The 57,671-nt window shown below is 65.4% G+C and carries 52 protein-coding genes (2 of these 52 only partly in view); 12 read left to right on the forward strand and 40 right to left on the reverse strand.

The genetic code is table 11. The annotated features are described in order from the left end of the window. On the reverse strand, positions 1 to 732 hold the 5' portion of the coding sequence (locus GV007_RS03725) for an ABC transporter permease (RefSeq protein ID WP_160071062.1). 303 nt of this gene lie to the left of the window's left edge; the window shows 732 of its 1,035 coding nt (coding positions 1–732); the start codon lies at positions 730 to 732; the stop codon falls past the left edge of the window. Positions 733 to 798: 66 nt separating this feature from the next. Then, the gene (locus GV007_RS03730; protein WP_160071063.1) at positions 799 to 1,908 is read right to left on the reverse strand and encodes a substrate-binding domain-containing protein; all 1,110 of its coding nucleotides are present in this window, start codon (positions 1,906 to 1,908) and stop codon (positions 799 to 801) included. Between the two features lie 101 nt (positions 1,909 to 2,009). Here GV007_RS03730 and GV007_RS03735 point away from each other — a divergent pair, with 101 nt between their 5' ends. Both GV007_RS03735 and GV007_RS19380 read left to right on the forward strand, forming a co-directional pair. Next, complete coding sequence (locus tag GV007_RS03735; RefSeq protein WP_328809423.1) at positions 2,010 to 3,062, forward strand: LacI family DNA-binding transcriptional regulator; 1,053 nt, start codon at positions 2,010 to 2,012, stop codon at positions 3,060 to 3,062. 149 nt (positions 3,063 to 3,211) lie between these two features. Then, on the forward strand, positions 3,212 to 6,103 hold the full coding sequence (locus GV007_RS19380) for a glycoside hydrolase family 32 protein (protein WP_160071064.1): 2,892 nt from the start codon (positions 3,212 to 3,214) through the stop codon (positions 6,101 to 6,103). Between the two features lie 160 nt (positions 6,104 to 6,263). Here the strand turns inward: GV007_RS19380 and GV007_RS03745 are convergent, their stop codons facing one another. From GV007_RS03745 to GV007_RS03760, 4 genes are all read right to left on the reverse strand, one after another. Beyond that, on the reverse strand, positions 6,264 to 8,081 hold the full coding sequence (locus GV007_RS03745) for a glycoside hydrolase family 35 protein (protein WP_160071065.1): 1,818 nt from the start codon (positions 8,079 to 8,081) through the stop codon (positions 6,264 to 6,266). 63 nt (positions 8,082 to 8,144) lie between these two features. Further along, complete coding sequence (locus GV007_RS03750; RefSeq protein WP_160071066.1) at positions 8,145 to 9,092, reverse strand: sugar kinase; 948 nt, start codon at positions 9,090 to 9,092, stop codon at positions 8,145 to 8,147. Continuing rightward, positions 9,089 to 9,730: a bifunctional 4-hydroxy-2-oxoglutarate aldolase/2-dehydro-3-deoxy-phosphogluconate aldolase gene (locus GV007_RS03755; protein WP_236558285.1), complete on the reverse strand. Its 642-nt coding sequence runs from the start codon at positions 9,728 to 9,730 to the stop codon at positions 9,089 to 9,091. The genes GV007_RS03750 and GV007_RS03755 overlap by 4 nt, the downstream gene beginning before the upstream one ends. Continuing rightward, positions 9,727 to 10,476, reverse strand: a complete 750-nt coding sequence (locus tag GV007_RS03760; RefSeq protein WP_160071068.1) for an SDR family oxidoreductase — start codon at positions 10,474 to 10,476, stop codon at positions 9,727 to 9,729. The genes GV007_RS03755 and GV007_RS03760 overlap by 4 nt, the downstream gene beginning before the upstream one ends. 96 nt (positions 10,477 to 10,572) lie before the next feature. Here GV007_RS03760 and kduI point away from each other — a divergent pair, with 96 nt between their 5' ends. Then, positions 10,573 to 11,406 carry a 5-dehydro-4-deoxy-D-glucuronate isomerase gene (gene kduI, locus GV007_RS03765; RefSeq protein WP_160071069.1) on the forward strand — a complete coding sequence of 278 codons (834 nt, stop codon included), beginning with the start codon at positions 10,573 to 10,575 and terminating at the stop codon, positions 11,404 to 11,406. A 26-nt stretch (positions 11,407 to 11,432) separates the two neighbouring features. After that, positions 11,433 to 12,206: an IclR family transcriptional regulator gene (locus GV007_RS03770; protein ID WP_160071070.1), complete on the forward strand. Its 774-nt coding sequence runs from the start codon at positions 11,433 to 11,435 to the stop codon at positions 12,204 to 12,206. Between the two features lie 367 nt (positions 12,207 to 12,573). Here the strand turns inward: GV007_RS03770 and dctA are convergent, their stop codons facing one another. Next, entirely contained in the window at positions 12,574 to 14,133 is a 1,560-nt protein-coding gene (dctA, locus tag GV007_RS03775; RefSeq protein ID WP_160071071.1) for a C4-dicarboxylate transporter DctA, read from the reverse strand. Between the two features lie 151 nt (positions 14,134 to 14,284). Between dctA and GV007_RS03780 the strand changes: the two genes are divergently transcribed. The 3 genes from GV007_RS03780 to GV007_RS03790 are packed head-to-tail and all read left to right on the forward strand — an operon-like array spanning position 14,285 to position 15,820. Further along, the gene (locus tag GV007_RS03780; RefSeq protein ID WP_160071072.1) at positions 14,285 to 15,247 is read left to right on the forward strand and encodes a TAXI family TRAP transporter solute-binding subunit; all 963 of its coding nucleotides are present in this window, start codon (positions 14,285 to 14,287) and stop codon (positions 15,245 to 15,247) included. Positions 15,248 to 15,302: 55 nt separating this feature from the next. Next, complete coding sequence (locus tag GV007_RS03785; protein ID WP_160071073.1) at positions 15,303 to 15,566, forward strand: type II toxin-antitoxin system Phd/YefM family antitoxin; 264 nt, start codon at positions 15,303 to 15,305, stop codon at positions 15,564 to 15,566. Beyond that, positions 15,563 to 15,820, forward strand: a complete 258-nt coding sequence (locus GV007_RS03790) for a type II toxin-antitoxin system RelE family toxin (RefSeq protein WP_160071074.1) — start codon at positions 15,563 to 15,565, stop codon at positions 15,818 to 15,820. Before GV007_RS03785 ends, GV007_RS03790 begins: the two co-directional genes overlap by 4 nt. A gap of 16 nt (positions 15,821 to 15,836) precedes the next feature. Here the strand turns inward: GV007_RS03790 and GV007_RS03795 are convergent, their stop codons facing one another. From GV007_RS03795 to GV007_RS03810, 4 genes are read right to left on the reverse strand one after another with little or no spacing between them, the layout of a single operon-like run. Then, positions 15,837 to 17,219: a sensor histidine kinase gene (locus GV007_RS03795; RefSeq protein WP_160071075.1), complete on the reverse strand. Its 1,383-nt coding sequence runs from the start codon at positions 17,217 to 17,219 to the stop codon at positions 15,837 to 15,839. Continuing rightward, complete coding sequence (locus tag GV007_RS03800) at positions 17,219 to 17,938, reverse strand: response regulator transcription factor (RefSeq protein WP_160071076.1); 720 nt, start codon at positions 17,936 to 17,938, stop codon at positions 17,219 to 17,221. The genes GV007_RS03795 and GV007_RS03800 overlap by 1 nt, the downstream gene beginning before the upstream one ends. Positions 17,939 to 17,948: 10 nt before the next feature. Then, positions 17,949 to 18,476, reverse strand: a complete 528-nt coding sequence (locus GV007_RS03805; RefSeq protein ID WP_236558287.1) for a DUF3995 domain-containing protein — start codon at positions 18,474 to 18,476, stop codon at positions 17,949 to 17,951. An 8-nt stretch (positions 18,477 to 18,484) separates the two neighbouring features. Beyond that, positions 18,485 to 18,871 (reverse strand): VOC family protein, encoded by a 387-nt coding sequence (locus GV007_RS03810; RefSeq protein ID WP_104240300.1) that lies wholly within the window; start codon positions 18,869 to 18,871, stop codon positions 18,485 to 18,487. 580 nt (positions 18,872 to 19,451) lie between these two features. On the opposite strand from GV007_RS03810, the gene GV007_RS03815 reads away from it, so the two are divergent. Continuing rightward, positions 19,452 to 21,569: a hypothetical protein gene (locus GV007_RS03815; protein WP_160071077.1), complete on the forward strand. Its 2,118-nt coding sequence runs from the start codon at positions 19,452 to 19,454 to the stop codon at positions 21,567 to 21,569. 16 nt (positions 21,570 to 21,585) lie between these two features. On the opposite strand, the gene GV007_RS19430 is transcribed toward GV007_RS03815, so the two are convergent. The 4 genes from GV007_RS19430 to GV007_RS03830 all read right to left on the reverse strand — a co-directional run bounded on the left by GV007_RS19430 (position 21,586) and on the right by GV007_RS03830 (position 27,336). After that, entirely contained in the window at positions 21,586 to 22,077 is a 492-nt protein-coding gene (locus tag GV007_RS19430; RefSeq protein WP_442960371.1) for a DUF732 domain-containing protein, read from the reverse strand. Between the two features lie 174 nt (positions 22,078 to 22,251). Then, positions 22,252 to 24,282 carry a hypothetical protein gene (locus tag GV007_RS03820; protein WP_160071078.1) on the reverse strand — a complete coding sequence of 677 codons (2,031 nt, stop codon included), beginning with the start codon at positions 24,280 to 24,282 and terminating at the stop codon, positions 22,252 to 22,254. Positions 24,283 to 24,705: 423 nt separating this feature from the next. Next, positions 24,706 to 26,127: an acid phosphatase gene (locus GV007_RS03825; RefSeq protein ID WP_236558311.1), complete on the reverse strand. Its 1,422-nt coding sequence runs from the start codon at positions 26,125 to 26,127 to the stop codon at positions 24,706 to 24,708. A 291-nt stretch (positions 26,128 to 26,418) separates the two neighbouring features. After that, the gene (locus tag GV007_RS03830; RefSeq protein ID WP_160071080.1) at positions 26,419 to 27,336 is read right to left on the reverse strand and encodes a UTP--glucose-1-phosphate uridylyltransferase; all 918 of its coding nucleotides are present in this window, start codon (positions 27,334 to 27,336) and stop codon (positions 26,419 to 26,421) included. 272 nt (positions 27,337 to 27,608) lie between these two features. Between GV007_RS03830 and GV007_RS03835 the strand changes: the two genes are divergently transcribed. Continuing rightward, positions 27,609 to 28,124, forward strand: a complete 516-nt coding sequence (locus tag GV007_RS03835; RefSeq protein WP_160071081.1) for an ElyC/SanA/YdcF family protein — start codon at positions 27,609 to 27,611, stop codon at positions 28,122 to 28,124. A gap of 116 nt (positions 28,125 to 28,240) precedes the next feature. Here GV007_RS03835 and GV007_RS03840 read toward each other — a convergent pair whose 3' ends face one another. From GV007_RS03840 to GV007_RS03895, 12 genes are all read right to left on the reverse strand, one after another. Further along, positions 28,241 to 29,551, reverse strand: a complete 1,311-nt coding sequence (locus GV007_RS03840; RefSeq protein ID WP_160071082.1) for a UDP-glucose dehydrogenase family protein — start codon at positions 29,549 to 29,551, stop codon at positions 28,241 to 28,243. 79 nt (positions 29,552 to 29,630) lie between these two features. Further along, positions 29,631 to 31,619 (reverse strand): acyltransferase family protein, encoded by a 1,989-nt coding sequence (locus GV007_RS03845; RefSeq protein ID WP_160071083.1) that lies wholly within the window; start codon positions 31,617 to 31,619, stop codon positions 29,631 to 29,633. A gap of 12 nt (positions 31,620 to 31,631) precedes the next feature. Beyond that, positions 31,632 to 33,092 (reverse strand): O-antigen ligase family protein, encoded by a 1,461-nt coding sequence (locus tag GV007_RS03850; RefSeq protein WP_160071084.1) that lies wholly within the window; start codon positions 33,090 to 33,092, stop codon positions 31,632 to 31,634. Further along, a complete protein-coding gene (locus tag GV007_RS03855) occupies positions 33,046 to 34,512 on the reverse strand; it encodes a lipopolysaccharide biosynthesis protein (RefSeq protein ID WP_268893481.1) in 1,467 nt (488 codons plus the stop codon). The genes GV007_RS03850 and GV007_RS03855 overlap by 47 nt, the downstream gene beginning before the upstream one ends. Then, entirely contained in the window at positions 34,512 to 35,492 is a 981-nt protein-coding gene (locus tag GV007_RS03860) for a glycosyltransferase (protein WP_160071086.1), read from the reverse strand. Before GV007_RS03860 ends, GV007_RS03855 begins: the two co-directional genes overlap by 1 nt. Positions 35,493 to 35,536: 44 nt before the next feature. Then, positions 35,537 to 36,592 (reverse strand): polysaccharide pyruvyl transferase family protein, encoded by a 1,056-nt coding sequence (locus tag GV007_RS03865; RefSeq protein ID WP_160071087.1) that lies wholly within the window; start codon positions 36,590 to 36,592, stop codon positions 35,537 to 35,539. Further along, complete coding sequence (locus GV007_RS03870; protein WP_160071088.1) at positions 36,592 to 37,593, reverse strand: glycosyltransferase family 2 protein; 1,002 nt, start codon at positions 37,591 to 37,593, stop codon at positions 36,592 to 36,594. The genes GV007_RS03865 and GV007_RS03870 overlap by 1 nt, the downstream gene beginning before the upstream one ends. Beyond that, the gene (locus tag GV007_RS03875) at positions 37,590 to 38,633 is read right to left on the reverse strand and encodes a glycosyltransferase family 4 protein (protein WP_160071089.1); all 1,044 of its coding nucleotides are present in this window, start codon (positions 38,631 to 38,633) and stop codon (positions 37,590 to 37,592) included. The genes GV007_RS03870 and GV007_RS03875 overlap by 4 nt, the downstream gene beginning before the upstream one ends. A gap of 22 nt (positions 38,634 to 38,655) precedes the next feature. Continuing rightward, positions 38,656 to 39,624: a glycosyltransferase gene (locus tag GV007_RS03880; RefSeq protein WP_160071090.1), complete on the reverse strand. Its 969-nt coding sequence runs from the start codon at positions 39,622 to 39,624 to the stop codon at positions 38,656 to 38,658. A gap of 63 nt (positions 39,625 to 39,687) precedes the next feature. Beyond that, positions 39,688 to 40,491, reverse strand: coding sequence for a polysaccharide pyruvyl transferase family protein (locus tag GV007_RS03885; RefSeq protein ID WP_160071091.1), 804 nt, complete (start codon positions 40,489 to 40,491; stop codon positions 39,688 to 39,690). Between the two features lie 29 nt (positions 40,492 to 40,520). After that, the gene (locus tag GV007_RS03890) at positions 40,521 to 41,996 is read right to left on the reverse strand and encodes a polysaccharide biosynthesis tyrosine autokinase (RefSeq protein WP_160071092.1); all 1,476 of its coding nucleotides are present in this window, start codon (positions 41,994 to 41,996) and stop codon (positions 40,521 to 40,523) included. Between the two features lie 212 nt (positions 41,997 to 42,208). After that, positions 42,209 to 42,814 (reverse strand): SGNH/GDSL hydrolase family protein, encoded by a 606-nt coding sequence (locus tag GV007_RS03895; protein WP_160071093.1) that lies wholly within the window; start codon positions 42,812 to 42,814, stop codon positions 42,209 to 42,211. A 355-nt stretch (positions 42,815 to 43,169) separates the two neighbouring features. Here GV007_RS03895 and GV007_RS03900 point away from each other — a divergent pair, with 355 nt between their 5' ends. Next, positions 43,170 to 44,255, forward strand: a complete 1,086-nt coding sequence (locus tag GV007_RS03900) for an acyltransferase family protein (protein ID WP_160071094.1) — start codon at positions 43,170 to 43,172, stop codon at positions 44,253 to 44,255. 29 nt (positions 44,256 to 44,284) lie between these two features. Then, positions 44,285 to 45,460 (forward strand): acyltransferase, encoded by a 1,176-nt coding sequence (locus GV007_RS03905; RefSeq protein ID WP_160071095.1) that lies wholly within the window; start codon positions 44,285 to 44,287, stop codon positions 45,458 to 45,460. On the opposite strand, the gene galE is transcribed toward GV007_RS03905, so the two are convergent. Beyond that, positions 45,450 to 46,439 (reverse strand): UDP-glucose 4-epimerase GalE, encoded by a 990-nt coding sequence (gene galE, locus GV007_RS03910; RefSeq protein ID WP_160071096.1) that lies wholly within the window; start codon positions 46,437 to 46,439, stop codon positions 45,450 to 45,452. The two genes, GV007_RS03905 and galE, sit on opposite strands and share 11 nt — an antisense overlap. A 177-nt stretch (positions 46,440 to 46,616) precedes the next feature. Beyond that, positions 46,617 to 46,739, reverse strand: a complete 123-nt coding sequence (gene ykgO / locus GV007_RS03915; protein WP_104240281.1) for a type B 50S ribosomal protein L36 — start codon at positions 46,737 to 46,739, stop codon at positions 46,617 to 46,619. 43 nt (positions 46,740 to 46,782) lie between these two features. Between ykgO and GV007_RS03920 the strand changes: the two genes are divergently transcribed. Beyond that, entirely contained in the window at positions 46,783 to 47,859 is a 1,077-nt protein-coding gene (locus GV007_RS03920; RefSeq protein WP_160071097.1) for a GTP-binding protein, read from the forward strand. A 56-nt stretch (positions 47,860 to 47,915) separates the two neighbouring features. Here the strand turns inward: GV007_RS03920 and GV007_RS03925 are convergent, their stop codons facing one another. The 11 genes from GV007_RS03925 to folP all read right to left on the reverse strand — a co-directional run. Further along, entirely contained in the window at positions 47,916 to 49,646 is a 1,731-nt protein-coding gene (locus tag GV007_RS03925) for a sensor histidine kinase (protein ID WP_160071098.1), read from the reverse strand. Continuing rightward, the gene (locus tag GV007_RS03930) at positions 49,643 to 50,011 is read right to left on the reverse strand and encodes a response regulator transcription factor (RefSeq protein WP_160071099.1); all 369 of its coding nucleotides are present in this window, start codon (positions 50,009 to 50,011) and stop codon (positions 49,643 to 49,645) included. Before GV007_RS03930 ends, GV007_RS03925 begins: the two co-directional genes overlap by 4 nt. Then, a complete protein-coding gene (locus tag GV007_RS03935) occupies positions 50,011 to 50,370 on the reverse strand; it encodes a response regulator (protein WP_160071100.1) in 360 nt (119 codons plus the stop codon). Before GV007_RS03935 ends, GV007_RS03930 begins: the two co-directional genes overlap by 1 nt. Continuing rightward, positions 50,367 to 50,507 carry a hypothetical protein gene (locus GV007_RS03940; protein WP_160071101.1) on the reverse strand — a complete coding sequence of 47 codons (141 nt, stop codon included), beginning with the start codon at positions 50,505 to 50,507 and terminating at the stop codon, positions 50,367 to 50,369. The genes GV007_RS03935 and GV007_RS03940 overlap by 4 nt, the downstream gene beginning before the upstream one ends. Further along, a complete protein-coding gene (locus GV007_RS03945; RefSeq protein WP_236558313.1) occupies positions 50,504 to 52,003 on the reverse strand; it encodes a glycosyltransferase in 1,500 nt (499 codons plus the stop codon). The genes GV007_RS03940 and GV007_RS03945 overlap by 4 nt, the downstream gene beginning before the upstream one ends. Next, positions 52,000 to 52,779 carry a PHP domain-containing protein gene (locus tag GV007_RS03950; RefSeq protein WP_160071102.1) on the reverse strand — a complete coding sequence of 260 codons (780 nt, stop codon included), beginning with the start codon at positions 52,777 to 52,779 and terminating at the stop codon, positions 52,000 to 52,002. Before GV007_RS03950 ends, GV007_RS03945 begins: the two co-directional genes overlap by 4 nt. Then, a complete protein-coding gene (locus GV007_RS03955; RefSeq protein ID WP_160071103.1) occupies positions 52,772 to 53,734 on the reverse strand; it encodes an ATP-grasp domain-containing protein in 963 nt (320 codons plus the stop codon). Before GV007_RS03955 ends, GV007_RS03950 begins: the two co-directional genes overlap by 8 nt. Then, entirely contained in the window at positions 53,731 to 54,816 is a 1,086-nt protein-coding gene (locus GV007_RS03960) for a response regulator (RefSeq protein WP_201297555.1), read from the reverse strand. Before GV007_RS03960 ends, GV007_RS03955 begins: the two co-directional genes overlap by 4 nt. Before the next feature lie 144 nt (positions 54,817 to 54,960). After that, entirely contained in the window at positions 54,961 to 55,560 is a 600-nt protein-coding gene (locus GV007_RS03965) for a DUF3180 family protein (protein ID WP_160071105.1), read from the reverse strand. Next, positions 55,557 to 56,846, reverse strand: a complete 1,290-nt coding sequence (folK, locus tag GV007_RS19150) for a 2-amino-4-hydroxy-6-hydroxymethyldihydropteridine diphosphokinase (protein ID WP_160071106.1) — start codon at positions 56,844 to 56,846, stop codon at positions 55,557 to 55,559. The genes GV007_RS03965 and folK overlap by 4 nt, the downstream gene beginning before the upstream one ends. Then, positions 56,839 to 57,671: the end of a dihydropteroate synthase gene (gene folP, locus GV007_RS03975; protein ID WP_160071107.1), read on the reverse strand. Its footprint extends 1,108 nt past the window's final position; only the last 833 of its 1,941 coding nucleotides appear in the window; its start codon lies off the right edge, out of view; it ends in the stop codon at positions 56,839 to 56,841. Before folP ends, folK begins: the two co-directional genes overlap by 8 nt.

The raw sequence follows: 57,671 nt of genomic DNA on the forward strand, positions 1-57,671 counted from the left end.
GACGTAGACGCTCATGAGCACCTTCGTCGTGGAGATGCCGGCCAATCGCGCGGCCTCGGCATCGTCGCCGACCGCGTAGACGTGCCTCCCCCACGCGGTTCGCCCGAGCACATAGGCGACGAGCACGTAGAGCGCGAACATGATGATGACGCCGACGGTGAGCATGACGTCGCCGACCGGGAACGCGGTGGCCGTCCACGTGAGCAGCTCTGGCATCTCCGCCTTGCGGATCGTCTGCCCGCCGCTGTAAAGCAGCGTCAGCGCGACGAAGACGTTCAGCGTGCCGAGTGTCGCGATGAAGGGCGGCAGCTTGATCCTCGTGACCAGGAACCCGTTGAGGGTGCCGGCGGCCAGCGCGGCGAGCAGGCCCGCGAGCAGCGCCAGCGGGGCCGGGAACCCGTTGTGGACCGCGGTCTGCGCGGTGACCATAGACGCCAGGATCATGGCCGCCCCGACCGACAGGTCGATGCCTGCGGTCAGGATGATGAGCGTCTGCGCGATGGCGACCGTGCCCACGACGGAGACCTGGTCGAGGATGAGCGACAGGTTCCCCGGGGCGAAGAACCTGGGGTTGATCGTCCCGAAGACGATGATGGCGATCACGAGCACGACGGCCGGGCTGATGGCCGGATAGCGGTGCAGGACACCGCGGACCCGATCGAGCGGGGTCCGCCGGTCGAGGAATTCGGCGGCGAGATCGAGGGATGAGGTGGGAGGAGAGGTCTGAGTCACGAGTTCACTTCCTTGCAGTGGCGAGAGGCGTCGCGGTGCCGTGCGGCTGTCGCGACGGGTGCTGGACTACTTCGTGCCCCAGCAGAGCTCCGCGCCCTCGGTCGTGTCGATGGATTCGACGCCGTCAGCGGGCTGGTCAGTCACCAGTGAGACACCCGTGTTGAAGAAGTCCAGGCCTTCGCTGGTCTCCGGGGTGCTGCCCGTTCCGACGAGCTCGGCGATCGCCTCGACGCCGAGCTCCGCCATCTTCACCGGGTACTGCTGGCTCGTGGCGTCGATGATGCCGTCGGCGACCTGGCCGACACCGGCGCATCCGCCGTCGATCGAGACGATCGTCACATCGTCCTTGCTCTTGCCCGCGGCCTCGAGCGCCTGGTAGGCGCCGTATGCGGCGGGTTCGTTGATCGTGTAGACGACGTTGATGTCCGGGTTCTTGGCAAGGAGGTTCTCCATCGCCGTGCGCCCACCGTCCTCGGCACCCTGGGATGCCTCGTTCCCGACGATGGTGTACTTGCCGCCCTGTCCGCCGGAGTAGTTCCCCTGCGGGGCTTCGTCGCCGTTCACCGTGTCACTGCCGAGCTCGATGCCCATGCCCTGGAGGAACCCCTGGTTTCGGTCGTAGTCGACCGAGACCGCCTTGTCGTCGAAGAGGTCGATGAGGCCGATGACGGCCTCCTTGCCCGCAAGCGAGTCCGCTGCCCACTCGCCGACGTACTGCCCGGCGAGGAAGTTGTCGGTCGCGAAGGTGATGTCGACGGAGTCCGCCGGGTCCGGCACCGTGTCGAGGGCGATGACGAACAGGCCGGCGTCGCGAGCCTTCTGGACCGCGTCGAGCACGGCAGGCCCGTTCGGGGTGATGAGGATTCCCGCGTCGCCCTTGGAGATGGCTGCCTCGATGGCCTGGATCTGCGTGTCCTCGTCGCCGTCCTCCTTGCCTGCAGCGAGGGTGAGGGTCACCCCGTTCGCATCCGCTGCCGTCTGCGCGCCGTCCTGCATCGCGATGAAGAACGGGTTCGAGTTGGTCTTGACGATGAGCGAGACGCCGATGTCGCCCTCTCCCCCACCCTGCGCGGCCTGGTCGGCCCCGGCGCATCCCGTCAGCGTCAGCGCTGCGATGGCGAACACCGAGGAGGCGGCGAGAAATGGCTTCCGAGCGATTGGATTGCGGTTCTTCATTGAATTCCCCTGATCGTCTGTGTTGATTGACAACGTTGTCAACCACGTTTGTACTCCATGCGCCGAGTAGAGTCAACGGGCCGTCGAAAGAAAGGTCGATCGTGACAACAGCACCCCGGCGAGACGACCCGGCGAGCGGGCGCTCGCGCACGACCATGAAGCAGGTCGCCTCCCTGGCAGGGGTCGGGGTGAAGACCGTCTCCCGCGTCGTGAACAACGAGCCGAACGTGTCCGCGACCACCACCGAGCGAGTGTGGAACGCCGTCAGGGCCCTGAACTATCACGTGGACCTCGCCGCCGGAAACCTCAGGAGAGCCGACGGACGGAGCCGGACGATCGGCCTCCTCGTCGGCAGCGTCGACAACCCGTTCGCGGCCGCGATCCACCGGGCTGTCGAGGACGCGGCACTGCACCACAGCGTGGCCGTGTTCGCATCGTCGCTCGACGACGACGCCACTCGCGAGGAGGGCGCCGTCAGCGCATTCATGCGACGGCGCGTGGACGGCCTGATCCTCACGACGACCCAGCAGCCCACCTACCTCACCACCCTCCGCGACCGGGACATCCCGGCCGTGTTCGTCGACCGCGTCCCCCCAGGACTCGACCTCGATGCCGTCTCGAGCGACAACCAGGCCGCAGCAGCACGGGCGACGACACACCTGATCAACCACGGCCACCAGCGGATCGCGCTCCTCACCGACCGCCTCTCGATCCAGACGGCCGAAGAGCGCCGTCGAGGCTTCCTCGAAGCCCTGGGCGAGGCCGGCATCCCCACACGGCTCGCCACGATCGTCACGGAGCTCCACGACGAGGAGACCTCGCGCGCGGCACTCGGCCGACTCCTCGACTCCGAAACGCCCCCGACAGCGGTCTTCAGCTCCCAGAACCTCGTCACCATCGGGGCCCTGCGAGCCCTCCGGGAGCGGGGCCTGCAGAACGAGATCGCGCTGGTCGGCTTCGATGACATCCCGCTTGCAGACCTGCTGGTTCCCGGCGTCACCGTGATCGCCCAGGACCCGCAGCAGATCGGGCAGCGCGCAGCCGAGCTGCTCTTCGACCGCCTCGGCGGCGACCGCGGCCCCGCCCAGCGCGTCACCGTCCCAACCCGCCTCATCGAGCGCGGCAGCGGCGAGATCCTCGCCCCCGCCTCCTGACGAGACCCCCACCCCCTCCCGTCGAGGTCGACACCACTCAGCTCTTGATTTGTCCGGTGGACAGTCTCTAGCATCGCTCGGAATGGACTGACATCGTTGTCAGTCCAGTCCGTTGCATTCGACGCACTGAGAAGAAATCGAGCGAATCTATGACATCGACGTCACCGAGACACCCGAGAAGGACGCGGAAGGCTCTCGCCGCGCTGGCAGCGACCAGCATCGCGTTCGCCGTCCTCACCGGGACAGCCACCACGGCCACCGCCGAGCAGCCGGCCGAGGCGGGGCAGGAGCAGTTCCGCCCGCAGTTCCACTTCTCCCCCGAGAAGAACTGGATGAACGACCCCAACGGCATGGTGTACGTCGACGGCGTCTATCACCTCTACTACCAGCACAACCCGGAGGGCACACGCTGGGGGAACATGAGCTGGGGCCACGCGACCTCCACCGACCTCATGCGCTGGGAGGAGCAGCCGCTCGCACTCCCCCAGACCTTCGACGATTCCGGAGTCGCGATCGAGGACATCTTCTCTGGATCCATCGTCGTCGACGAGACCAACAGCTCCGGTTTCGGCACCGGAGACAAGCCCCCGCTCGTCGCCATCTACACGAGCGCGTACACCCAGGATCATCCGACTCACCCCGGGGTCCAGGCCCAGTCGCTCGCTTACAGCAGCGACGGCGGATACACCTGGACGAAGCACGAGGGCAACCCCGTCTACGACCGCGGCTCCGCCAACTTCCGAGACCCGAAGGTCTTCTGGTACGACGGTCCGGCCGGTGCGTACTGGGTCATGGCGGCCGTCGAGGCGGTCGACCACAAGGTGATCCTCGCGAAGAGCACCGACCTGCGCTCCTGGGAGCACCTCTCGGAGTTCGGGCCCGCGAACTCGACGGAGGGCATCTGGGAGTGCCCGGAGCTCTTCGAGCTGCCCGTCGACGGCAACCCGGACGAGACGAAATGGGTCATGGTCGTCAATCTCAACCCGGGGGCCGTTGCTGGCGGGAGCGGGGGCCAGTACTTCGTCGGCGACTTCGACGGCACCGAGTTCACGAGCGAGACCACCGTCGAGCCAGGCACCACGGCAGAAGGAACCCCGTTCGCGACCTTCGACGGCGGAGACTTCAGCGGGTGGACCGTCACCAACGAGTCCGGGAACGAGGCCGATGGCCCGTGGGGACTTGCGCCGGCGGCCGGAACATTGCCAGGCCAGGGCCCCGTCAAGGGCGCCATCGGAGCCGGCTTCGCGAACGGCTTCCACGGCGGAGACTGGCCGGTGGGCTCGCTCGAGTCCCCGCAGTTCACGATCGAATCCGACGTCATCAACCTGCTCGTCGGAGGAGGCAACCACCCGCACGTGGACGGCTCGCAGCTCGGGAACGAACCGCCGGCGGGCACCACCGTCTTCGACTTCGAGCTCACCGATGGCGAGAACCTCCTCGGCTCAGGCTGGGAGGCGACGGGCGACTTCGCCCTCGACCCGGCACGCAGCCCCTCGAAGACGAGCGGCGAGTACGCGCTCGGTGACAAGCGCGTCAACACGTGGGAGGGCGGACCGCTCGGAGACGACAACACGGGCACGATCACGTCGCCCTCCTTCACGCTCGATGGCGATTTCGCTTCCTTCCTCATCGGCGGAGGCAACCGCAGCGACGGCACCCTGCAGGTCGAGCTGCTCGTCGACGGCAGCGTCGTGCGCACGCAGACCGGCGCCAACGCCGGGCAGATGACCTGGCAGTCGTGGGACATCAGCGAGTTCGCCGGCAAGGATGCGCAGCTCCGCGTTCGAGACGAGGCGACAGGCGGCTGGGGACACCTCACCTTCGATCACCTCGTGATCGGCGACGAGCCCTCGCAGCTTCGCTCGGAGGAGACCGCGGTCAACCTCATCGTCGACGGCGAAGTCGTGCGCACGGCGACCGGCAGGAACAGCGAGACGCTCGACTGGTCGAGCTGGGACGTCTCCGACCTCCGCGGACAGCAGGCCACGATTCAGGCGGTCGACCAGAACAGGTCAGACTGGGGCCACCTGATGCTGGACCAGATCATGTTCGCCGACACGAGCGTCCCATCGACGCTCGAGAGCTACGACTGGCTCGACTGGGGCCGCGACTACTACGCGACGGTCTCGTACTTCGGCACCCCGGAGGGGAGTCGGATCATGCAGGGCTGGATGAACAACTGGGACTACGCCAACGACATCCCCACCTCGACGTGGCGCAGCTCGATGACGCTCCCGCGCGAGGTCGTCCTGACCTCGACTCCAGCGGGGCCCCGCCTCGAGCAGCAGGTCGTCCCCCAGGTCGATGAGCAGCTCGACGTGGCAGGTTCGACCACGCGAACGGACATCGCCCTCGATGGCGCGGTGGATCTCGGGCTCTCGGGAGACGTCGTGAAACTCGAGGTGACCCTCGAACCGGGCGAGGCGCAGCGGGCGGGAATCACGGTCTTCGGGGACGCCGAGTCGGGAACCCACATCGGCTACGACGCCTCGCAGGGACGCCTGTTCGTCGACCGGACGAACTCCGGCAACGTCGACTTCCACCCCGCCTTCGCATCGGTGGAGGATGCACCGGTCGCCCTCGACGACGACGGCTCGGTCACCTTCTCCCTCTACCTGGATCGCGCATCCGTCGAGCTCTTCACTGCGGACGGGATGGTGACCATCACCGATCAGGTGTTCCCGAACGAGGGCGCAGACGCCATCACCGCCTGGTCCGAGGGCGGAGCAGCGACGCTGCGCAGCATCACCGTCACTCCGGTCACGCCGACGATGTGGCAGGAGCCCGGAGCCGTCGTTACCCCGCCGACCGCGACGGCCACGGCAGCTCCGACCGCGAGCGCCACTTCCTGGCCGTCAGCTGCACCCACATCCATGCCCACATCCACGCCTCAGGGTGGATCGGAGACCGGGACGTCGACTCCGGAGGGGCTGGCGTCGACCGGTGCGGACTTCCCCCTCGCTGCTGTCCTCTTCGGCCTCGCGCTTGTCGGCGGAGGAGCGGTACTGGGTGCTCGACGACTCGGTCGCCGAGGTCAGTAGCAAGAGCCTCCCGGCGACGCTGGTCTGACCGGTCTGATCGCTGATCGCTGCCCGGCGTTTCGCCCTCTGAGACCACTCTCAGAGGGCGAAACGCCGGGCAGCGTCGGAGATGGGGCGGGCGCAGGGGCCGGCGGGTGTGCGGGCGCGGCGCGGACCCCGGTTACTCCTCGAGGGGGCCGAGCGTGGCCTGCGCGACGAAGCGAGCGATGGGGGACGCCGTCACCTCGAGCTCGACAATCGCGACCGTGTTGACGCCGGCGCGGAGCACGGAGCCCGGCACGTAGAGCGTCTGCTGCGGACCGCTGCGCCAATAGCGCCCGAGCAGGAAGCCGTTGACCAGGGCGTACCCCTTGCCCCACTTGGCCGTGTCGAGGTAGAGGTCGCTGGGCGCTTCGAGCTCGAACTCGCCGCGAAGCCCGGTGAGCCCGGTGAGCCCGAGCGACGTCTCGGGATGAGCCAGTGGCGAGGAGGCGTCGGCGGCAGCGAGGGCACCACCGGCACCGGCCGCGGACTCGGCGGCGGCAGCAGCAGAGCCGATCGCGGCTCCGGCCCCTGCGACGTCGATGGGCGTCGCCGTCCAGCCCTCGAGGGGAGCCCCGTCGAGGAGCGGCGTGCCGATGATGCCCTTCTCCTCGCCGATGCGCTCGGCGTAGTTGACGCGACCCTGCTCCTCCACGAGCACGCGCAGCCGCGTCCCGGCGGGCACGACGATCGATGTCTCGTGGAGGGTGCGCGACAGCGTGCCGAAGGGGACGCCGTCGATGGAGAGCCACGCGAAGTCGCGTACTTCCTCGAACTCCAGCAGGCGGGGTGCGGATGTGCTCGGCAGCTCGGCCTCGTAGGCGACCAGTGCGCTCAGGTGCTGCAGTGCGTCGAAGGTCGGGGGCACCGTGTGGCGTTCGCGGTTGACGGGCGGGAGCCACGCATCAGGAGCCACGATGGAGAGCGGCACCTCGAGCTCAGGGGCTGGGACCGCGAGGGCGGGGGTCTCCGCCGGCACGTCGGCGTACTTCGCGATGACGTCCCTGAACGCGAAGAACTTCGGAGTGGGGTTCCCGGCCTCGTCGAGCGGGGCGTCGTAGTCGTAGGACGTCGCGATGGGCAGGTACCTGCCCTTGTGGTTCGCCCCGTTGGTGAGGCCGAAGTTGGTGCCGCCGTGGACCATGTAGAAGTTCACTGAGGCGCCGGCGGCGAGCAGCGCGTCGAGCTCGCGCGCCGCATCCTCGACGCTCGTCGTGTGGTGGAAGGCGCCCCACCAGTCGAACCAGCCATCCCAGAACTCGGCGCACATGAGCGGGCCGGTCGGCTGGTGGCGTCGCAGGGTGGCGAGGCGCTCGTCGGCGCGAGACCCGAAGGAGCCGGTGAGGTGCACGCCGTCGACGCTGCCGTCGCTCAGCATCTGGTCGGTTGGCTGGTCGATCGTCGTGAGCGGCACCGTGATGCCGGCCTCACGGGTGACCTCGACGAGCCGCTCGAGGTAGGCGGTGTCGTTGCCGTAGGCGCCGTACTCGTTCTCGATCTGCACGAGCACCACGGGGCCGCCGTCGTCGATCTGCCGCGGCGCGACGATGTCGTAGACCCGCCGCAGGTAGGTCTCGACCTCGTGCAGGTACGTGGGCTGCGAGCGTCGAAGCCCGACTCCGGGCAGCGCGGTGAGCCAGGTCGGGAGCCCGCCGTTGTGCCATTCCGCGCAGATGTAGGGGCCAGGGCGCACGATGGCATGCATCCCTTCGGCCGCGATCAGGTCGAGGAACCGGCCGAGGTCGTTCCAGCCGGTCGCATCCCACTCCCCCTTGCGGGGCTCGTGGGCGTTCCAGGCGACGTAGGTCTCGATGGTGTTGAGGCCCATGAGCTTGGCCTTGTGGATGCGGTCGGCCCACTGCTCGGGATGCACGCGGAAGTAGTGCAGCGCCCCGGAGAGCACGCGGTGGGGTTCGCCGTCGAGGAGGAAGTGCTCTTCGCCGATCTCGAAGGTCATGTGAGCAGACTCCAGTCTTCTGTCTTCGCTGACATTGGGGGTGTTTCTGGGAACCGGGGTGGCTCAGCGTTGGACGGCGTCGCCGACGCCGTCCACGAGCTCGCGCAGCTCACCCCAGCTCGGCAGCGACTCCCAGTCGCCGTCGCTGCGGCAGGCGCTCGCTCCGCACGCGGCGGCCGTCAGCATGCGTTGTTCCAGGGGTGCCGCGCGGGTGAGCTCGACGAGGTATCCGGCGGCGAAGGCATCGCCGGCGCCGACCGTGTCGACGACGTCGACCGCGAAGGCCGGCACCTCGACCTCGAGGTCGCCGTCGATGCCGGACGCGCCGTGCTCGCCGCGCTTGATGACGGCCTGCCGGGGTCCGAGGGCCTGCAGGGCGCGGGCCTGCTCGAGCGGGGACTCCTCGCCGACGAGCATGGCGGCCTCGTCGTCTCCGGCGAAGACGATGTCGCTGAGCGCGGCGAGCTCGCGGTAGCGGGGAGCCGCGGCCTCGGCCGACCACAGCTTGCTGCGGTGGTTGACGTCGAACGACACGGTCACGCCGTGCTCGCGAGCGAGGCGGACGGCGCTCAGCACCGTCTCGGCGGCGCTGTCGCTGAGGGCGAGACTGATGCCCGTGACGTGCAGGACCTGGGCGCCCACGATGGCCTCGCTTGGGACGTCGGCCGGGGTGATGCGGCTGCCGGCGAGTCCGCCGCGGTAGTAGGTGACGCGGCTGCGGCCCGGGCGGGGCCGGTCCTTGAGCATGATCGCGGTGGGTGCATCCGCGTCGACCGTCTCGTGCAGCTGTACCTGTTCGGCCCTGAGGGCACGGAGGATGCGTCTGCCGACGGCGTCATCGCCGACCCGACCGATCCACGCGGCCTCGACGCCGAGTCGGGCGGCGGCGATGGCGACGTTGCTCTCTGCGCCGCCGAAGCTCATCTCCGCGTCGGACTGCAGGTCGAAGCCACCGGTCCGGCGCGCGATCACCAGCCCGAGCGCCTCGCCGATCGTGACGATGCCGCTCACGTGCGGCCGACCTTGGCAGCACTCACGCGGGTCGCGATGTCGGCTGCCGCGCTGGCTGCCTCGGCGACCGCGTCTGCGCCCTCGTCGAGCAGCTTCGAGCTGCCGAGCCAGCTTCCGCTCGCCGCGAAGACCGCCGGATGCTCGAGGTGCTCGGCGAGGTTGGCGAGGCTGATGCCGCCGCTCGGCATGAACGTGATGCCGCGGAACACGGAGGCGTACGTGCTGAGCAGGGACAGCCCGCCGAAGTTGCCGGCCGGGAAGAGCTTGAGCTGCGACAGCCCGAGGTCGCGGGCCGCCGTGATGTCGCTCGGCGTGAGCGTTCCGGGGAGGATCGGAACGTCTGCGTCCTGCGCGACTCGGACGACCTCCGCCGACAGGCCGGGCGAGACGAGGAACTGCGCACCGGCGTCCAGCGCCTGCTTGGCCTGCTCTGTGTCGAGCACGGTGCCAGCACCCACGATGAGGTCGGGGCGTCCCGCGATGTGGCGCAGCGCATCCAGTGCCCCGTCGCCGCGCAGCGCGATCTCGACGATGCCGATGCCGCCCGCGACGAGACCGTCGGCGAGCGCCTCGGCTTGCGCCTGCGTGCTCGGCGTGGAGAGGGGAACGACGGAGTGGCCCTCGAACGGGGCGCTCATCGTGCGAGCCATCCGCCGTCGACGGGGAGGACGACACCCGTGACGTAGGAGGCGGCCGGGCTCGCGAGGAACACGGCGGCACCGCCGAGGTCTTCTGCCTCGCCCCAGCGACCCGCGGGGATGCGCTCGAGGATGGACCGCGAGCGGTCGTTGTCTTCGCGCAGCGCCTCGGTGTTGTCAGTCGCGATGTAGCCGGGGGCGATCGCGTTGACGGTCACGCCTCGGGATGCCCACTCGTTGCTGAGGGCGTGGACGAGGCCCGCGATGGCCGACTTCGACGCCGTGTACCCGGGCACGTTGATGCCGCCCTGGAAGCTGAGCAGGCTCGCGGTGAAGATGATGCGCCCGTCGCCGCGCTCGACCATGGCCGCGCCGACGATCTGGCTGAGCACGAACTGGCTCGAGAGGTTCACCTGGATGACCTCGTCCCACCAGTCGAGAGAGTGCTCGGCTGCGGGCGCGCGGCGGATGGTGCCGGCGTTGTTGACGAGGATGTCGGCGTGCTTCACGGATGCACCGAACTGCTCTACGGCGGCACGGTCGGTGAAGTCGACGCCGTGCCCCTCGAAGCTGCGGCCGAGCGAGCGGACACGTGCCCCGACTTCGCCGCCATCGGCTTCCTGCTGGGAGGACGCGGCGATGATGTCCGCCCCTGCCTCGGCGAGTGCCGTGGCGATGCCGAGGCCGATGCCGCGGCGGGCGCCGGTGACAACCGCGGTCTTTCCAGTGAGGTCGAAGCTGGTCATAGCGACCCTTTCGCGTGAGGCCAGGTCCACCTGGCGGAACTCGGTTTCATTCACCTACTATAGACGTGCCACGAACGAATCACGAGAGGAACTCCCTTGTCTCAGCAGTACCGCCCGGGTCGCCCGGAAGACATCCCCACCCTCGACCAGCAGGCACTCCGTGACCGCTACCTCGTCGAGCAGCTCCTCACGCCAGGTGAGATCCGTGTCGTCGCGACGCACTTCGACCGCGTCGTCACCGTCGGCGCCGTCCCCACCGACAGCCCCCTCACGCTCGAGACCGTCGACGAGCTGCGCAGCGAGAACTTCCTCGACCGCCGCGAGCTCGGCATCGTCAACACGGGCGGCGCCGGCGTCGTCGTCGCCGACGGCGAGCGCTACGAGCTCGCGAAGACCGCCGTGCTCTACCTCGGCCGCGGCACCGTCGACGTCACCTTCGAGAGCAACGACGCCGCAGACCCCGCCAAGTTCTATGGCTTCAGCGCCCCCGCGCACACGGCCTACCCGAACACCCTCGTCACCCCCGAAGAGGGCACGATCCGCGAGCTCGGCGACCAGGTCACGTCGAACCGTCGCACGCTGCGCCAGTGCATCCACGAGAACGGCGTCAAGAGCTGCCAGATCGTCATGGGCGTCACGAGCCTCCACGCCGGCAGCATGTGGAACACCATGCCAGCGCACACACACGACCGTCGCACCGAGGTGTACCACTACTTCGACCTCGAAGAGGACCAGCGGGTCGTGCACCTCATGGGCGACCCCAAGGAGACGCGCCACCTCATGGTCGCGAACGGCGACGTCGTGCTCTCCCCGAGCTGGTCACTGCACTCCGGAGTAGGATCTTCCAGCTACTCGTTCGTGTGGGCGATGGCCGGCGAGAACCAGTCGTTCGACGACATGGACTCTGTCCCGATCACCGCGATGCGGTGACGACTCCAACAACGAGGGTGGTCAGGATGGACGACGCAGGCCAGTCGCCGGCCCCGCCTGCGGGCGCAAGCGAGAAGACGCTGCTTGTGCTCGCGGCGGCCCTCGCGCATCCGCGCTTCACGGACATCGTCGCCGAAGCCGGACTCGCGAAGGCGACCGTCCACCGCATCCTGGGCACCCTCGTCGCGCAGCACTACCTCGGGGGCAACTCCGAGCAGGGCTACCGGGCCGGCCCCAACCTGCTGGCCCTCGCGGGCCGGGCGCTCGCGAGCGTCGACATCTCGCAGGTCGCGGGCCCCATCGTGGACGAGCTCGCCGCCTCCGTCGACTGCACCATCCACGTGGGCGTCGCGACGGAGAGCGAGATGGTCTACCTCATCCGTCGCGACTCGGCGAAGCCGTACCGCATGCGCTCGCGCGTCGGCCTCGGCGTGCCCCTGCACAGCTCCGGCATGGGCAAGGTCGTGCTCGCCGACTGGGCGCCGGAGCGAGTGGATGCGCTTGCCGCGCGCGTCGGCCTGCCGCGGCGCACCGACCTCACGATCACCGATCTCGGCCTGCTGCACGAGGAGCTCGCCCGCGTCCGCGAGCGCGGCTACTCGACGGACCTGGGCGAGAACGAGACGGGCACCGTGTGCGTCTCTGCGCCCATCCGCGACCACACCGGCGCCGTGACGCACGGCCTCTCGGTGTCCTCGATCGAGCTCGAGTACCCGGGCCTCAGCATCGAGGCGCTCGCGCCCGCCGCGATCGCGGCAGCCGACCGCATCTCCCGCGAGCTCGGGGCCCCCGGGGCGTAGAGCCAAGCCGCCAATTCTCGAAGTCACCCGCCGCTGGCGCCTGACCAACTTCAGTGCAAACTTCGTCGCTGACACGGTTCCCACAGCTGATGTCGCCGTTTCTGCACTGATGCTGGACACCGTTCTTGCCGCGACGGCTCCGTGCGCCACTCCGCCGTCGGTGTGCGCTCCGGCGGCGACATCCGGCACCCCTGACCAACTTCAGTGCTCAATTGGCCGTCTCGTGGCGGTCAGTGCCGAAACCGTCCGAATCATCACTGAAGTTGGTCAGAGTCAGTGGTGGACGGGCGGTGGAGGTGGCGGAGAGGCACCGACAGAAGGGGCCCGGGGCGTCACATCGACACCGCGGGCCCCTGCCGGTGTCCGGTCAGCCGCGGGTGTTCGACTCGCTGGAGGATTCCCTGCGTTCTGAGGGGCCTTCAGCTGGGTCCGCAGCCGGCCCGCCGACCGCGAACGCCGTCTTGCGGTCGATGCTGTCGGATGCCAGCTCAAGGTTGCTCTCACCCTCGGCGCGCGCTTCGGCTTCCTCCTCGCCGTCGAGGCTCATGAGGTGCTCGACGTCGACGTCGTTGGGGTTGTCGAGCACTTCCTGCAGTCGGTCGCGGTCGAGCGCCTTCGTCCAGCGGGCGATGACGAGTGTGCCGATGCCGTTGCCAGTGAGGTTCGTGAGGGCGCGGCCTTCCGACATGAAGCGGTCGATGCCGACGATAAGAGCGAGCCCAACCATGGGGATGATGTGGTCGAACGCTGCGATGGATGCGGCGAGGGTCACGAGTCCCGCGCCGGAGACGCCCGCTGCTCCGTTCGAGGAGATGAGCATGAACGCGAGGAGCGCGATCTGGGTGCCGATGGGCACGTCCACTCCGAACGCCTGCGCGATGAAGATGGCGCCCATGGACATGTAGATGGCGGTGCCGTCGAGGTTGAACGAGTAGCCGGTGGGGATGGTGAGGCCGACGACGTGCTTGGGCACGCCGGCCGCCTCGAGCTTCGTCATCATGCGGGGCAGCACCGTCTCGGAGGAGGAGGTGCCGAGCACGATGAGCAGCTCGTCCTTGATGTAGCGGAGGTACTTGAAGATGCTGAAGCCAGCCCAGTGGCAGATGGGGCCGAGCACCAGGAAGACGAAGATGAGGCAGGTGAGCCAGAAGGAGCCCATGAAGAAGGCGAGGTTGCCGAGGATCTCGGCGCCGTGCTTGCCGATCGTGAAGGCGATGCCGCCGAAGGCCCCGATGGGGGCGACCCACATGACGATCTTGATGATGCCGAACATGACCTTCGCGAGCGAGTCCATGGCGCGCACGACCTTCTCGCCACGTTTGCCAAGCATGGCGATCGCGATGGCGGTCAGGATGGCGAGCAGCAGCACCTGGAGGAGCTGGCCATCGACGAACGCCGACATGAACGAGGTGGGGATGAGGCCGAGGATGAAGCCGGGCAGGCCCTCTCCCCCGGCGTCGCCCGCGTCGGCAATGGTTGCGTCGGCGGCCGATCCGTCGAAGCTCGCGACGTCGTAGTTCAGGCCGGCGCCCGGCTGGAACACGTTGATGGCGATGAGGCCGAGGCCCAGGGCGACGACGGTGGTGATGTTGAAGTAGACGGCGGTGCGCAGGGCGAGGCCGCCCGCTTTCGCGAGGTTGCCGAGGCCAGCGATGCCGACGACGACGGTCGCAAAGATGGTCGGCGCGATGACGACCTTGACCAGGTTGATGAAGAGCGTCGCGAGCCAGCGCAGCTCGGAGGCGAAGGCCGGGAAGATCAGGCCGACGGCGACACCGAGCGCGATGCCGACAAGCACCCACACGTAGAGGTGGTGCCAGAACGGCTTCTTCTTCTTGACGGGAGGGGTGCTGCCTGCTGCCCGGCCTGGTGAGCTCGGGGTGGTCTTGACCGCTTTGCCCTTGTCGGGGCTCGAGTCGTGTGTCACGGTGTTCTCCTTTGAACTCCAGCGTGTGCGTCATCGGTGACGGCTCGTCGTCCAAGGGTGGGCGCCCAGCGGCCGTGAGCCCAGGGGCGCTGCGCATCCTTAAGGTGTTCTTGACATTCGGGCGCGGATGCCCGCTTGTTAGGCTCGAACCGTGGCGTTTGCACCGTGGATGTCGTCGGTTGAGCCGCCAGCAGGCGGCTTCACGCGGCGAGCCTTCCTCGGAGGTGCGGCCGCAACGATGTCTTCGCTTGCGCTCGCGGCGTGCGCCTCGCCGAAGCCTTCCGGGCAGGTGCTGACGCTCGCGACCGGGCCAGAGGGGGCGGTGTTCCGGGAGATCGGGGCGGCCTACGCCGACGCGGTGAACTCCTCGTGGCCGGCCGGCGAGATGCTGGTGCGCGACACCGCCTCGTCGCTCGAGAACGCGCAGCTGCTGAGCGCGGGCGAGGTGGATGCGGCGCTCATCAACGTCGACGTCGCCGCTGGTTTCGAGGGCGAGATCGTGGCGCTCGCGCGTGTCTTCGATTCGGTGCTGCACCTCGTGGTTCCAGAGGACTCGGACATCACGGATCTGCGCGGTCTGCAGGGCAAGACCATCGCTGGAGGACTCGAGCTGTCTGGCACCCGCTTCACGACGTCGGCGATCCTGACTGAATTGGGCGTCGAGGCGAACTACGTGAGCCTCTCGCAGGCCGACTCCGTGGCGGCGCTCGCGGGCGGCGCGGTCGAGGCTGCGGCGAGTCTCACGGGCATGCCGACTCCGGCGATCAGCGAGATCGGTGCTGGGCAGCGGGTGCGCTTCATCGACCTCGGCGCGAACGCGGAGCGCCTCATCGACCGCTTCTCGCTGGTGTACTTCCCGGTCACGATCCCGTCGACGATGTACGAGGGCTTGCAGGCGGCGACGACGCTCGCGGTGCCGACGGTGCTCGCGGTGAGGCCCGGCATGGCGGATTCGATGGCCGATTTCCTCACCGCTTGCCTGTTCGAGAACGCGGATGCGCTGTCGCACGTGCGCCCTGAGGCTGGACAGATCAACCCGCGAACGGGGGCGGGGACGACTCCCATCGCGCTGCATCCCGGGGCCGCCGGCTGGTTCCGCGCGAACAAGCCGTAGGGGCCACTCGCCAGGAACCAGTGACAACTGTGTACACAACGTCTACTCTTGACACATGGACTCTGTAACGCGTGAGATCAGCACCCGAGAACTTCGCGAGCAGCTCTCCGACGTGCTCGGTCGGGCCATGTATGCCGGTGAACGCGTGGGAGTGACTCGGAACGGCAAGCTCGCCGCAGTCGTCGTCAGCGTCGCGGACCTCGAAGCTCTGGAGTCGTTCGAGATGCATCGCGATGTTGAGTCTTATCGCCATGCGAAAGCGGCAGATGATGGCGACCGGGTTTCCCTCGATGAGCTTCGCGGTGAGCTCGGCGCGTGACCTACCGCGTCGAGTTCACCTCGGCCGCCGCGAAACAGGTCCGCAAGCTGGCTCGCCCAGTCCAACTGCGCGTGCTGGATGTGATCCAGTCGCTGTCGGAAACACCACGCCCGCAGGGGGCTCGCAAGCTGGTGGGCGAGGAGACCGCGTGGAGAGTTCGCATCGGCGACTACCTCGTCATCTACGACATCTACGACGAGGAACTCGTCATCACGATCGTGCGTGCCGCGCACCGTCGCGAGGTCTATCGCTAGCAGATGCTCCGCTCAGCTAGGACTGGGATTCCGCCAGGGGCACCGCAGCTTCGACGCGGAGGCCGCCGCCGGGCGCATCCGCGAGCATCAGCTCGCCCCCGATGTCGCGGAGCGCTTGCGCGACGATGCTCAGGCCGAGGCCGGTGCCCGGCAGGTTGCTGGTGCGGGGCGAGCGCCAGAAGCGCTGCGTCGCGTGCTCACGGTCATCGGGTGGGAGCCCGATGCCGTTGTCGTCGACCGTGACCACGTAGCGGCGCGACCCGATGTCCGGCCGGCCAGCGACGCGCACCTCGGTGCCGCCGGAGAGCTTGATGGCGTTGGTGAGGAGCTCGCTCACGACGGCGTCGAGGCCGCCGGCCGGCTCCTGCACTTCCAGCGATTCCCCCTGAAGATGCACGGTCTGCACGGTGATGCCAGCGCGCGCGCCCGCTTCTGCCCACCGGAACGCCGCCCCGGCGAGGGCGTCGCCGATCGCCGAGATGCGTGGTGGCCGGCTCTGGAACTGGGTGGCGTCGAGCAGGCCCGCGACGGTGCCGGTCATGCGGTCGATGGTCTCGATGGCTTCGGCGTGCACCTCTCGGGCTTCGGCGTCGTCGCGGAGGTACGGCTCGAGGTTCTCGACCGAGATGCGCGTCGAGGCGAGGGGCGTGCGCAGCTGGTGCGACGCATCCGACACGAACTCCTGCTGCCTCGTGACGGTCGCGGACACGGTGCCGACCATGGAGTTGAAGGTGGAGGCGAGGAGCCGCAGTTCGCTCGGGCCCGCGTCGGTGCCGGCCTTCGCGTCGAGGTCGCCGCGCGCGACGGCGTCGACGGAGCGTTCGAGTTCTTGCACGGGGCGGAGGATCCACCGAGACATGGGCCAGAGCAGCCAGAAGGCGACGGCGCCGGGCACGAGCAGCCCTGCGGCGAGGATGAGCCATTCGGTGAGGATCGTGGTGCGAGCCGTGTCGGTGGGCACGTCGAAGACGAGGGCGCCGACGACCTGCGAGTCGCGGCCGACGGGGGCGACGATCGTGAGCCGCTCGGGCCCCCACGGCCAGACGGTGGTGGTGATGTCGGGCGATTGGCCGGAGAGGGCGGCGTCGACGAGCGCGAGGTCTGCGTCGTCGACCGCGTAGGGCAAACCCGCCGAGTGGATGATCTGCCCGTCGCGGTTGAGGAGCCAGGTGGGGGTGTCGAAGAGCTCGGCGTAGTCGTCGAGCTCGGCCTGAAGGCGGACGGGGTCGGTGCCGATGGCCGTGTAGGCGGCGGTCGAGAAGCGGGCGGCATCGTTGAGGCGGTCGTTGGTGAGTTCCGCCGAGTGGCGGTCGGCGATCGTGACGGCGGTGGGCACGGCGATCATGATGAGCAGCAGCACGAGCAGCGGGATGGCGCACAGCACGAGTCGCCGGTGCATCAGGTGGGCCCGTTCGGGTTGGCGGGCACCGTCAGGCTGTAGCCGACGCCGCGGAGGGTGGTGATGGTGACGGTGTCGCCGAGCTTGCTGCGCAGGGTGGCCATGTGGGTGTCGAGCGAGCGCGTTCCGGTCTCGACGCTGCTCTCCCAGACGCGGTCGAGGAGGTCCTCGCGCGTCACGGGCTGCCCTGCCCGCGCCGCGAGGAGACGGAGGATCTCGAACTCCTTCTGCGTGAGCGTCTGGGCGGTTGGGGTGGCACCGACGTCTGCGGTGATCGTCGCGGTGCGCGTCTCGGTGTCGAGGCGCAGCATCCCGACCTCGATGACGGGAGAGCCGGCGGTGCTCGTGTAGCGGCGCATCTCGCGGGTGCGCCGGGCGAGGCCCTCGATGCGGACGAGCAGCTCGGCGACGCTGAAGGGCTTGGTGACGTAGTCGTCGGCGCCGGCGCGGAGCCCCGCGATGCGGTCCTGCTCACGGCCGTGCGCGCTGACGACGATGATGCCGACGGCCGGATGCTGGCGGAGCTTCGCGATGATCTGCGTGCCGAGCCCATCGGGGAGGGACATGTCGACGAGTGCCAGCTCGGGCACTTCGTCGCGGATGCAGGCGAGGGCTTCGGCGACGTCGGCGGCCCGCGTGACCCGGTGTCCGGCGTGCTTGAGGGCGCGGCTCAGCCCCCTTGCCAACTGGTCGTCGTCTTCGCAGAGCAGCACGCGCATGGGGTCGAGTTTATTTGACGCGTCCCTCGGCGGGCGGTGGCGCGGTCCGGGCCACTGGCCTCGTGAGCCAGAGCCAGCCCGTGAGGGCGAGCCCCCAGATGAGGAAGAGCGGGTCCCAGAGGAGGGCGTGCCCGATCATGGCATCCCGGTCGTAGCCGCCTTCGGGGATGAGAATGCCGAGCAGCACGGCGCCGCTGGCGACGATGTTGACGAGCCCGTAGAGCACGATGCCGGGGCCGCCTACCCAGCAGATGGCGCGCCAGACTCTCGGCCAGGGCATCCGCTGCGCGTCGAGCACGACCGGGATGAGCGCGGCGAGCAGCTTGACCAGCGCGACGCCTCCGAGCAGGAGGCCAGACTCCAGGGGTTCCCGCCGCGAGAACTCGACGGCGATCGCCCCGATGGTCGACAGCAACCAGGTTCCGCCGAGCGCCCAGTAGGCGCTGAAGGCGGCGTGCACGACGCCGATCGCGGCCGCAGCCAGCACGAGCATGCGCGCGGCGCTGCGCGAGTGGCGAGTGCGGGTGTCTTCGCGCATCCGCGCCCCTACTCCCCCGGTGTCTGGCCGGGCTGGTCCTCCAGGTAGACGAGCCCGTTGCCGTCCGGGTCTTCGAACGAGAACATGGGCGCAACGCTCTCCCAGCGCAGCACTTCGGCGTTGTGGAGCTCGACGCCGCTGGCCTTGATCCGGTCGTGCGCCTCCTGCGCGTCCGTGGTGCCGAGGCGCACGGCGATGGGAATCTCGCTGTCGTGCGGGAGCAGGACGATGCCGACGCTCGAGCCAGGCGGGAGCACCTCGACGTAGCGGGCGCCTGGCCACGCTTCGACGTCCATGACGAGCTCGCAGCCGAGCACGTCCGTGTAGAAGGCGAGCGCCGCATCCACGTCGGAGACGGGAACCGAGACGCTGAGCACGCGAGTTGTCTTTGCCATGGGTCAAGTCCACCGCGAGGTGGGCGACGATGCCAGTGGTTGGCGCGGATGCGCAGGAAGTTCGGTGGGGCGGACGGGGCCCGCCTCGAGGTCGATCAGCGGCAGACGAAGCCCGCAGGTCGCCGCCTCCGGCATCTTCACCGAAATGCGTCACGACTCGTTGCGCAGCAACTTTTGGGGCCCTGAAGTCGCCCGGAACCGCCGGAGCACCGCAGCTTGACTCATGCGCGAATACCAACGCACCGTTGCCCGGCAGAAGCCTCGAATTGCCACGATGAGCCCCTATTCGCTTCCAAGACCCGGCGCTTCTAATAGCCCCGACGTACAGCACGCACTTCAGTGGTGCAGAATGAGTGCACGTCGGCCTGGTCAGATACCAAGGCCGACGGAGGCACATTGCTACGTCGAAGCGGCGTTTACGCCAATGCCAGGGGGCCATTCCATGACCAACCCAGATCAGTCATCGCACCGGCGGAGTCGCCGCGAGTTGTTCCTCGCAGGCGGCGTAGCCGCCTCGGCCGCAGCAATGACCGGGGTCCTCGGGTCGCCTCAGCGGGCTTACGCAGAGGACCTCCCTCTCGTGGACAGCGTCAACGGCCAGACCGGAGAGGTCAAACTCACCGCCGTAGACGTTGGCGCACAGGCTAAGGCAACAGCCGATGCCGCCGGCGTCGTCGCTGATCCCGCGAGCTTTCCTGGAATCGACCCAACGGGGGCATCCGACTCGACGAAGGGCCTACAGGACGCACTTCTTGCCACCCCTGACGGCGGACAACTCCAGATTCCCGGTGGCACCTATCGTGTAGACGGTAATCTGAGTATCCCAAGTGGCAGATCGCTGAAGATCATCGGGTACGGCGCAACACTTGTCCACAGTGGCAACGTCCCTCTTCTTACGGCGTCGGGAGAATATGGTGCACCGGTGGGGCTCAGCAACCTCAGGGTAGAGGATGTCACTTTCGGCAGCGGGGCAAGCGCTCCCGTCTCACGGTTCACCACCACGAATAACCCCGGCTGGCGGGCGGGCGACGTCCTGAAAATCGTGTCCGACGACGCCATTCCCGAATCCCGGGCTGGATCCGGCGGCAACCAGTCGCGCCTGGGCGAGTTTGCTGTCGTCCATGCGGTGGACGGAAAGACCACCACTCTTGCCGCACCGCTCCGCGAGTCGTACAGCACGAATGTTCGCCTCGTCACTGTCTCGGAACAAACCGTCGCGCTCGAAGGAATGACCTTCGACACGACGGATGCGGGAGTTTCGAACTCCCTGGGCGTGACGATCCATCTCATGCGCCTCCGCGAACCCATCATCCGGAACGTCCGTATTCGCCGGGCCTCCTCAATCGCACTGCAACTCAGCTCATGCTTCGGGTATTCAGTCACGAATTGTCTCGTCGACGGAGTCACCGAAAACCTACCCAACGGACAGCTCGGTTATGGCGTGCTCGACAACGGTTCCGCATTCGGGCGCATCAACGGCGGCCTCTTCCGACGAGTGCGTCACGCTTATACCGACGACTCGCCGCGCATCGCCGCCAACAGCGCAGCCGGTGGTTACGGGAGAACCTACGGCACACAAGTAGTCGGCGCTGTGGCAACCATGACGTTCAACAACGCATGGGACACTCACCATTCTTCGGAATCGGTGCAGTTCATCAGCTGCGCTGCGGTCGGCGGGATTCCTCAAGGTGACCAAGGATTCGCCGCGTTTGGACTGCGGGGCAAGAACCACAGGGTGATCGGCTGCCTCTCCATCGACATGGAATCCGGCGTCACAGTCTTCTCGGAGGGGGCAAGCGGGCTCTCATACGGCCACACGGTCAGCGATCTGCTCGTGCGGCGGGCAACGAGCGCAGCGATCCTCGTCAATTTGAACGGCGATCAGCACCCAGACGCTCGTCAGCGCTCCGGTCAGATGTCAGTCCGGGCGGCCGATGTGATCGCCGAAGACTGCAGACGCTTACTGTATTCCGTGAACGGCACCGTACGACTCGCGAACGCCGAATTCATCCCACCAGTGGGCAAGTCCAAAATTGAGTACAACGGCATCACGAACAGGAATTCATTCATTGATGCCCGCAACATTCTCCTTGACTACACACGCAACACGGCTGGTGTCCCACAACCGTTCCTAGCCGTCTCCACGGACAATTCTTGGAGTCCTGGGCGACAGGAGACCGTGCTCGATGGGGTCCGTGTCAGGTCCACCGCCTCCGTCCGGAGCCGCGTATCAAGGCCCTTCATTGGAGGCTCGCACATGATCAATGCGCGAGGTGTGGAGTTCAATGAGACCTTCACCGTCCTCCCCGGCGACCGCCACGACAGCTCGCTTATCGAGTGGCGCTGCAACAGCGACCCCGGCCAACCGTCTCAGGATTTGAACTCGGCATACTTCTATCTCGGCAATGCGGAGCTCATTCAGGACCCGATGACCCGAGTTCGTCAATCGCCTAATCCAAGCGTGATCGTCAAGGTCAACCCGACGTCGCAGAACTATACGGCAACAAAATTCGTCAACGGGTACATTCGGGGTCAGATCGTCACATTCTACATTCAAGACCTCGTGTCCGGTTCGTGGACGATCAGCAGAGATGCGACACCTGGAGTTCTGCTCTACGGCACAAATTCCCGCACCCTGCGTAAGAACGACCAGTTACAGGTCGTTTGGGATGGCGCCTCCTGGCGCGAGATAGCGTAATGACCTGAGCGCCACCTCAGGATTGGACGAGGTCGGGGCAGAGCATATGCAACGCTGCAAGCCGAACCGCATCATTGTTAGCGTCCCGAAAATCCTGACCTTCGTCGACAACCTGAATTTCGGCAATAGGCGTGCCCTCACGTAGCAGAGTACACACTTCGCTCCCAAGGGAGAGGAGCGTCTGAGCCTCCGGCACGTCGCCGTTCCACGAAGTACCCACAGCTTGAAGAAACTCCGACTCGCCCGGGACCGCTTCGATTGGTGCACCCGGTGCCTCTGGGACCGGTGCACTCTCCTGATCCTCCTCGATGGCGGTTTCCTCTGGTGGTGCCGATTCCGCCAGGCCTGTCGAGGTCGCCGACGACCCCGGCGCAGATGACACCGGACTCTCGTCCCCCACCTCCGCAGAACAACCAGTCAAGCAAAGCACAAGGACAATCCCGGCGATCCATTTCCCCCGCATGGTGCCGACACTATCTTCGGTAGGCGGCGCTGTACACCAGCTCATCGCACGTGGGAGCGCGCAAGCGGCCTGAAACCTCCTCCGGGAGGAACTCCCTGACCTCTATCCGCGTAACTAGCTGGATGCGGAAACCGAGTCACGCTGCGCCTGAGTGCAGACCGCCACGCAACAACAGGGTGCCGCAGAGAGCCGGGCAGGTTGACGAGCGCCGATGGCGCCCTAGCGGATCTTGGCGGTGATCTCGCCGATGCCTGAGCCGTCCTGCGAGTACGCGTTCACGGTGATTGTTGTGGCACCGGCGCGCCTGGGCGTGATCGTCCGCTCGAGCACCTGAAAACCTGGCTCAGGCAGGTCGATCTCGGTTCCCAACCCCGTGCCGGTGATCCGTATCTGAGAGATGGACTTCTCTCCCGGCGGATATACGGTGATTCGAATTGACACGTCCCCGTTGCTGTGCCGATGGGCTTCCGCTTGCATCGGCTCAGAGGGATTCTCTTCCAAGAAGACCGTGTTGACAGCGATCTGGGTCTCGAAGAGCACTCCCACACGGTGAATCTCGCCGCCCGACATCTCGTTCCCGGTAGGAGTGATGAAGACCCGCAGATCCTTCAGGCCGAGATCGAACAGCACGCGCCCGCCGTCCCTGTTGAGGACCAGACTCGACGTGAGAACTTCTCGTCCGTCGTCGCCGGACGAGAAGGTTGACCCGTCGGACATGGTCAACGTGTCTCCGTCTTTGAGGAGGATGGGGAGCCGTTGCGTACATTCACCCTCCCTTTGCGTCAGGAACGTGAAACGTAGCCCTTGATCCCAGTACCCCCAACCAACCGTGTACTCGGAAGATCCAGCATCCGATTGAGCACGCTGCGCGAACAGCGTCGTCTTCTCCCGGACCTTGAGCGCGTCGATCTTCTGCGACTCAGTCGAAGTTCGGCTGTCGAAGTACTCGCTCGTCGAACTCGACTGCCGTGTGCTGAATTCGCCAGCGGGCCCGAGCGTCTCCCATCCCTCCGCCGCCGTTGGATTGTTGGTGCCAACCAAGATGGTGCCGAGCGTAGGACTCCAGAGTGTACCGAGCTGCCGAGTTGACTTGTAGGTTTTGATCCAGAAGCCAAAGACGCTTGCGACAAAATAGCTCGGCCTACGGACGAATAGGTACTGCTCGTGGGCTGACCCATTCTCAAGTTTCGAGAAACGCTCAGCCGTAAGGACTGGCAGCCCGGCTTCGACCGCATCGCGTTCTTTCTTGGAGGGCCCGTCAGGTGCCAGCCGTCCATACATCCACGTCCGAGGAGAAGTTTCCCGCTTCGGCAACGGCCGAATCGGATCCGACGCGGATCGAAAGTCCGAACGAGCTTGAGCTTTCTCTTCACTCGTTGAGAGGAAGAGCGCGATGGACGGGACCGACGAGAGCAACACTCTCGCCAGGGCCGCTCGGTCTGAAAGATCGTTCCGGGGCCGAGAAACCACCGTCGTGACGTTCCGCACGTGCAGAGCTGGTATATGCCAGAGCGACCCCGAACCCGGCTCGGGGAGCACTGCGTACTGCATGAAGTCCATGTATCGCGTCACCAGAGGCACAAGGTCTGGGTGGTTGGTTTGAGTGAGAAGCCAGGCAATGTCCGGCATCGCGACCGTGAAGTTGTATCCGAAATCAACCCCGTAGGGTTCGTGGAAGAAGCCCGCACTCGCCTGCCCGTTCGCGCAGAGGAACGCGATCCGCTCGCTAATCGCACTTTGGTCCACTGGCGCTTGAGAGAGCACCTGCAGGGCGCGTTGCGCACCGACGAGACCCGCTGCCACTTGATTGAACAAGATGACAGGTGGCGCCCAATGATCCGCATCTTTGTTCATGAACCAGGCAACTGCCCGCTCGATGCTCCCCCGCAGCTGGAGAGTAGTTGGGCCTGAAACCCCAAGTGCAACCAAGGCCTCATATGCATCGGCTTGAGCCGTGAGGCCAAATGCTGTCGCAGCCAACGACGAGTTCCCCTCCTGTTCGGGGTAGCTTCCGTCTTCGAGTTGCAAAGAGGTGTAGTACCCGACCGCTGCCTCTAGCCGCGCGAGGAGAGCGGTGCTCTGGTAGAGAGGATTCCAGTCCCGCTGATTGGCGCAGAACCACGCGAGGGTGGCAACTTGCTCCATGATTCTGGAGTTCGTCTTGGTTTGGGCGTCAACGGGCCGCCACCATCCACCAGCCATGAAGCCGAAGGCCTCGGCGTCGGGATCGTCAACAACATCATTGGCCATGGGTGCGACAGTCATGAGGTACGGAGCCAGTACTTGCTCGCGATCGTCGAAGAGTCTGCGACTGGGAGCCGCGAACATAGGCACCTTCGCAAGCGCCCGTCCGTCCCCAGCTTCCGGGGCGAACGCTATATACGACCCGACAGCCAACCCTCCCGCACCCAGGACGGAGTACATAAATGTTCGCCGCGAGAGACGCCGCTCTACTGGAGTCGCCTGTCCTGGGTCGTCCAATAAAGCTCCTCTTACCAAACTCACTGCGGCGACCGGGTCTCGGCACGTGACTCAGCCCACGCTCAAGCACTTCTCGAGATCGGAGCCAAGGCAGAGGCAAGCGACCGCCGACAGCGAGGGCCCGCAACTCTTCGCCTCCATTATCTCCTGAGAGTGACGCGACGAGTTGCGGGCCTTCTGTGCCGATCGGCTCTAGCTGTCTGACCTCGCGGAGCGCTTGCGCAGGACGAGCGCCGTCGCGCCGGTCACAATCAACGCAAGTGCGGCCATCAGACCCACACCGATGTTCTCAGCACCGGTCGTTGCAAGCGCGTCGGATCCGCCATCAGCGCTGTTCCCGCCAGCCGCAGGGACCGTTGTCGCAGATGCGGTGGGCTCGGCCGTTGCCGTCGGTTCCGTGATCGCGGTGGGCTCCGTGATCGCGGTGGGCGCCACGGTTGGGGCTGGGGTCACGGTGGGCTCGGCGGTGCCCGGTGTACTGGGCTCGGGCTGCTCGGCTCCCGCGTCGACGAGGCTGATGGTTCCGTCGGCGTTGACCTCGACCTGAGCCGCCATGGCGGCGGCCAGGTTGAGGCGCTGCCAGCTGCCCTCTGCGCCCTCATCGAGCGGGTAGCCGGAGTCGAGCGCGGTGAGCTCGAGCACCTGACGCCGCTGCTCGGGCGTGAGGTCGGGGTGGCTCGTGATGAGCAGCGAATCGGCGTTCGCGGGGATCGTCACGGCTTCCCCGGCGGGTGCGATCTGCGGGAAGGCGTAGGACATGCGCTGCTCGTACAGGGCGAGTGCGTCGCCGTCGGAGAGGTACGGGGTGTCGGCTTCGATGCAGTCGGCGAGGGAGGCGCCGCATCCGGCCTCGAGCACGCCGCGCAGTTCAGCCTCGGCCTCGGCGAAGAGCTCACGGAACGCCGGGTCGCTCATGCGGCGCTCGACGATGTGCTGGCCCATCATGCGCCCGCTCATCACGTCGAGCGGGTAGTGCGCCGCCATGACGATGCGGTTGTTCCCGGCTTCGGAGGTGCGTGCGAGGATCTGCGGGGCGAGCTCTGGCAGCATCATCGAGAGCGACGTGCCCTGCCAGTACGCCTGCGAGGTGTGGCCGCTGGGGTAGGCGCCGCTCGTGGAGTCCCAGGCGTCGCCGCCCTCCTTGTCGCGGTACTGGAGCAGCTCGGGGAAGCGGATGTAGGGGCGGTCGTAGTCGAAGTAGTTCTTCGAGGGGTTGGACGACGAGTAGTAGCCGACGAGGCCGCCGCTCTTCGCGAGGAGCGCGTCGATCTTCGGGAGCTCGCCCGCGAGGCGCGCCTCGGTGTAGATCGCACCGAGGTTCTCGCCGAGGCCGTCGGCCATGGAGACCGACATGTCGTCGTACTGGTCGACGATCGCGCGCTCGACCTGCTCGGGGGTGGCCGAGGTGTTGATGTCAACGGTCTGGCTATCGTTGAGCGCGATGATGTCGGCGCGGTCGGTGACGAGCCAGGAGAACTGGTCCATGATCGGCACGTAGTCGTACTCGGCGTTCGACGGGTAGTCGTAGGCGAGCTGGTCGTCGGTGAACGGCTCGGCGGCGGAAGCTGCCCCCGCGCCGAAGCCGGAGAGGAGCACCCCCAGCCCGGTCGTCACAGCAATGGTGGAAGCGAGGCGTCGTCGAGACGTCGTGATGCGCATGCGGGGTTCGGCCTAACGGTCGGGGGATGAACCCGGCGAGCGTAGAGGCCCGGGGAAATCAGCCGATGTCCACTAGGTGACCGGCTAGTGAACGAGCCGGCGATTGCCGTGGGGCAACACCATGCGCATAATGAGGGGGTCGGCGATTGCCACAGACTTGAGCCGACTGGTTCGCATCTGCCCTGATGGACCGAAAACCGCCCCAGTTCCTTCAGGAGCTGGGGCGGTTTCCTTTGTGACGAGCGGTCAGTCGGCGAGTTCACCAGCGAAGCTCTTGAGCCAGGGAATCAGGTCTGGTCCAAGCTTCGGGTCCTGGCTCGCGAGCTCGACTGTCGCCTTGATGTACTCGAGCTTGTTGCCGGTGTCGTAGCGGCGGCCGCCGTAGACGACGCCCACGACTCCGCCGAATGCCTCTGGGTCGCCCGCGAGCACCTCGAGGGCGTCGGTGAGCTGGATCTCCCCACCGCGGCCGGGAGCTGTTCGCTCGAGGACATCGAACACCTCCGGACGCAGCAGGTAGCGGCCGATGACGGCGAGGTTCGAGGGTGCGTCTTCACGGGCGGGCTTCTCGACGAGCCCGGTCAGCTGGATCGTGTCGGGGCCGACGACGCCCTGTTCGCGCGGAATGCTCGTGTCGTAGGCGGCGACTCCGTACGCGGAGATCTGGTCGAGATCGATCTCCTGGAGCGCGACCACACTGGCACCGGTCTGCTCGTGCACCTCGATCATGCGCTTGAGCAGGGACCCGCCGGAGGACATGATGTCGTCGCCGAGGAGCACGGCGAACGGCTCGTGGCCGATGTGCTGCTTGGCGCGCAGCACGGCGTGGCCGAGGCCGAGCGGGTCGCCCTGGCGGAGGTAGTGCACATCGGCGAGGTTGGTCGCCGCGTTAACGCGTGCGAGCTTTTCGTGCTCACCTCGAGCCGCGAGGAGCGTCTCGAGTTCAGCCACGCGGTCGAAGTGGTTCTCGAGGGAGGCCTTGTGGCGCCCGGTGATCATCAGGACGTCGGAGAGGCCGGCTTCAACGGCTTCTTCCACGACGTACTGGATCGCGGGGCGGTCGACGACGGGGAGCATCTCTTTCGGGATGGCCTTCGTGGCAGGCAGGAAGCGAGTTCCGAGGCCTGCCGCGGGGATGACAGCCTTGGTGATGGGTGTGCGCATATGACCAGACTATTGGGCACAGTCGGTCAACGCGCAGTGCCAGGGCAGGACTCCCCCAAGATTTTCGTCGCAACTATGCCTCTGCGAAAGCGCATCCGCGTCGGGTAGCCTGAACGTCGGTGGCCTAGTTTCAACTCCCGCCACTATCTCGACGCTGAGGCGACCACACGGTTCTCCTCGGGCGCCTCACTACTTGTGGGGGCGCAGCGATGCAAGAGCCGAAAGCCGCGACCGACGGCGAGCCGCAGACACGTCGCGTCTCGCATCTCGTAGTGGTCGCGTTCGTGCTTCTGCTGCTGGTCCCGGTCGGGCCCATATTTCTTCCTGCAAGGGACACCCCTCGTGTGGCTGATGTGATCCTCGTTCTCGGTCCGGCGACCGAGCCACGCTTGGCACTTGCCGAGCAACTGCTTGACGAGGGATACAGCACTCGCCTGATCATCTCCGCACCTCACTATGGCGCAGGGAAAACGATGTACGAGACCGCCTTGTGTGTCGAACCACAGCAGTACCGAGTCACCTGTAAGCAGTCAGACCCATTCACGACTCAAGGTGAAATCGGCATGCTTTCGGAGCAAGCCTCGAAGAATTCCTGGAGCTCGGCCATAATCATCACAGATGAACCGCATGTGCAGCGGGCACGACTCTATGCTCAGAGATGCTTCGCCGGCGAGGCAACAGTGCTCGGGGATGGCAGCGAGCTCACCCCCACGGATGCAATCTACGAGTACGCGTATCAGACCGCTGCGTTCTTGAAAGCCTTCTCGTTCACACCTGGATGCGCGTAGAGATAATCCGCAGCTGAGCGGCTGACCGCCAGCCGCGCGGACCGCGTTAGATTGGCGACTGCGGGAGGCCAGCGACGTTTCCGTCGTCGACCTCCCACCTAGCACCGCCTCACGTCTTACGGGCGTCCCATCCCGTAGTACGTCCAGCCCGCACCGCGCCAGGCAGCTGGATCTAGGCAATTGCGCCCGTCAACGACGATGGGCTTGCTTACCAGATCGCGAGCCTGCGCAGGATCGAGGTCCTTGCGATACTCGTCCCATTCGGTCACAACTACCACGACTTCAGCACCCTTGAGCGCTTCATCGCGGTCAACCTCGTACTCGAGCTGTGGGTGTGCACGTCGAGCGTTCTCGATCGCTTCTGGATCACTGACAAGGACCTTGGCGCCCAGACCGTGAAGGCGCACAGCGACGTCTAGAGCTGGTGAGTCGCGAATGTCATCGCTGTGCGGCTTGAACGCTGCACCCAGGACCGTGACGCGACGACCGAAGAGGTCTCCCTCGAGAGCTGAAACGACCAACTCAACGGCGCGGTCACGTCGACGGAGGTTGATGGCATCAACTTCACGGAGGAATCCGACTGCTTCGCCCTTTCCGAGTTCCTCTGCCCTCGCCGCGAACGCACGTATGTCCTTGGGCAGGCAACCGCCGCCGAACCCGATTCCCGCTCCGAGGAAGCGCCGTCCGATACGAGCATCATGGCCGATGGCGTCCGCGAGCTGAGTCACGTCGGCTCCAGTGACTTCGGCAATCTCAGCCATTGCGTTGATGAACGAGATCTTCGTCGCCAGGAAGGCGTTGGCCGAGACCTTGACGAGCTCAGCAGTCGCAAAGTCAGTCACAATGAACGGCGTACCCTTTGCAGTCGCCGTGTGGTAGACCTCGCGAAGGGTCGCAGCGGCGCGCTCGCCAGGCTCGCCCGTCGGCACACCGACTACGAGACGGTCGGGATCGATGGTGTCCTGAACGGCCCATCCTTCGCGCAAGAACTCGGGGTTCCAAACCAACGTCGCGCCTACAGCCTCAACGCTAGGAGCGAGTCGCCCAGCGGTACCGACTGGCACCGTGGACTTGCCGGCGACGATGTCACCTGACTGGAGGTAGGGCGTGAGGGCCTTTACCGCGGCATCTACGTACGTGAGGTCGGCGGCATAGCCACCCTTCTGCTGAGGGGTACCGACGCCCACGAAGTGGACTTTGGCCCCAGCCACGTCGGCCATATCCGTCGAGAAGCGCAGACGTCCGCTCGAGATACCCTCGCTCAGCAGCTCCTGCAGCCCTGGTTCGAAGAATGGAGCTTTGCCGGCGGACAGAGCGGCAACTTTGGCCGGGTCGACGTCCACGCCCACCACGTCATGTCCGATGGACGCCATGGCAGCAGCATGAACTGCCCCCAGGTAGCCGCAACCAATAACTGACAGTTTCATTTGGTGCCTTCCGTGTTCCTTCGGTGTTTTCCTGACTGGTCCTGGCGGATCGTCAGAGATCGAGTCGAATAGAGAGAGCTTAGGTAAGAGAGAGCTCGTTCCAGAGTGTGCCGGCCATGCGCGTACTGAACGTGGCAGTTATGTGGTGCGCATCTCTGTATACAAGGCTTGAACCGATGATGGCCGGGCAGACGTCACTGCAGAAGTAGGGCGTGAGGTCGACGTAGCTCACGTCTTGACCGCTGAGGCCGACCCGCCTGTCCGCGTCTCTCGCCGGCGATTGGAGGGCGCTGGTTGCGTCGCGTGCGCACTCGAGTGCATTGTTCAGATGATTGGACAAGCACGGTGCGGGGCTGGCCGTCATCCGAGGCACATCCGCGAGAACGATGGATCGAGTACCAGCCGGGACTTGAGCGATCGTGTTCTCTAATCCCGCTTCCCACAGAACCGACGAGTCGCCCTCGGACTCGAAGTCGACCGTACCGAAGTTGCTGAGCAGTACTGCCTCGGGCGGGTTCTCCTGGAGGTATGACAGGACGGAGTCGCGCCAATCCTCACAGGCGGTGTACGGGGAATTATCTCGCATAATCGGTGCGTCGATCGATGGGCACGAGCTCTTCGTGAAGGTCCATACTGCGTAGCCAGCCTCACGTGCACCCGCGTACAGAGCCGGAAACCACTGCGCGGCATGCGAATCACCGAAGAGCGCAACCACGGGCTGCCCCGGCTCACCGTAGATACACGGGCTTCCGTCAACTGAGAGAAAGTCGCGATGGCATCCGTCTGCATACAGATCAGGGTTATCTCCCGCAACTGCATCCAATCCGGGCGCAATGTTTGACGGGACAAAATTTGGAGCTATGGGAGGGGCGGATGGCTCGACCGATGCTACAACCTGATCACTGGTAAGAGGCCTTTGAGCATTGACGAACCCCAGACCCGCGGCGCAAAGCAATACTACGAGCGAAGCAGAGACTGCTCCAAGTAATGGCCTGCGTGTATTGCCCTGGAACCAATTGGTCTTCGCCAGGAAAGGAACCTCCACGAAACGGTGAAGCGCGATTGCAACGAGGGCCGACAAACCAATGAGGGCCAGCGCCCTCCAAACCGACGGCGTCTCGCTCGGCCAGGCATAGTCAGCAAGCCAGATCAATGGCCAGTGAACGAGATACAAAGAGTATGAGATCTTCCCGATGTACTGGAAAACTCGATTGCTGAGAACGAAACTCAGAGCGGAGGAGGAAGTCGTGGCTCCGAAGAAGATCACGAAGGCAGTGCTCGCGACGGGCAGCAATGCGAGGTACCCAGGGAAGGCAGAGGCGTGACCGAAGAGGAAGAAGGAACAAGCCAAGCCCCCGAGACCGATCCACACTCCGACTGCCGAGCCAGTCCGCGATGAGATGGCGTGCCCCCCAAGTAAAAGCAGAGCGACGAGACCACCGACAGCGAGTTCCCAGGCTCTGGTCGGCAACAGGAAGAAGGCGAGGGGTTGGGCTGCGGACGTAAGCACGATGCAAAGTGCGAATGAGAGAGCAGTCAGGGCAGCGATGATCAAGCTGAAGGCTCGACCGCGTGTTCCCTTGAACTTCCAGAGCAGAACCAGCAGCACCGGCCAGACGATGTAGAACTGTTCTTCGATACCGAGAGACCAATAATGCTGGAAGAGCGAAGGCGATGCGTCTGCGAGGTAGTCAGTGCCATTAGCGGCAAAAAGAACATTCGGAATGTAGAACGCAGAAGCAACTGCAGCTGGGAGATTTCTCGAGAACTCCAGCGGAGAGACCACAAAGTACCCGAGAACAAGACTGCACGCGATGACTACGAAAGCTGCTGGCAGAATGCGACGAACACGCTTAGCGTAGAAGGCGGAGAGCCTGATTCTGCCGTTCTTCCGGTAATCGGACACCAGGTGCGAGGTGATTAGAAAGCCAGATATGACGAAGAACATGTCAACACCGGTGTAACCACCAGGCACCACAGTTGATGTCGCGTGGTAGACAACCACGCCTGTCACAGCAATTGCACGCAGACCCTGAATGTCAGGACGGAACTTCGGTGCGTATTTCACTGGACTTTTCATCTATCGTCTTCCCTTGTGAACCACTGGAAGCGAAGCCGTCCGAACGGGCGGAAAAGTCACCTCTGGAAGTGCGCGCAAGTGACTAGCCGCCATAATGGCACCCAAGGCTGGCCATAGGATTTGTGGAACCCCGTTCGTTGAGAACGGGGAATTAATGAGACCGGTTGCAATCAAAGCGAGCAGCATCGTGATGACAACAATGTAGCCGCCCCCGAGAGCTGCTCGGGAGCGATGGAGCACGACGAATATCAGAATCAGCACAATCACGTAGGCCAACATGACGATCACGCCTCCACGCATTGCCAACCCAAGCCACTGTGACTCCGGCGATACCCACGAGAGCGACGTAGGGAACTGCGTCCAGCTCGGGAAGTTGTAGACCTCTTGCCCCCAACCCGTGAGAGGCCTCTGCTCAAGTGCCGGAATTGTCTCGTTCTGCCAGATTCTCACACGGTAGGCAACCGTGGAGGGCAACCACTGGAGCTCATCTGCGGTCTGCTTGCTGACCACAGATTGAGCATCAAGCCGCCCCGCGACCTCCGCACCAAAGACCGACCAACCAACGAGGCCGGCCGCGCCACCGAGAACCACCCACGTTATCCGCGCTCCGAGTTTCAGGAATGTGACCAGCAGAGCAACGGCCAGGACTGCGATGGTGGAGAACGTGAGAGTGGCGACAGCAGCTACGAAGACGATGAGAATAGCTATCGTCAACCAGAGACCCGAACGCTTTACAGCATCACTTGCCCTAAGTATGAGCTCAGTGCAAAGCAGTGTTCCTGCAACTGCGAGATACCCGCCAAGTGCAGTCCAGTGGCCGATAGTCGAGGTGGCACGTATGTCTGTCCGTCCGGCTTCCAGGCGTGACTCAAGGCCGCCTGCGTTCACATTCGTTGCAATCCAATCTGAAACCGCCTCGATTCTCAGCATTTGGGCGATGGCCAAAGCAGAGACAAACACCGCTGGCAGCGCGATTCCAAGCAGCAAGGCCCGGAAGTCACGCTGGTTCCTAATCACAAGTCTTGCTGGCCAGGTCGACACCCAGAGAATCAACTGTGTTGTTATTGCACCAGTCGCGATATCGTGAGGGACATCAAGCGCATTGTAGATTTCGACGAACGAAAGAAGAATGATGTAGCCGAGAAAAACAAGGTCGAAGATATTTGCCCTCAGACGAGGCATATCTTCTCGCTGCAAGCAGAGTACGGCGACCCCGAGCGCAAGGAAAATCAGGATGGTCGATGGCGACGGCAGAGCCGCGAGAGCTTCTGGGAAGCGGACACCGACTAGTGCTGCCGAGAACCCGAGCAGCCAGCCAACCAGCTTGACACCACGCGAAGTCGGTTCGACAGCGGGATGCGAAGAGCCACGTGACAGGAGGACCTTCGGCTTACGAAGTGAGCTAGTCATAAGTTCAGGGCCTTTTCTTCCGGATTTTCGTGAAGACGCGAAGGAGGTCACGAACCTCTTTTCGGTAGCGAGGCCACAGGGCAAACAGCAGCACCGCTGTAGCAAGTGCCACAGCCAGCCCAACAAGTACCTGCACTACTGACGAAGCGAGTGCCACAGCCCCAACCACAAGGTATGTCATGCCCCCGACCACAGCGTATGCCGCAATTATGGCGAGAACATTCTGAAGCAAGAGCCCGACGGGAGCCGCCTTAAGGATTTTCAAGTACACAAGACTCAAGGGCCAGCTGATGACAACCCCTACGACATACGCCCAGACGATAGGCATCAGACCAAACGGTGCCGCAACCAGGATAAGCACTATCTGCAAGACACGAGTAACGAGGGAGTAGTAAAGATTCTCCCTCGTCAGGCCTTTGGCCAGGAATATCCAGTAGGTCACATAACCGGCACTCTGGAAGATGCCGGCGATGGCAAGTGCCCGGAAGATGGGGACCACATCATCCCACTGGTCTCCAAGGAACAGCTCCACCAACGGCGGCGTCATGGCTACAGCCAGAACAAAAGTGAAGACAACAACGTGCAGGAGCATGGATTGCCCCCGTACGACGAACCTGTCAAAATCCTCACGCGAGTCCTGGAGACGCGAGAGAACCGGAAGGGCAACGCGGGTCGCCGGTGCATTAATCTGGTTCAGCGGGAGCGTCAGCAACTGGTACGCGCGATTGTATTGACCAAGTTGAGCTGGCCCTAGGGAAGCGCCGATGACCACAGTGCTGAGGTTCTTGCTCGCATAAGAAAGCAAATTGACGCCAAGGAGATTGAGCCCGTAGTTCAGGAACGACGCGGTGCGGACAGATCGATCGTAACGACCGGGTAGCCATTTGGCGGCCACGACAAGTACGACGAGCGCGGCCAGAGCCTGTGAGACTTGCTGCGCTGCTAGAGCCCAATAACCCCAGCCTGCCAGACCGCCCAAGATTCCGACCAGGAGCCCTAGGGCTTGACCAGCAATCTCCGACCCATTCAGCTTGAAGAACTGCATGTCGCGATTGAGGGATGCTCGATACTGCGTCGATACGCCATTGAGCAGGAACGTCACAGAGAGAGCCTGTGTCAGCGGTTCGAGTTCCGCTCGACCGAAGAGCGAGGCAACCATCGGCGCGGAGAAGAAGACAAGAACGGTCAGGATCGCACCGATGAGCGTGTTGAGCCAGAAGAGGTTGTTCCGCTGCTGCTTCGAGAGTGTCTTCGACTGAACTGCAGCCATGGAGAGACCGAAATCCCGGAAGACCTCAGCAACACCGATCACCGCTGTCACCATTGCCACGAGACCGTAGTCGTTCGGGGTCAGGATTCTGGCCAAGACCACGATTCCGATGAACTGCAGGCCCACGCGGAAGAGTTGCGCTAGGAAGGTAACAGCGGCACCACGGCCGGCGGATGCGCCCAGATCTTGTGTGGATGTCATCAGGAAGTGCGGCGTCCCGCCAGCGCCTTGGCTTGAATATAGGCCGCCTTGTAGGCCTCGCCGACCCGCGCCCAGTCGCGTCCTTGAAGGTCCGGAGCCCCCTGAGCGCCCGCCCGGGCGACATCCAGTGACGCGCGGACGATGTCGGCCGTGAGATCTCCCTCGTAGAGCATGAGCCACTGATCCCCTACTTCAGCCTGCAGCTCCTTGTTCACAGCACTAGCTGGCGCGAGGACAGGCCTGTCCAAGGATAAGGCGACCAGAAGCGCACCGGAATTGTTCATCTCGGTGTACGGAAGCACGACAAGTTCGGCCTCTGACACCTCTCGGACCAGGTCCTGGTCCTCGACGAAGCGTAGATCGAGGCGCACCCTTGGGTCTGCATCGGCAGTGGTGCGCACTTCATTTTCCAAAGCAACAGTGAGTGGCTTGCCGACAACCGCCATCGTCAAGTTCGGTTCCGAAATCTTCTGGAACACCTCGAGCAAGGCGGGAACATTCTTGTAGGGTCGAATTATGCCGAAATAGAGAAGGCGACCGCTGACAGAAGCGGGTTGATCAAGCCCAGAAAAACGATCTCGATAATGCCCGTGCGGGATCAGGACACTCACTGTGCCGCTGGGAAGAGGCGTCGTTGAATTCATGACCACGGCAACCGAGGTCGCTCCTCGCACTCGGTCGAAAAGCCATGCTTCGCCCTTGCCTCCGTTTTCGTGTGCGTAGGCGTTGTGCACGGTCCAGACCAGCGGTGTACGGGTCACTCGAAGCTTGACGAGCAACGCGAGAAACAGAGCGCGTTTTGCCAGACGCCGAAGAGGAGTCCGGCCACGAGTGAGGTACTCGGGCCAATGAAGGTGGAACACGTCGTACCTTGTCGACAGAGCCTCCCTCCATGAAAAGAAGACAGGACGAACTCCGACGGCCGCACCATCCTGCATATGGTCGGCGAATTTGGTTCCGTTGCCGTCAGGTGCTGGCATGGAGTGCAGTACTCGGATGTCGTCGTGACTTGCGTGCGATCTCATCAACTCATCACCCGCTGAGTCAGTGCGTCTCCCGTGCGTCGAGCTGCAACTCGAGCGTTCTTGAGCGCCTCAAGCAACTCGGACCGCCGACCGGCGAGCGCTTCAAACGAAGAGACAGCACTCTCACTCGGGGAGACCAGATCAATATTGATTCCTTCGATGCCGAGGGCCCGAAGCGTACGGATGCTCTTCTCTGGCTCCTGAGCCCCGGATGCGATTGGAACTGCCCCCTCAGTGAGAGCAAGAATCAACACGTGCAGCCGATCGCTGATCACAAAACACGATTCTGAATACAAGGAGCGAAGCTCGTTCTCAAGAATCCTGTGATCGCTTCCATCCCAGAGCACCACGTCGCCACCAAACTCGTCGGCAAGTGACTGGGCCAACTCATTGTCGACCTCAACCTGGCTCACGAAGGTCGGCCGAAGGGCAAGTGCTTCAGCGACGACACCGATTTGGGAGCGCCAAGCTGGAGTCGGCCACTCCTTATCGCCACGAAGCGACACTGTGATGCGATCTCCTGGGGATCTCTGGGCCAGTTCTCGGTCGTTCGTTCCCTCGAGAACTGCCCAGTCGGGGGTCACGCTTCCGACGCCTACCTGGTCTCGACTCCAGGAATCACGCCAGCTCACAAAGCTCGCCGCCCGTGCATTGATCTTCAACGGCAGGAGGAATCGGCCCTTTGGCTTCCGAAGTCCCACCCCGGCTTGGTAAACGCCGCCCCGCCTCAAGGACGATGTAAGAGCGACGAGCGTGTTGGCGACGCGCATGGGAATACTTCGACGGTCTGCGATCGCTTCTCCCGCACTCATGAAGAGATGCGTCTTACGTATAAGGCTAGATTTTAACGCAGCCAGATACCAGCCGGTCAGAGACCGGTACAGCACGTCCTCATGGCCAAAGGTGAAACTCGAGAGATACTCCGGCCCACACGCACCCACATACACGTGCAGCGGCTCCGCTGTTCGCACAGCATTGAACATGCCACGCCTGAGAACCGAGTCACCAAGGTTATGCTCTTGCCCTTCGACCCAGAAGAAGATGCGCCTACTCATTAAGATCTCGCCTTCGCGCCGATACGCATGTCGTGGTAGGCGAGGGCAAGCCTCAGCGCGGGCGTGTAGAACACCGGCGCATATCGAATCACTGCCATCTCGGCCCCCACGCGTCGATTCATACGCAAGATCCTCGAGACATTGATCGAACGTGAGTGCGCATGAGCGATGCTCAGCCCCGCGCGGCGGACCTCCCGCGGCGTACGCTGGCGAACCGGGACGAATGCTGCCGCGTGGATGAGGAATCGGGCCTTGAACAAGTCGAGGGAGTCACGGCTCCCGACTCCGAGGCGCAAAGCGGATTCCACCAAAGCCTTGTGGCCGTACTCGAAGTTGCTGAAGTTGACTCGTTTACCTCTCGTGATCGACCCCTCACGCTGGATGTAGTGGTAGAGCACGTTCGGGATCAGACGGACACCTTGAAGTCGCGGAAGCAAAGCGGCGAGCCCGCTGAAATCGGACTGCGAGCTGAGCGGAGGGAACGGAGCCTCACCCAGCGCTGTGCGACGAATGAGCTTGCTCCAGAGGTATCCGTGAATACGTCCCTCGAGCATGAGTTCCGCGTACGCGGCTGCTGAGATCTCGCGCAGATCGTCGACGCCATCCACTACTCGCACGTTCGTATCTGGTTCGATCCAGTAGTCCGCGCGGCACTGCACGAGGTCTACGCCGTCGCTATTCGAGGTGAGCACCTCCAGGATGGACGGCTCCCACTTGTCGTCGTGATCTACGAACCATATGAACTCACCGCTCGCAGCGCGGACGGCCTTGTTCCTCGACTCGGCAACTCCGAGATTCTTCTCATTGCGAAGCAGGGTGATGCGTCCATCTCCCTCGATGAGGGGCGCGATTGCGGCGCTGGTCCCATCTGCTGAAGCATCGTCGATAATTACTGCTTCGTCGTCAGCCCCAAGCGTCTCTTGCAGCTTCGAGACGAAAACGTCCACGTACTCGGCTGCGTTGAAAAGCGGTGCAATTACCGTGACTCGCGGATGGCTCATACTGATCCTCTTGTGTATCTCGTGTATTCAGCAAGAACCGGGCCGAAAACGGCGTCCTCGGTCGCATGCTCCTGCGTGTACGCGAAGGCCTTCTCTGCCAGCGCTCGGGACCGCGCGCGATCCTGTAACAGTGAGGCGAGCTCAGCTCCGAAGCTCTCGTCAGTCTCTTCTGGCTCGACTGCGATCCCACGGCCCTCGCCGAGTAGCTCGCCCATTCCCCCAGTACGGGGGCCAATTACGGGCCTCTTCCGCGCGAAGGCCTCCAACACGACGAGACCGAGCCCCTCCCACTTCGATGTCATCAGAAGAGCATCCGATCGGTCGAGCTCACCGACGACGTCGTTCGATTCTCCAAGGAATGTGACTGGGCTGTTGAGACGAGACGCGAGTTCTCGTGCTTGTGTCAGATGGCTGCCGGTACCCAGCCACACTGCCTCAACGTCTACCAGTTGCCGAGCTGCAGCCACCACGCGCACGAAGCGCTCTGGGTCCTTCTGCTCCTCAAGCCTGCCAATGCCGAGCACTCTGAATGGGGGGTTCGGAGAAGCTGACAGTTCGGCCGACGGCTCCGCAGAGGTGTGGAAGGGTACGCCTCCCACTACCGTTACCGCAGCGGCCGGTCGTTTGTAAACGTCTGTGACCATTCGCTTCACCTCGCCGCTGACCGCGAAGATCCGGCTCGATCTGAAGGACAGCTGCTTGACACCAACGTTTGGCAACGTGTTGTGTGCGTGCTCAACCACGGGAGTCGAAGTGATCTTGCCAACGATGTGGCAAACAAGAGCGTCGTGCCGCTGATGAGCGTGCAAGGCGATTGGACGCTCAGTGCGGACGATGCCGAGGAGCTGAATGACCTCGCTGAGGATGCTCAGCTTCGTGTTCTTCTCCGACCAGCGAACGTTGCGCGGAATCTGATCCCGCAGGGGGCCGTCCGCGCTTACAAGAGAGACCTGATACCCGTGTTCGGTGAGCCATCCGCTCAGCATGAGGACGACACGCTGCAGACCACCACTGTTCAGGGTGTTGAAGACGTGCACCACGTGAGGGCGTGCGTCTTTTGGCCTAGGCATTGATCACCCTGAGGCGTGCGGCGCGGTCAAGAGCAGCGAGCAAATCGCCGTCAGCTTCCACCGCGGTTCCGACGTTGAGGTCTTTCACCAGGGTCGTGATCTGTTCCTGATGGTTGTCGACGTGCTCGCCGCGTTCTTTGCGGCGAGGGACCACCACCGGGTGGATTCCGTCTTGAAGCAGCGAGAGTATAGTTCCGACGCCCGCGTGAGTGACAACGACGTCTGCAGCTCGATATTCTCGCTCGAAGTCGTCAGCAGACATGTAGTCGTAAACGTCTCCGGGCAGGTCATCCCGGCCCGTCTCACCGAGTTGCCAGACCCAATGGATGTCGGGGCGAGCTTCCCTGAGAAGGCCGTCGATCAGGGAATCGAACCGATACGGACGAATTGTTCCAAGCGTCACGAAGACTCGACGAGGCGCCGCCTGATCAACGCGATCTCCCGAGCGGAACTGAGACAGAACGGACGGGTACTGAATCCAGCGATCAGTTTTCCAAGCTGCGTGTTGAGTCCTGAGCTCGGCGAACCGACCGGCCGCCATGAGACGTCCCGTCAATGAGGGGCCCTGAATTCTCGAGACACTCTCGATGTAGTACGTGGGGACCCCCCGCCAGCGCATCTGTGGCAGGACCGCAGCTGCGAGGGCCGCCCCTGTGCTCACGGCAAGATCAAACTGGTCATTCCCAAGTCGACGGCTGACAATTCGATGGGCCAGAGCGGTTCCTTTGAAGTCTCGAGGCGACACATAGGGAACATGCACGACGTTCTTCCCACTCAGCAATGACCGACTCTGGGGGGAATCAAAGGTCACCCAGACGGAGTCTGAGGTGGCATTCATGCGTTCTGAGAGCTTGCGCAGCTGGGCGAGGTGCCCGCCCGTAGAAGCCGCAAAAAGTATGCGGCGCGGCTCCGACGTGTTCTCGAGAACCTGGCGGTCTTGCAACTGGGCTCGTTTGATCATGCGGGGGAACCTTTATTCGAGAGCGAGATTCAGCGATGTGGGGGGCTTCTCGGCGCTTGAGGTTCAGCGCCAGAGTTCCGTGGGGAACGCTTCGAGCAGTGGTTGGGGCGACCACTGCAGAGTCGGTGCTCCTGAGAGGTCGATGGCTTGTTCCACCGATTCACCGATGCTGGGCAATCTGCGACCGGTGCCCTCGTAATAGTCCTCGTACTTGAAGAGGGGCTCTGACCCAGCACGTACGAGCCGGGCAGGCACGCCGAATGCCTCGGCGACGACAATGCCGTGCAGCGACGAACCTACGACCAGTTCACTGCTGGCAATCCGCTTGATGATGGAATGCAGATCGCCACGTGGGTTGACGGCTCGTGGATCGTTCTTGAACGTCGGCCAGTCGTGAAGATTCGGAACGATCGTGACACCCGAACGCGGCGCGTTCTTGTGCTCAGGAAAGAGTTCCGGGACCAGGAGCCCCGGGTCACCGTACGTCTCGGGGACGGCGATCCCGTCGGCAATGAGCCGCGACCGAGTAAGCGGACCGCGCACAGCGCGGACGTCGAGTCTCGGAAAAACCGAATCCACGTCAATCGACTTGCCATTGACGCCCGTTCCCCAGATGAAATCGCCTGGCTCAGCCAGTCGCATAATCGATCCGACAGCGAGGAGGCGGGGGCTGCCCGTTGCGTGCGTTGCCTGGCTCTTGTCGCGCTGCCGGACTAGGTGTCTGACAATCAGAGGGCCGAGGAGATCCCCGAAGTTGTTGACTGGCTTCCGCAGACGGACCACGCGACCGATCGGTCCGGATATCGCGAGCTTGCGCGGGTTCCAGTGAACGACGTTGACGCCAGCTACGACGTCAACATTCTCCACGTTCTTCGATCCTGGCACGGGGAACTGACCTACTTGCGTGAGTCGCGCGTTGCGCGCGTTCGGCTACTGACGATCGGCATCTGTCCGGTGCCGATCTTGCGGTACTCGGTCATGGGGTTTCCCGACTCATCCGTCCCGTAGTAGGCGCCGTATGCACCGTAGGAACCGTAGGCGTAGGAGTCAGGGCCCTTGGTCGGAACCTTCGTGACGACGATTCCCGAGACCTCGGAGCCAATGCCCTCAAGCTGGGCGACCGCGCCGGCGAGCGCCGAACGTGGGGTCTGCCCGCTCGCGACGACGAGGAGCGTGCCATGGGCGAGCTCGCTCAGCACCGCACCATCGGTAACGAGCAGCAGCGGGGGCGCATCGATGATGACGTAGTCGTGCTCGGCGAGCAGCTGGTCGTGGACCTGCTGCATGGTGTGCGAACCGAGCAGCTCGCTTGGGTTCGGGGGGATGCGACCAGCAGGAAGCACGTAGAGGCGACCGCGGCCCCAGCGCTGCAGGACGTCCTTCGGCTCGGCTCGTCCGCTCAGGAGGTCGGTCAGACCGACCGAGCCGTCGACACCCATGGTCGTTGCGACCTTCGGCTTGCGGAGGTCACCGTCGACCAGGACAACCTTGGCGCCCTGCTCGGCAAGCGCGATCGCGATGTTCGCGGACGTCGTGCTCTTGCCCTCGGAGGGGAGCGAACTCGTCACGACGAAGCTGTGGCGAGTGTTCTCGATGTCCATGAAGCGCAGGTTCGTGCGCAGGGCACGGTAGGACTCGGCCTTGGGGCTCTTCGGCTCCTCGTGCACGATGAGCGGGCGCTTACCTGCATCCGGGTCGAACGTGATCGTGCCGATGATCGGACGATCCGTGATCTGCTCGATGTCGTGCGTGCTGCGGATTCGAGTGTCGATGACCTGCCGCAGGAAGGCCACGCCGAGACCAAGAAGCAGTCCGAGCGCGCTCCCGACCAGTATGTTGATCGGCACACGTGGGCTGATGGGTTCCCCAGGAACCGAAGCCGACTGGACGGGCTCGATCTTCACGAGGCTAGGGGCGGAACCCTCTGGCTTCTCAAGCTCATCAACGATGACCGAGATGAAGTTGCTGGAAACCGAGTTGGCCAGGTTTGCCGCCATCTGCGGGTCTTCGTCAGTGACGGAGACCTCGATCACGACCGTGTTCACCTGGTTGCTTGCCTTGATCTTGGCTGCCAACTCAGCAGGTGTGAGGTCAAGTCCAAGCTCTTCGATGACTCGAGAGGTCACGATCTCCTTGTTCACGACGGTGGTATAAGACTGCACCGCCTGCCGAGCAAAAGTCGTTCCTTGGTTCAGCGCCTGCGCCTCGGTCCCGTCAGAGGAGCGCACTGAGACGTAGAGCTCCGCGGTCGCGGAGTACTTCGGAGTCTGCAGAAGTGAGACTCCGGCGCCCCCTGCCACACCGGCAAGGACGCAGATCAAGATGATGATCCAGTTTTTGTGCAGGATTCGCAGGTAGTCGCGCAGTTCCATAAAGGTCCGTCCGTGTGTCTCTTGCGCTCGTGCCGCTGCCGCTTTCGCGGCTGGCACGAAACGGGTGGCTCGCGGTGCGGAGCGCAGGGGGTATCTCAGGCAAGCTGGGGCGAGCCCGGCCTCATACTACTGGTGTGATGTTATTGGGCTGTAAATTCGTGAAATGTGATCAATCAGTCGCAGAGTGACCACACTCTGGCGCAGAGCGCGGATCAGCCGCCGATTTCCACGGGCAGGCCCGCGTCGACCGCGTTCGCGATCAGCTGGTGCCCCGCGTCGTCCGGGTGCAGGCCGTCGAGCTCGAAGTACTGGAACTCGTCCTCGAAGAGGTGACCGACGTCGAGGTACTGGCCGCCGACGGAAGTGACGTCAGCCTCGATGAGCTCGCTCGTGAGCGTCAGCTGCTCGGGGTAGGCGGTGCTGACCCAGAACGGCGAGACCGCGAGGATGCGAGCATCCGGTAGACCGGCGCGCAGGTCGGTGAAGACCGACTCGACGCCGAGCTCCTGGTCGAGCTCCGACATGTTCAGGCCACCGGAGACGATGACCACATCGGGCTGGGCCGCGATCGCCTCTTCGACCTGGAGCGCGTAGGAGTTCCACTCCTCGAGGCCCTGGCCGTAGCTCGCGCCGCTCACACCGAGGTTCAGCTCTTCCCAGCCGTTGGCCGCAGCCAGCAGGGTCGTCCAACGCAGCGACGGGTCGCTCGCGCCGACACCCTCGGTGTAGGAATCGCCGATGAACGCGACGGTCAGGCCGGTGCCCGCAGGGGTCGCCGAGGGTGCCGAAGCGGATGGACCACCAGCGGAGCTCGTCACCGAACCGGTGTCTTCTGAGCTGGAGATCGTAAGAATAGGTTCTGCGCCAGCCCCCGCGGGGGCCTCACGTGGCATGAACGCCAAAGCCACCAACGCGACCGCAGCGAGAGCCACGACCACGAGCAGTGTCAGCTGGGGCCAACGACGCGCACTCTGGTTGCGTGTTTTCATTTCCATGTGATCGTACCGGCCCAGCGGCCAAGCTGATACTCCCCTGGGAACTTGCAATCTCCTCGACACGCTGAAATCCGCGGGATTTAGCCCCGAAAATGGTCCGAACTTTGTCTCGATTCGCCATGTTCCTGCCCAAAAAACCCGGAAGTGTAGCGTCGAGACACGGCGAGACGGGGAACTCATGGCAATACATGACGCGGCGAGACGGCCCGCGGCGACCCTCCCCCGACGCCGCGAACGCTGGATCGACATCATCCGCGGCGCCGCCATCCTGCTCGTCATCGCGAACCACGCCATCGACGTGCCCATGCACATCGCCGACGTCGCCCCGGGCACCATCATCGACGACCTCACCCTGTACTTCGCGCCCTTCCGCATGACCTCGCTCATGCTGCTGTCTGGGCTCCTCCTCCCCCTCGCCCTCGCCAAACCGCGCGGCCGCTACTACGCCAGCAAGCTCCGCACCCTCGCCTGGCCCTACGTGCTGTGGCTCGTCATCTTCTGGGTCGCCACCGAGAACGCGACCGAGTGGATGCGCCCGGACGGCTGGATCACCCGCAGCTGGCTCTGGTTCATCCTCTGCCTGTTCCTCGCCTACCTCGCCGCACCGCTGCTCACCCGGATCCCGACCCCGTGGTTCGCCGCCGTGCCGGTGACCCTCTGGCTGCTGAGCATCGCCGCCCCGGACGGCACCCTCTTCGACCTCGCCTACTACGGCGGCTTCTTCTTCGCCGGCTACCTCGTCGCCGAGAACCGGCACCTGCTGCGCCGCTTCGACACGACGCCCACGATGCTCGCGCTCCTCGCCGGCAGCTCGCTCTTCGCGGCCATCCTCGTGCTGCAGGAGCACGGCCTGGCCCTCGGCGGCGCAGAGACACCAGCCACCGACGACCACGGCGCCATCGAGCGCTTCGACCTCATCTGGGTTCCCGTCGTGCTCGCCGGAATCGCAGGCACCATGCTGCTCGCGAGACGCGTCCGCGGAGCACTCGACGACGCTCGACAGTCCGCGCTCTCCCGCGCGCTGCAGTACGTCGGCCGCAACTCGATCGTCTTCTACCTCATCCACTATCCGCTGCAGATCGTGGTCGTGAAGTTGCTCGACTCCTGGGGCGTCACCGCGCAGCCCGTGATGATGACCGCGTGCATCCTGGCCGCACTTGCCGTATCGTTCGGCGCTGTCGCACTCCGCCGCCGCAGCCGCGTCGTGGATGCGCTCTTCGTCTTCCCGAGAAGAGAGAAGCTGAGCCCGGCACGAGCACGGTGACCCCCAACCGCGCCCCGTCTGAAAGCCCGATGACCACACCAGCCCACACCCTCGCGCCCACCGAGCGGCCGTCGCCTCGAGGCCCATCGCGCCAGGCGACCCCGCCCGCCTCTGGCCGCGAGCACTGGATGGACCTCGTGCGCGGTGCCGCGATCCTGCTCGTCGTCACCTTCCACGCCAGCGCGATCCCCATCTTCCTCACCGACGTCGCGCCGACGAGCTTCATCAACGACCTCAACACGTTCTTCGCCCCCTACCGCATGAGCACGCTGCTGCTCCTGTCGGGCATGCTGCTCGGCCGCTCCCTCGCGAAGACCGGCGCCACCTACTACGTGGGCAAGCTGCGCACGCTGCTCTGGCCCTACCTGGTGTGGGGCACGATCTACTGGCTCGTCACCATGCAGGACGGCTGGACGCAGCCCAGCAACTGGATCGCCCTCAGCTGGCTGTGGTTCATCTTCTACCTGGCCATCTACTACCTCGTCGCCCCACTGCTCACGCGCATCCGCGGCCCATGGTTCCTGGTCGTCCCACTCGGCCTCTGGGCACTCAGCGCGATCCTCTCCACCCGCGGGATCGGCCCATTCGTCCCTCTCGGAGACCTGGCCTACTACGGCGGCTTCTTCTTCGCCGGCCACCTCATCGCGCAGTACCGCGGCCAACTCGCGCGCATCGAGAAGTTGCCAGTGCTCATCGCCTGCACGCTGGCAGCCGCCGCCTTCGGGGCCCTGCTCATCGGCCAGACTCACGGCACCTACTTCGGCCTCGACGGAGCACTCCGTCTTGTCTCCGATTCCAGCTCGACCGCACCAAGTGACGGATCCCTCACCGCAGCGACCCGCCTCATCGATCGGTACGAGCTCGTGTGGATCCCCGTCGTGCTCGCCGGCGTCGCAGCCATCATCATGATCACGCGGCGCCTTACCGGCGCGACGCGCGGCCGCGACGGCGACAGTGCTCGCTGGCTGCAGTACATCGGCAGGAACTCGGTGGTCTTCTACGTGGTCCACTACCCAGCGCAGATCATGATCACCTCGTGGGTCGGCGACTGGGGCATGCTCGACCCCACCTGGATGCTCATCATCAACACGGCCGTCGCCATGGGCCTCAGCTACCTGTTCTGCTGGCTCCGGCAGTGGCCGGCAGGTGACGCCGCGTTCGTGTTCCCCAAGCTCCGCACGAGCGGGCGACCCACTACGCCTTGAGCGGAGCCCCGTTGCGCTCGAAGCCCGACCAGGCGGACGTCACCATGTCATCGAGCGTGTACTGCGCGGTCCAGCCGAGCTCGTCCTTGATCCGGGATGCATCGGCCACCAGCAGTGCAGGGTCGCCGGGGCGGCGCGGAGCCACCTCGGGCGCGAACGACAGGCCGCTCGCGCGGCGCACCGCATCCACCACCTCGAACACCGAGTAGCCCTCACCGCGGCCCACGTTGTACTCGGCGGAGACCGGCGTGCCCGCAGCGATGGCATCGAGCACCGCCAGGTGCGCATCCGCCAGGTCGACGACGTGCACGTAGTCGCGCACGCACGTGCCATCCGGAGTCGGGTAGTCGTCGCCGAACACCAGCGGCGCCTTGTCCTCCGCGAGCTTCTCGAAGATCATCGGCACGAGGTTCAGGGCGAAGCGGTCGGCCAGCTCGTCGCTGCCAGCACCGGCGACGTTGAAGTAGCGCAGCGAGACGGCGCTGATGCCCGCGGCCTTCGCCGCGGCCTGCACAAGCCATTCGCCGGCGAGCTTCGTCTGCCCGTACGGGTTGATGGGGTTCTTCACGTCCGACTCACGGATCGGCTCGTCCGAGCCCGTGCCGAGTCCGTAGACCGCCGCCGACGACGAGAAGACGAGGCTCTTGACGTTCGCCCGCTGCATCGCCTCGAGCACGTTCGCGAGGCCGCCCATGTTCTGCTGGTAGTACCACGCGGGCTTCGCGACCGACTCGCCCACCTGCTTCTTGGCGGCGAAGTGGACGACGCTCGTCACCTCGAGCGCCTGCATGATGTCCGCCAGCGCATCCGCCGCACCCGTCGTCGAGATGTCGAAGTCGAAGTGCGGCGTCGCGCCCACCTTCTCCGCCGTTCCCGTCGTGAGGTCGTCGACGACGACCACCTTGTCGCCGCGCGCCTCGAGGGCCGCGAGCACGTGAGCGCCGATGTAGCCGGCGCCGCCGGTGATGAGCACAGTCATGGAGAATCCCCTCAGAGGTGCGCCAACGACCCGCTCCTGCGCGCCGTTGCCGATGTCGTCGAGCCCGCCGAAGCACGCCCTCCGACATTGTGGCAGTTCTCGGAGCCGCCCGGGCCGACCGCGGCCAACTTGCCTGACCGAGCACCCAAACGAAGCGAAACGATCACCGGCAGCGACTCAGCCCTGCCGGGCCTTCATGCGCGGGTTCTTCTTGTTGATGACAAAGACGCGGCCACGACGACGCACGATCTGCGCACCAGGGACCTTCTTCAGCGCCTTGAGCGAGTTGCGAACTTTCACGAGAACCTTCCTTCTTGAGAATGTTTCTCATTAGACTAGCCCCATGACCTCCGATCGACCAAGCGCCCAGACCGTCACCAGCTCACTCGGCCTGACCCTCGTCAGCGGGCTCGAGACCTCGGGCCGGCAGCTCGTCACCGCACTCATGTGCGGGGAGCCGAGCGGACCGACGCCCGTCACGGAGTTCGGCGACGAGCAGACGAACGCCCTGGAGCTCGGCGTCGACATCGCCGACGACCTCCTCCGGCAGGCCGCGGACGGGCGCAGGGGCAACATCATCGTCGAGCTCTCCTCCGACGCCGAGACGCAGGGCGTCGGTCTGGCGATGGACCACGTCATCGCCGAGGCACGCAGCAACCCCTCCGTGCCGGATACCGACGACGTCACCGTCGGCGCCAGAGAGTTCATCACCGTCGCGAGCGTCGCCGACATCCGCCGGCTCCTCTTCCAAGAGGGCACGCCGTTGCCAGAAGACGCCGACACCTCCGCCACGCTCGCCGCACAGCTCGAGTTCGCCACCATCGTCGTGCTCACCGGAGCCGACGCTCACCCCTCGGGCCTCGTCAGCGAGACCTGCACGCTCATCCAGCAGCTGAACCCCACCGCGGTCATCACGACCCCGGCCGCAGCCCGCGACCTCGGCAGGCACCTCAGACCGATCCGACCAGGACTCGCCCATCAGCTCGCCTCGACCGCCGGCTGGATGCTGCGCCTCGACGACCGAACGCACTTCCCGCCAGCACGCGGCCACATCGACTGCACCGTCTTCACCGAGCCGCGCCCCTTCCACCCGGAACGCCTCGCCGCCGGACTCGCGAACCTCACCCCCGACCAGGTCGGGCTCATCACCCGATCACGCGGACACTTCCGGCTCGCCAACAGGACAGATCACGTCGGCGACTGGTCGAGCACGGGAGGCAACATCCAGCTCGGAGCATCCGGCGTCACGAGCGCTGACCCCGACGCGCCCCTCGGCACCTCGATCGCCGTCTTCGGTCGACAGCTCCGCACCGACGCCATCGCCAGCCTGCTTCACGACTGCGCCCTCACCGACGAGGAGCTCATCGCGGGCCCCAACGCCTGGCGCGACTACGCCGACCCGTTCCCCGGATGGGAATGACGGGCCGACCAGACTCACCGCCAGCCCCTCCGAGACCGGCCTGCGCGTGACCGCCCTCAGCGCGCGGAGAGCGGGAGGTGCATCTCGAAGGTCGTGCCGCTGCCGACGGTGCTCGACGCCTCGAGGCGCCCACCGTGCGCCTTCACGATCGCGAGCGTGATGTTCAGGCCGAGACCCACGCCGGGGACCGCCTGCTTCGTCGCCGTCGTCGCGCGGAAGAACTTCGTGAAGAGGCGGTGCATCTCCTCCTCGGGAATGCCCATACCGGTGTCCGAGACGTAGACCACGACCTCGTTCCCGTCACGCCGCACGCCGACACGGACGACGCCGCCCTCAGGAGTGAACTTCACCGCGTTCGAGATGAGGTTGTCGATCGCCTGCCCGAGCCGCATCGCATCCCCGGCGAGGACAACGTCCTCACCGCCGGCCTCGCCGACCACTTCGACCGACGCCTGTGCGGCACTCGGCAAGGCCGTCTCCAGGGAAAGCCGCACGACCTCCCCCAGACGCACCGGCGAGAACTCCATCGGCACCTTCCCAGCGTCGACCTGCGCGACGAAGAGCAGGTCGCCGACCAACGACAGCAGGCGGTTCGCATTGCGCTCCGCGACGTCCAGATAGTGGCGCTGCTCGTCGTTCAGCGGGCCGCTCTCCTCATCTCGGGCGAGCTCGAGGTAGCCGAGGATCGAGCTCAACGGCGTGCGCAGCTCGTGCGAGATGGTGCCCACGAACTCGTCCTTGAGCCGAGACGCCTCGTTGACCGGCGTCATGTCGTAGGCGATGAAGATGTGGCCGACCGTCTCGCCATCCGGCGTCTTGCGAGGAGCACACGTCATGAGCGCCGGCATGGGCTCGTCCTCCGTGCGCACGAGCTCGACCAGCGTGCCGGCCTGCTCGTTGCATCCCGCGATCTCGACCAGGCGCCGCAGCAGACGGTTTCCGTCCTCGTCCTCATCCCCCTCGCCACGGATCGCGGACGCTGAGACCTCGGAGAGGAACTCCGTCACATTCCGTGTGCCGACGACCTCAGACGAAGTGGGACCGAGGAGATTGCGCGCCCCGGGGCCCCACGCCACGATCGTCCCGTCGAGTTCCGTCACGATGGCGATCTCGTGCACCGCCGCGTTCCAGACGCTCCGGTTGAACGCCTCCGAGGCGCGCAGCTCACGGGTGGCCACCTCTCGGGCCTTCTCGCTCGCCTGCACCTCCAGCAGGCGGCGCTCACGCTCGTCGGCGTAGAGCCTGGCGCTCTCCACCTGCACCCTGGCACGGTGTGACATCTCGTTGATGACGCTCGCGATGACCGCGAACACCAGCGGAGTGAAGACGATCCGCAGGATCTGCGGGTCATTCCAGGGCGCCGTCCCGATGAGGTACGGAATCGCGAGCGTCACCAGCAGCGTGCCGATGGCGCACCAGATCGCTCGACGCCCGGGCTCCGTCGCGATGAAGATGAGCGGCAGGAGGATGAGGGATGTGAACATCGACAGTGCCCCACCGGTTCCCGCGCGGAACAGGCCAAGCGCCAACATCGAAGCCATGGGGAGGAGCAGCCGCGTGCACGGCGGCGCCGTGTCCCACGGAACCAGGAACGCGGCCCCCGCGAGTGCGACCACGATCACCACACCCGTCCACGCCGGAACGGGCTCCGTGATCATGGCGCCCGGAACGAGGAGGATGGCACCGAGGGCTATCAGCAGGCCGAGCACCGAAGCGAGCTGACGGATGGCAGGAGACGTCGTGTCGACCGTGAACTGGCCGAACGGACTCTTCACCGAGACGCTCATGACCGGACCTCCCTGAGCTTCGCGACGAGACTCGCCAGCGAGAAGGGCTTCGTCAGATAGTCATCTGCGCCCGCCGCCTCACCAGCCTCCTGCGCCACGACATTGGCATTGGCCGAGACGATGATCGCGTGCGCCCGAACGTCGCCCTCCTGGGCGCGCACACGCGCGAGCACCTCGAGCCCCGACAGTCCGGGCATGGAGACATCCAGGAGCAGCAGCTCGGGCGCCGACTCCACGGCTGCCCGCAGCGCGTTCACCCCGTCGCCGTACGAGCCGACGATCTCGAAGCCGGCCCGCCTCGCGGCGGTCTCGAGCAGGAAGCGGATGTCATCGTCGTCATCCGCGATCACCACCCTCGCCGCCATCAGGCGCGCCTTGCACGTAGACGCGCGACGAGTCCCTTGACCTGCTTGCCCGTGAACGGCTTCGGGAGCACATCGTCCGAGCTCGGGTAGTCGGACTCGTCGAGCACCGAGGAGATGACGATCGCCACCTCGGGAACCAGCTCGCAGATTCGCTCGCGCACCTCCCAGCCACTCCCGACCCCCAACAGCAGGTCGATCACCGCGACATCCGGTACCTCGACGCGGATGCTGGCAAGGGCCTCGTCGAGCGTCGCCGCCGACTTCGCGACGCACCCCGCCTTGCGGAACTGCGTGCGCAGCAGCTCGCGCTGGTCGGCGTTGTCGTCGACGATCAGCACCCGCAACTGGTCAGCGCTCACAGGAAGAACACCTCTCTCACGACAACCAGCACTGCGACGCCCACCAACGCCAGCGTCGCCTGCAGGTACAGGCGGTTCTCCGCTCTGGCGTCGCGCTTGATCTCCTCGGTCAGACGGCGTTCACCCAACTCGCTCATGCCAGCACGGCTCCGCTCTTCTCCGTCTTGTCCCAGGTCATCGCGGCGCCGCGCGCCTCCTTGATGTAGGAGTCGAACGTCACCGCGCAGAGAATCGGCCCGTAGCCGATGAGGTAGACGAGGATGGGATTCACCACCCGGCCGAACTTCGTCGAGTCGATCAGCTTCATGCCCCACGCCGCGACCATGCACAGCGAGATCCAAGCGAAGATCGCCAGATTCCACGCGTCGTATCCGCCCTCGGTGAGCGTCAGACCGAACATCGCCGGGATGCGCTGCTCGAACAGGCCGGGGAAGAACGCCGCCAGCAGCACGACCATCGAGATCAGCCCGGGGAAGAGCAAGACCTCACGCCACGCCACCCTGCCCACCTTCGGATCGAGCTGTGCGGCGAACAGCATGATGTACACGTATGCACAGCCCACCACGATCCAGAGCGCGCGGAACACGAGCATGGCAAGCGGCGAATCCATCAGGTACAAGCCGATGAGGCCCACCGACGAGAGCAGCATCAGCACCGGCAGCAGGAACACGCTGAACCAGAAGAGGCCGAACGAGATCGTGCCGAGCTTGTGCTCCTTCGACGGGCGGAACCAGAGGTGGCTGTACCGCTTCGTCAGCTGCACGTTGCCCCTGGCCCAGCGAAGCCGCTGCTTCCAGAGATCCCCGACGTGACGCGGCTCCTCAGCCAGCACGACAGCGTGCGGCTCGAACACCACCTTGCGCCCCGAAAGCTGCGTCTCGAACGTCGTGACCGTGTCCTCCGCCAGCGAGCTCGTGTCGATCTGCCCGCCGATGGCAAGCAGGTTCTCGCGCGAATGCAGCTGCGCACCGCCAGCAAGGCAGGCCAGCGCCCCGAGCACATTCTGCGCACGACGGCTGCCGACCTGCGACAGGACGTACTCGAACGCGATGAACCGCGTCAGGTAGTTCTTCCGGAGGCTCCCCTCGCTGATGTACGCCGTGACCGACCCCACCTCGGGGTCCGCAAGATGCCTCGTCATCTTCCGCATCGAATCCGGAAGGTAGATGACGTCGGCGTCCATGATGAGCAGCGCCTGCATCCAGTCCTCGCTGAGCACGCGGCGGAGCCCGTGGTTCAAGGTGTGCGCCTTGCCCTCCCCGCCCTTCTCGCGACGAAGGTGGAAGACCCGGCCCGGGTAGCGAGCGGCACGCTCGAGGACGACGTCAGGGGTGTCGTCCGTCGACGCGTCGTCGACGACGTACACCCTGAGCCGCTCCGGCGGGTACTCCAGAGCCATGAGCCGGTCGATGGACCCGCCGATCACCGCCCCCTCGTTCCACGCCGGGACGACGACGGCCACGTTCGGCAGGTACGGCGCAGCCTTCTCGTAGTGGTTGAAGCGAGCGTGCAGCGGCACGATGAGGAACTGGTAGGCCATCGTGAAGGCCGGAACAGCGCCGATCGCGACGAACACGACGAAGATCGTCGCCAGCACCGCACCGCCGATATCGAGCCAGGCGTCGGCGCTCACGCGAGCCCCCCGGCGTCCGACGAACCGAACGCGGGCACCTCCGCCAGCAGCTCGCGAACGCGGGCATAGACGCCGACGTCGGCTGCACGGTGGCTATCCGTCGAGGCGACCAGCGTCGCACCCTCCGCGAGAGCCGCCTCGATCGCCCGCGCACTCGGGCACACCCACTTCTCGTTCACCTCGATGGAGGTCCCCGTCTCGCGCGCGGCAGACGCCCACGCCGAGAGCTGCTCCGCAGAGAGCTGAGACTCGTCGATGCCCACCTTGGGAAGGATCGAGAACGGATGCGCCAGCTGCGCACCGCCACCAGCTGCCCGCATCGCGGCGATCGTCGCCCCGATCAGCAGATCGAGCGCATCCTCGACCGCAAGACCAGCCGCCAGACGCTCCCGCGTCTCACGCGGCGACCACGGGCCATCCGGACCAGGGAACTGATGATCGGCGATGACGATGCCATCCACCCCGCCAGTCCCCACCCGCAGGTCGCTCGGCACGTCGAGCGTGCCCCGCGCATCCATGATCTTCGCCTCGACGCCGATCACCAGCTCGACCCCGGTGGTGCGCCTCGCCGCGACGACCGCAGCCACGAAGTCCGGCACCCAGGCCGTATCGCCGCGCACGTGATCGGTCGCCCGCATCGTCACCAAGCCGCGCTGCTCAGCGGCACGGACGTTCGCCGAGATGGGACTCTCCGCGTCATCCGAGAAATCGGAATGGACATGCCAGTCGCCGAGCAGCAGCGCTTCGAGACCGGGACCCGCCTGCGTGTCAGTCACGAGCGAGAACTTCGTCAAAGGGCAAGAACACATCCTCGAGGAAGCGGACATTCGCGACCTCACGGAACTCGACGCGCGACGGAACCGGCCGTTCGAGCGCGATATCCACCGCGAGCGACGGCATATCGACGCCGGCCGCGATCGTCAACGGCATGGCGCCCGAGAACCTCGGGTTGATCTCCAGCAGCGCGGGGCGACCGTCGGTGCTGTACCGCAGCTGCACGTTCGCCACCCCCACGAGCCCGGCCGCACGGGCGCACGCGGCAGCCGTCTCCTCGAGCTCAGCGCGGTGCACCGTGCGACCCGCAACCGCCACGCCGGAATCGACGCGAGCACGCAGACGAGGAACCGCCGCGATCGCCTGACCGTCGGCCCCCATCACGACGTCGACGGAGAACTCGTCGCCCGGAAGGTTCTCCTGGATGAGCAGGGCAGCGTCGCGCGTCTTCGCCTCGAGCTCCTCCCGCGAATGCACGAGGTGCACGCCACGAGAGCCCGCACCGCTGCGAGGCTTCACGATGACCGGGAACACCCAATCGCGCGCGATGCCCTCGTCGTCGAGCAGAGCGGTGGCAGGCACCAGAGCGTGCGGCTCGCACGCCTGCACCAGCAACCACTTGTCGAGGCAGGTCGCGAGCGCCTCCTCGGAAGGCGCGGCAAGCACCGCGCCGAGCTCAGCGCGCCGCGCCGCGAGCGGCGGGAGCTCCACGTCGACGGTCGACACGAGCACGTCGATGCCGTCGGCGGCGACCAGGTCGATCAGCGCATCGCAGAATCCCTCGGAGAGACCAGGAGGAACGAGCCTCCGGTGCGCCTCATCCACGAGGTACAGGCCACTCGCCCAGCCGTCCATGTCGGCGGCGAACACCTCGAGGTCATCCCGACCGAGGAGGGAGCGGATGACCGCCACCCCAGCCGGCCCACCAGCACCCGTGACCAGGACTCGAAATCTCATGCGCGGTTCTTCTTCTCAGTCTCAGTCGTGCCCAGATTATGCACCGTCGCGAACTCACCGTCGCCGCGCTCCGCAGTGATGCTACTCGCATCCCGGATCACCTCGAGCGGCTCGCTGTAGGTGCCCGTGCCGAACCGCGACCAGTACCGCGCAGCGGAGAGCACGAAGTCCGGCGCCAGGTAGTCGCGAATGTCGGCCTGCGACGCGAAACGCGCGAGCAGATCGAGCTTCATATCCGTGAATCCGTCGATGGTCACGAACCGCGTCGGACGGAAGTCGATCGTCGATGACGGGCTCTGATAGCAGGCCACACTCGCAACCCGCCGACTCGCGACGAGCGTCGCCTCGTGCACGGCACGATGGTCTTGATGCCGGTCATTCCGAGAATGCGTGTAGACGATCGTCGGGTCGGTCTCCGCGATCACCCGCTCGATGATGCCCACCGTCGGGTCATTGTTGGGAATGGCCGTATCCGTGAGGTCCTCGAGGAAGAGACGCGCACCGAGCGACTCCGCAGAGGCAAGGGACTCGTGCTGCCGATCCGCAGCGTCACCGCCCCGCCCGCCGCGAGACAAGGTCAGGATCACGATCGAATCACCAGCAGCCGCGTGCGCCGCCAGCGTTCCGCCGACACCGATCTCCACGTCGTCCGGATGCGCACCGATCGCGAGGACCCGACGGCGCGGGCTGCGCGCCCGCTTGGCCCTCGCCGCCTCGACAAGACGCTGCACCGTGCCCACCAGCAGAGCACCAGGAATCGGCTTCTGCAGGAACTCATCAGCGCGATCGCGGAGGGCGCGCACCGCATACTCCACGGAGGCGTGCGCCGTCATGACGACGACGGGCAGATCAGGCTTGATCTCGCGCAGACTTCCGAGCACCTCGAGCCCGTTCGCCCCCGGCAGCTCGACATCGGTGAGCACCAGATCGGGGTTGAAGTCATTCACGTTCATGAGCACGGCAACCGCGTCCCGAAGCACGCGAACCTCGCACCCGAGTCGCCTCCGAAGCACCGTCTCCAGGAACTCGGCGACGTCGCCATCGTCTTCGATGATGAGAATGCGGTACGAAGCCTCTGGCATAGTCGCCAACAGTAATCGGAAAAGCAATCAGCGGCACCTGCTTCCGGCGATTCTCGAATGCGAGCGAAATACCCGGTGAATACGAAAAAAGAATGCCTATGAACTTGCCGCCATTCTGACCGGGCGAGAGCTCAGCGGCTGCCGTTATGCGGCAACCGCATCCTGCGATGCCGAGGGCTCCTCGCCTCCCGGAGGAATGCGACACCACGACTCCGCGACAAGGCCGACAACAAGCAGCACCACCGCGCCGACGAGCGAGAGCACCGCATGCCAGATGGGCTCCTCAGGCGGCACCGTGCGAGTCAGCGCGAACACCAGGACGCCGAGTGCAACACCCGCCAGCAGCGAGGACGCGAGGCTCGCGGCGCGCGCGAACGCCAGCACCCGGAACGCGTACTGCGGGTCGACACGCTTCCCCTTGATCTCACGTTCTGGCCCACTTGCGCCGTGTTCTTGACGCACGCCGCTGTGCGGTGACCTGTCGCGCTCGAGCCCCGAGGCACGCCGCCGAGACTCGGCATCGCGACGCTCACGCCATAGACGGCGCGTGTACGCGCGGATCGGCCACGCGAGCCACAGCAGCAGCCCCGCGAGCACCACAAGCGTCAATGGCATCGTCAGCGGGGGCGCCACGACGGCGCGCCCGGAGGTCACGAGCCACGTCTCCACACACCAGGCCAGCACACCGCCGATGACCCCGAGCCCGACGAGCAGGCCCGGCCTCGTTCTGCTCGCCAAGTTCACTGAGCGATCCGCTCGACGCGATCCTCCGCCGCCGCCCGCAGCTCAGCCACGCTGCCATGAGGGGCGAGCTGCGCGCGCGGATCGACCTCCAACCACGGAGCCAGCACAAACGCGCGCTCGTGCGCCCGCGGATGAGGAAGCACCAGCTCGCCGCTGCTGACCTCACCAGCCACCTGGATGAGGTCGAGATCCAGCGTCCGACTCCCCCAGCGCGTCTCGCGAGTGCGCCCATGCGCATCCTCGATCACATGCAGCGCTTGCAGGAGCTCGGCGGCTGGCAGCTCCGTGTCGACGAGCACCACCGCGTTTCGGTACGCGGGCGCCTCATCGCTGACCCCCTCGAGTGTGAGAGCCGGAGTCTCGTACAGGCTCGAGGCCGCGATGAGCTTCGTGCCAGGCAGCTCGGTGATGCGCTGCAGCGCCGACCTCAGCGTCGCCTCCCGGTCGCCGAGGTTCGCGCCGAGCGCGATCACGGCCTGACGGACCCGCTGCGTCGGCACAGCGGGCGCGACGTTCGGAGCGCCCCCGGAGCCGATCACGATCGCCGCGTCCGACGCCGTTCGCGCCGCCGCCGCTGCCGCCGCCTCACGGGCGTGGAAGTCGTCCTCCGCGCTCGCCGACACCGCGTGGGCCGCCGACGACTCGAGGTGATCGCCCCGCAGCGTCGGCCGGTGCCGGAGGATGCTCACCGCCACGTCCTCGAAGTCCAGCGCGACCGGCGCCTGCGGCTTGTGCACCGTGATGCGCACGGCCACGGCATCGTCGAAGCCGAACGTGGCCGACGCGAGCCGCTCCGCCAGCGTCTCGATGAGATCGACCGGCTCTCCCGTCACGATCGCGTGCAGCGCGTGCATCCACTCGCCGTAGTGCAAGGTGTCGCCGATGTGGTCGCTCGACGAAGCCGCCGCCGCATCGACCCACGCCTCCGCGTCGACATAGAAGTCCTGACCATCCCGGCGCTCGTGATCGAAGACCCCGTGATGCCCGCGCGCGTGCATGCGCGTGATGAGGATGCGGTCGAGCTCAGGCTCCGGGGCGCCAGGCAGACGAGCCGCCGCCGAGGGCGCTGCCGCAGTCGGGGTCGGAGCGCCGGGAGCGCCCGACCCCGCACGCGCCGCCCCACCAGACGCCAGATCAACACCGCTGCCGCTCGCATCCGCGACCCGTTCGCGCGTGAACGCGTGCTCGTGCGCCTGCCCGCCGGCCGCGACCGAACGGGCCGCCCGCACCTCCGCACCGCGCCGCCGATCGAGATCCGGCTCGTGCCCGCTCATATGGTCAGTCATCCTGTGCTCCTTCACGCCAGGAGGCGACGACATCCAACGCCACCCGGTTCGCCTCGACATTGTGGACACGCACGCCCCAGATGCCCGCCTTCGCCGCCAGCGCCGTGATGACCGCCGTCGGCAGGTCACGCTCCGTCACCTGCGCGTCAGACCGCAACATCTCACCCGTGAAGCGCTTCCGGGAGGCGCCCACGAGCAGCGGATGCCCGAGGGCAACGAACTGCTCCAGCTCGCGCAGCACCGCCCAGTTGTCGTCCCTGCGCTTCGCGAACCCGAGGCCCGGATCCAGGACGATCTGAGACTCGTCGAGGCCCGCCGCGACTGCGCGGTCTCGCGCACCGGCCAGCTCGGCCAGGATCTCCGCCGCCGGGTCGCGGTAGTCGGCGAGCTCGTTCATGCGCACCGAATGGCCACGCCAGTGGCTCAGGATGAACGGGCTCCGACTCTCGGCGACCACCTCGAGCATCGCCGGGTCGGCCAGACCACCGGACACGTCGTTGACGTACTCAGCGCCAAGCGCGAGCGCAGCCGCCGCCGTCTTCGCGTACATCGTGTCGATGCTCACCAGCACGCCGAGCGCCGCCAGCTCCTTGACGACCGGCAGCACACGGGCGGCCTCCTCCTCCTGAGGCACCCGCACCGCGCCCGGCCGCGTCGACTCGCCGCCGACGTCGATGATGTCCGCCCCCTGGTCGACGAGCTCCCGAGCGCGGCGCATGGCCCGCTTCGTGCGGCGCTTCTCGCTGAACAGGTCCTCGAACCTGCCACCGTCGCTGAACGAATCCGGCGTGATGTTCAGGATGCCGAGGATGCGCGGGCGCTTCG

The sequence above is a fragment of the Pseudoclavibacter sp. 8L genome (assembly GCF_902506465.1).
Classification (GTDB): Bacteria; Actinomycetota; Actinomycetes; order Actinomycetales; family Microbacteriaceae; genus Pseudoclavibacter.

What these genes read in the sequence shown, in the direction of transcription:
- GV007_RS03955 (WP_160071103.1), bottom strand. Translation starts at nt 53,734, where the DNA reads ATGAGATTTCGAGTCCTGGTCACGGGTGCTGGTGGGCCGGCTGGGGTG.
- GV007_RS03795 (WP_160071075.1), bottom strand. Translation starts at nt 17,219, where the DNA reads ATGCACCGGCGACTCGTGCTGTGCGCCATCCCGCTGCTCGTGCTGCTG.
- GV007_RS03820 (WP_160071078.1), bottom strand. Translation starts at nt 24,282, where the DNA reads ATGGCCAATGATGTTGTTGACGATCCCGACGCCGAGGCCTTCGGCTTC.
- GV007_RS03900 (WP_160071094.1), top strand. Translation starts at nt 43,170, where the DNA reads ATGGCAATACATGACGCGGCGAGACGGCCCGCGGCGACCCTCCCCCGA.
- GV007_RS03840 (WP_160071082.1), bottom strand. Translation starts at nt 29,551, where the DNA reads ATGAAACTGTCAGTTATTGGTTGCGGCTACCTGGGGGCAGTTCATGCT.
- GV007_RS03920 (WP_160071097.1), top strand. Translation starts at nt 46,783, where the DNA reads ATGACCTCCGATCGACCAAGCGCCCAGACCGTCACCAGCTCACTCGGC.
- GV007_RS03925 (WP_160071098.1), bottom strand. Translation starts at nt 49,646, where the DNA reads ATGAGCGTCTCGGTGAAGAGTCCGTTCGGCCAGTTCACGGTCGACACG.
- GV007_RS03770 (WP_160071070.1), top strand. Translation starts at nt 11,433, where the DNA reads ATGGACGACGCAGGCCAGTCGCCGGCCCCGCCTGCGGGCGCAAGCGAG.
- GV007_RS03940 (WP_160071101.1), bottom strand. Translation starts at nt 50,507, where the DNA reads ATGAGCGAGTTGGGTGAACGCCGTCTGACCGAGGAGATCAAGCGCGAC.
- GV007_RS03860 (WP_160071086.1), bottom strand. Translation starts at nt 35,492, where the DNA reads ATGCCAGCACCTGACGGCAACGGAACCAAATTCGCCGACCATATGCAG.
- GV007_RS03785 (WP_160071073.1), top strand. Translation starts at nt 15,303, where the DNA reads ATGGACTCTGTAACGCGTGAGATCAGCACCCGAGAACTTCGCGAGCAG.
- GV007_RS03930 (WP_160071099.1), bottom strand. Translation starts at nt 50,011, where the DNA reads ATGGCGGCGAGGGTGGTGATCGCGGATGACGACGATGACATCCGCTTC.
- GV007_RS03810 (WP_104240300.1), bottom strand. Translation starts at nt 18,871, where the DNA reads ATGGCAAAGACAACTCGCGTGCTCAGCGTCTCGGTTCCCGTCTCCGAC.
- GV007_RS03805 (WP_236558287.1), bottom strand. Translation starts at nt 18,476, where the DNA reads ATGCGCGAAGACACCCGCACTCGCCACTCGCGCAGCGCCGCGCGCATG.
- GV007_RS03960 (WP_201297555.1), bottom strand. Translation starts at nt 54,816, where the DNA reads ATGCCAGAGGCTTCGTACCGCATTCTCATCATCGAAGACGATGGCGAC.
- GV007_RS03760 (WP_160071068.1), bottom strand. Translation starts at nt 10,476, where the DNA reads ATGACCAGCTTCGACCTCACTGGAAAGACCGCGGTTGTCACCGGCGCC.
- GV007_RS03865 (WP_160071087.1), bottom strand. Translation starts at nt 36,592, where the DNA reads ATGAGTAGGCGCATCTTCTTCTGGGTCGAAGGGCAAGAGCATAACCTT.
- GV007_RS03890 (WP_160071092.1), bottom strand. Translation starts at nt 41,996, where the DNA reads ATGGAACTGCGCGACTACCTGCGAATCCTGCACAAAAACTGGATCATC.
- GV007_RS03880 (WP_160071090.1), bottom strand. Translation starts at nt 39,624, where the DNA reads ATGATCAAACGAGCCCAGTTGCAAGACCGCCAGGTTCTCGAGAACACG.
- GV007_RS03870 (WP_160071088.1), bottom strand. Translation starts at nt 37,593, where the DNA reads ATGAGCCATCCGCGAGTCACGGTAATTGCACCGCTTTTCAACGCAGCC.
- GV007_RS19430 (WP_442960371.1), bottom strand. Translation starts at nt 22,077, where the DNA reads ATGAGCTGGTGTACAGCGCCGCCTACCGAAGATAGTGTCGGCACCATG.
- GV007_RS19380 (WP_160071064.1), top strand. Translation starts at nt 3,212, where the DNA reads ATGACATCGACGTCACCGAGACACCCGAGAAGGACGCGGAAGGCTCTC.
- GV007_RS03730 (WP_160071063.1), bottom strand. Translation starts at nt 1,908, where the DNA reads ATGAAGAACCGCAATCCAATCGCTCGGAAGCCATTTCTCGCCGCCTCC.
- GV007_RS03800 (WP_160071076.1), bottom strand. Translation starts at nt 17,938, where the DNA reads ATGCGCGTGCTGCTCTGCGAAGACGACGACCAGTTGGCAAGGGGGCTG.
- folK (WP_160071106.1), bottom strand. Translation starts at nt 56,846, where the DNA reads ATGACTGACCATATGAGCGGGCACGAGCCGGATCTCGATCGGCGGCGC.
- GV007_RS03855 (WP_268893481.1), bottom strand. Translation starts at nt 34,512, where the DNA reads ATGACATCCACACAAGATCTGGGCGCATCCGCCGGCCGTGGTGCCGCT.
- galE (WP_160071096.1), bottom strand. Translation starts at nt 46,439, where the DNA reads ATGACTGTGCTCATCACCGGCGGCGCCGGCTACATCGGCGCTCACGTG.
- GV007_RS03755 (WP_236558285.1), bottom strand. Translation starts at nt 9,730, where the DNA reads ATGAGCGCCCCGTTCGAGGGCCACTCCGTCGTTCCCCTCTCCACGCCG.
- GV007_RS03830 (WP_160071080.1), bottom strand. Translation starts at nt 27,336, where the DNA reads ATGCGCACACCCATCACCAAGGCTGTCATCCCCGCGGCAGGCCTCGGA.
- GV007_RS03905 (WP_160071095.1), top strand. Translation starts at nt 44,285, where the DNA reads ATGACCACACCAGCCCACACCCTCGCGCCCACCGAGCGGCCGTCGCCT.
- GV007_RS03745 (WP_160071065.1), bottom strand. Translation starts at nt 8,081, where the DNA reads ATGACCTTCGAGATCGGCGAAGAGCACTTCCTCCTCGACGGCGAACCC.